Source organism: Amycolatopsis orientalis DSM 43388 (assembly GCF_000411975.1).
GTDB classification, from domain to species: Bacteria; Actinomycetota; Actinomycetes; order Mycobacteriales; family Pseudonocardiaceae; genus Amycolatopsis; species Amycolatopsis orientalis_D.
The window spans coordinates 111744-169414 of the sequence record NZ_ASXG01000126.1; the positions used below are offsets into that span (position 1 = coordinate 111744).

43 protein-coding genes and 2 pseudogenes (2 of these 45 cut by a window edge) are annotated in these 57671 nt (G+C 71.3%); 17 read left to right on the plus strand and 28 right to left on the minus strand.

The window, feature by feature from the left end; all coding sequences use genetic code 11:
- A pseudogene (locus L942_RS26015) lies at positions 1-21 on the minus strand (IlvD/Edd family dehydratase); its annotated part reaches 1686 nt to the left of the window's first position; the annotation flags it as partial.
- A 136-nt stretch (positions 22-157) separates the two neighbouring features.
- Here L942_RS26015 and L942_RS26020 point away from each other — a divergent pair.
- Complete coding sequence (locus L942_RS26020; protein WP_037365272.1) at positions 158-433, plus strand: YggT family protein; 276 nt, start codon at positions 158-160, stop codon at positions 431-433.
- A gap of 337 nt (positions 434-770) precedes the next feature.
- Here L942_RS26020 and L942_RS26025 read toward each other — a convergent pair whose 3' ends face one another.
- The 3 genes from L942_RS26025 to L942_RS26035 all read right to left on the minus strand — a co-directional run bounded on the left by L942_RS26025 (position 771) and on the right by L942_RS26035 (position 4516).
- The gene (locus L942_RS26025; protein ID WP_235079403.1) at positions 771-1907 is read right to left on the minus strand and encodes an acyltransferase family protein; all 1137 of its coding nucleotides are present in this window, start codon (positions 1905-1907) and stop codon (positions 771-773) included.
- A 1460-nt stretch (positions 1908-3367) separates the two neighbouring features.
- Positions 3368-3928, minus strand: a complete 561-nt coding sequence (locus L942_RS26030) for a cysteine hydrolase family protein (protein WP_037365274.1) — start codon at positions 3926-3928, stop codon at positions 3368-3370.
- 63 nt (positions 3929-3991) lie between these two features.
- Positions 3992-4516: a MarR family winged helix-turn-helix transcriptional regulator gene (locus L942_RS26035; protein ID WP_037365276.1), complete on the minus strand. Its 525-nt coding sequence runs from the start codon at positions 4514-4516 to the stop codon at positions 3992-3994.
- Positions 4517-4595: 79 nt separating this feature from the next.
- On the opposite strand from L942_RS26035, the gene L942_RS26040 reads away from it, so the two are divergent.
- Positions 4596-5417: an oxidoreductase gene (locus L942_RS26040; protein WP_037365278.1), complete on the plus strand. Its 822-nt coding sequence runs from the start codon at positions 4596-4598 to the stop codon at positions 5415-5417.
- A gap of 27 nt (positions 5418-5444) precedes the next feature.
- On the opposite strand, the gene L942_RS26045 is transcribed toward L942_RS26040, so the two are convergent.
- The 7 genes and pseudogenes from L942_RS26045 to glgX (L942_RS26075) all read right to left on the minus strand — a co-directional run bounded on the left by L942_RS26045 (position 5445) and on the right by glgX (L942_RS26075) (position 18134).
- Complete coding sequence (locus tag L942_RS26045; RefSeq protein WP_037365485.1) at positions 5445-6815, minus strand: trypsin-like peptidase domain-containing protein; 1371 nt, start codon at positions 6813-6815, stop codon at positions 5445-5447.
- Between the two features lie 202 nt (positions 6816-7017).
- Positions 7018-7827, minus strand: a pseudogene (locus L942_RS26050) (glycoside hydrolase family 16 protein); the annotation flags it as partial.
- A gap of 306 nt (positions 7828-8133) precedes the next feature.
- Positions 8134-10335 carry a 1,4-alpha-glucan branching protein GlgB gene (gene glgB, locus L942_RS26055; RefSeq protein WP_037365282.1) on the minus strand — a complete coding sequence of 734 codons (2202 nt, stop codon included), beginning with the start codon at positions 10333-10335 and terminating at the stop codon, positions 8134-8136.
- Between the two features lie 4 nt (positions 10336-10339).
- Positions 10340-11707 (minus strand): maltokinase N-terminal cap-like domain-containing protein, encoded by a 1368-nt coding sequence (locus L942_RS26060; protein ID WP_037365487.1) that lies wholly within the window; start codon positions 11705-11707, stop codon positions 10340-10342.
- Between the two features lie 37 nt (positions 11708-11744).
- On the minus strand, positions 11745-13538 hold the full coding sequence (gene treS, locus L942_RS26065) for a maltose alpha-D-glucosyltransferase (protein ID WP_037365283.1): 1794 nt from the start codon (positions 13536-13538) through the stop codon (positions 11745-11747).
- 88 nt (positions 13539-13626) lie between these two features.
- Complete coding sequence (locus tag L942_RS26070; RefSeq protein WP_037365284.1) at positions 13627-15606, minus strand: alpha-1,4-glucan--maltose-1-phosphate maltosyltransferase; 1980 nt, start codon at positions 15604-15606, stop codon at positions 13627-13629.
- Positions 15607-15989: 383 nt separating this feature from the next.
- On the minus strand, positions 15990-18134 hold the full coding sequence (gene glgX / locus L942_RS26075; protein WP_037365285.1) for a glycogen debranching protein GlgX: 2145 nt from the start codon (positions 18132-18134) through the stop codon (positions 15990-15992).
- A gap of 185 nt (positions 18135-18319) precedes the next feature.
- Here glgX (L942_RS26075) and L942_RS26080 point away from each other — a divergent pair, with 185 nt between their 5' ends.
- A complete protein-coding gene (locus L942_RS26080; RefSeq protein ID WP_037365286.1) occupies positions 18320-19294 on the plus strand; it encodes a helix-turn-helix transcriptional regulator in 975 nt (324 codons plus the stop codon).
- Here L942_RS26080 and treZ read toward each other — a convergent pair.
- From treZ to L942_RS26105, 5 genes are all read right to left on the minus strand, one after another.
- Entirely contained in the window at positions 19284-20993 is a 1710-nt protein-coding gene (treZ, locus tag L942_RS26085; RefSeq protein ID WP_037365489.1) for a malto-oligosyltrehalose trehalohydrolase, read from the minus strand. The two genes, L942_RS26080 and treZ, sit on opposite strands and share 11 nt — an antisense overlap.
- Complete coding sequence (gene treY, locus L942_RS26090; protein ID WP_037365288.1) at positions 20990-23266, minus strand: malto-oligosyltrehalose synthase; 2277 nt, start codon at positions 23264-23266, stop codon at positions 20990-20992. Before treY ends, treZ begins: the two co-directional genes overlap by 4 nt.
- Entirely contained in the window at positions 23263-25389 is a 2127-nt protein-coding gene (glgX, locus tag L942_RS26095) for a glycogen debranching protein GlgX (protein ID WP_037365290.1), read from the minus strand. Before glgX (L942_RS26095) ends, treY begins: the two co-directional genes overlap by 4 nt.
- Before the next feature lie 52 nt (positions 25390-25441).
- A complete protein-coding gene (malQ, locus tag L942_RS26100; RefSeq protein WP_037365291.1) occupies positions 25442-27382 on the minus strand; it encodes a 4-alpha-glucanotransferase in 1941 nt (646 codons plus the stop codon).
- Between the two features lie 265 nt (positions 27383-27647).
- On the minus strand, positions 27648-28502 hold the full coding sequence (locus L942_RS26105) for a TIGR03619 family F420-dependent LLM class oxidoreductase (RefSeq protein WP_037365293.1): 855 nt from the start codon (positions 28500-28502) through the stop codon (positions 27648-27650).
- A 151-nt stretch (positions 28503-28653) separates the two neighbouring features.
- On the opposite strand from L942_RS26105, the gene L942_RS44450 reads away from it, so the two are divergent.
- The gene (locus tag L942_RS44450; protein WP_037365294.1) at positions 28654-28947 is read left to right on the plus strand and encodes a DUF3040 domain-containing protein; all 294 of its coding nucleotides are present in this window, start codon (positions 28654-28656) and stop codon (positions 28945-28947) included.
- 3 nt (positions 28948-28950) lie between these two features.
- On the opposite strand, the gene L942_RS26115 is transcribed toward L942_RS44450, so the two are convergent.
- Positions 28951-29430 (minus strand): Lrp/AsnC family transcriptional regulator, encoded by a 480-nt coding sequence (locus tag L942_RS26115; RefSeq protein WP_037365296.1) that lies wholly within the window; start codon positions 29428-29430, stop codon positions 28951-28953.
- Between the two features lie 133 nt (positions 29431-29563).
- Here L942_RS26115 and L942_RS26120 point away from each other — a divergent pair, with 133 nt between their 5' ends.
- Complete coding sequence (locus L942_RS26120; protein WP_037365298.1) at positions 29564-31879, plus strand: transketolase-like TK C-terminal-containing protein; 2316 nt, start codon at positions 29564-29566, stop codon at positions 31877-31879.
- Between the two features lie 42 nt (positions 31880-31921).
- Here L942_RS26120 and L942_RS26125 read toward each other — a convergent pair whose 3' ends face one another.
- From L942_RS26125 to L942_RS26135, 3 genes are all read right to left on the minus strand, one after another.
- The gene (locus L942_RS26125) at positions 31922-33004 is read right to left on the minus strand and encodes an alcohol dehydrogenase catalytic domain-containing protein (protein WP_037365301.1); all 1083 of its coding nucleotides are present in this window, start codon (positions 33002-33004) and stop codon (positions 31922-31924) included.
- A 21-nt stretch (positions 33005-33025) separates the two neighbouring features.
- Complete coding sequence (locus tag L942_RS26130) at positions 33026-34438, minus strand: aldehyde dehydrogenase family protein (protein ID WP_037365302.1); 1413 nt, start codon at positions 34436-34438, stop codon at positions 33026-33028.
- 64 nt (positions 34439-34502) lie between these two features.
- Positions 34503-35174, minus strand: a complete 672-nt coding sequence (locus L942_RS26135) for a GntR family transcriptional regulator (RefSeq protein WP_037365304.1) — start codon at positions 35172-35174, stop codon at positions 34503-34505.
- Between the two features lie 180 nt (positions 35175-35354).
- Between L942_RS26135 and L942_RS26140 the strand changes: the two genes are divergently transcribed.
- The 3 genes from L942_RS26140 (at position 35355) to L942_RS42175 (ending at position 38736) form a co-directional block, all read left to right on the plus strand.
- Positions 35355-35825 carry a hypothetical protein gene (locus tag L942_RS26140; RefSeq protein ID WP_051166245.1) on the plus strand — a complete coding sequence of 157 codons (471 nt, stop codon included), beginning with the start codon at positions 35355-35357 and terminating at the stop codon, positions 35823-35825.
- 1166 nt (positions 35826-36991) lie between these two features.
- Complete coding sequence (locus L942_RS45010) at positions 36992-37915, plus strand: trypsin-like peptidase domain-containing protein (protein ID WP_037365308.1); 924 nt, start codon at positions 36992-36994, stop codon at positions 37913-37915.
- Positions 37916-37977: 62 nt separating this feature from the next.
- Entirely contained in the window at positions 37978-38736 is a 759-nt protein-coding gene (locus L942_RS42175) for a class I SAM-dependent methyltransferase (RefSeq protein ID WP_051166246.1), read from the plus strand.
- A gap of 81 nt (positions 38737-38817) precedes the next feature.
- Here the strand turns inward: L942_RS42175 and L942_RS26155 are convergent, their stop codons facing one another.
- The 4 genes from L942_RS26155 to L942_RS44455 all read right to left on the minus strand — a co-directional run bounded on the left by L942_RS26155 (position 38818) and on the right by L942_RS44455 (position 43028).
- Positions 38818-39606, minus strand: coding sequence for a hypothetical protein (locus L942_RS26155; protein WP_440201342.1), 789 nt, complete (start codon positions 39604-39606; stop codon positions 38818-38820).
- Positions 39607-39726: 120 nt separating this feature from the next.
- Entirely contained in the window at positions 39727-41253 is a 1527-nt protein-coding gene (locus L942_RS26160) for a CehA/McbA family metallohydrolase (protein ID WP_037365310.1), read from the minus strand.
- Positions 41254-41942: 689 nt separating this feature from the next.
- The gene (locus tag L942_RS26165; RefSeq protein ID WP_037365311.1) at positions 41943-42743 is read right to left on the minus strand and encodes an alpha/beta fold hydrolase; all 801 of its coding nucleotides are present in this window, start codon (positions 42741-42743) and stop codon (positions 41943-41945) included.
- 123 nt (positions 42744-42866) lie between these two features.
- Positions 42867-43028 carry a hypothetical protein gene (locus tag L942_RS44455; RefSeq protein ID WP_158684540.1) on the minus strand — a complete coding sequence of 54 codons (162 nt, stop codon included), beginning with the start codon at positions 43026-43028 and terminating at the stop codon, positions 42867-42869.
- Positions 43029-43194: 166 nt separating this feature from the next.
- On the opposite strand from L942_RS44455, the gene L942_RS26170 reads away from it, so the two are divergent.
- Positions 43195-43716 carry a 2'-5' RNA ligase family protein gene (locus tag L942_RS26170; protein WP_037365312.1) on the plus strand — a complete coding sequence of 174 codons (522 nt, stop codon included), beginning with the start codon at positions 43195-43197 and terminating at the stop codon, positions 43714-43716.
- On the opposite strand, the gene L942_RS26175 is transcribed toward L942_RS26170, so the two are convergent.
- From L942_RS26175 to L942_RS26185, 3 genes are all read right to left on the minus strand, one after another.
- Positions 43658-44743 (minus strand): MAB_1171c family putative transporter, encoded by a 1086-nt coding sequence (locus tag L942_RS26175; protein ID WP_037365314.1) that lies wholly within the window; start codon positions 44741-44743, stop codon positions 43658-43660. The genes L942_RS26170 and L942_RS26175 overlap by 59 nt on opposite strands.
- Positions 44744-44750: 7 nt before the next feature.
- A complete protein-coding gene (locus L942_RS26180; protein WP_235079405.1) occupies positions 44751-45254 on the minus strand; it encodes a hypothetical protein in 504 nt (167 codons plus the stop codon).
- 101 nt (positions 45255-45355) lie between these two features.
- Entirely contained in the window at positions 45356-45799 is a 444-nt protein-coding gene (locus L942_RS26185) for a hypothetical protein (RefSeq protein ID WP_037365322.1), read from the minus strand.
- Positions 45800-46023: 224 nt separating this feature from the next.
- Between L942_RS26185 and L942_RS26190 the strand changes: the two genes are divergently transcribed.
- Positions 46024-46968, plus strand: coding sequence for an NAD-dependent epimerase/dehydratase family protein (locus L942_RS26190; RefSeq protein ID WP_037365323.1), 945 nt, complete (start codon positions 46024-46026; stop codon positions 46966-46968).
- A complete protein-coding gene (locus L942_RS26195; RefSeq protein WP_037365324.1) occupies positions 46965-49139 on the plus strand; it encodes a glycosyltransferase family 2 protein in 2175 nt (724 codons plus the stop codon). The genes L942_RS26190 and L942_RS26195 overlap by 4 nt, the downstream gene beginning before the upstream one ends.
- On the opposite strand, the gene L942_RS26200 is transcribed toward L942_RS26195, so the two are convergent.
- Positions 49069-49575 (minus strand): GtrA family protein, encoded by a 507-nt coding sequence (locus L942_RS26200; protein ID WP_037365325.1) that lies wholly within the window; start codon positions 49573-49575, stop codon positions 49069-49071. The two genes, L942_RS26195 and L942_RS26200, sit on opposite strands and share 71 nt — an antisense overlap.
- Before the next feature lie 186 nt (positions 49576-49761).
- Here L942_RS26200 and L942_RS26205 point away from each other — a divergent pair, with 186 nt between their 5' ends.
- From L942_RS26205 to L942_RS26230, 6 genes are all read left to right on the plus strand, one after another.
- Entirely contained in the window at positions 49762-50919 is a 1158-nt protein-coding gene (locus L942_RS26205) for an NAD-dependent epimerase/dehydratase family protein (RefSeq protein WP_037365327.1), read from the plus strand.
- A gap of 162 nt (positions 50920-51081) precedes the next feature.
- Complete coding sequence (locus tag L942_RS26210; RefSeq protein WP_037365329.1) at positions 51082-52395, plus strand: SWIM zinc finger family protein; 1314 nt, start codon at positions 51082-51084, stop codon at positions 52393-52395.
- Positions 52392-53834 carry a DUF5691 domain-containing protein gene (locus L942_RS26215; protein WP_037365335.1) on the plus strand — a complete coding sequence of 481 codons (1443 nt, stop codon included), beginning with the start codon at positions 52392-52394 and terminating at the stop codon, positions 53832-53834. The genes L942_RS26210 and L942_RS26215 overlap by 4 nt, the downstream gene beginning before the upstream one ends.
- A complete protein-coding gene (locus L942_RS26220) occupies positions 53831-54916 on the plus strand; it encodes an ATP-binding protein (RefSeq protein ID WP_037365337.1) in 1086 nt (361 codons plus the stop codon). The genes L942_RS26215 and L942_RS26220 overlap by 4 nt, the downstream gene beginning before the upstream one ends.
- On the plus strand, positions 54913-57093 hold the full coding sequence (locus L942_RS26225) for a DUF5682 family protein (protein WP_037365339.1): 2181 nt from the start codon (positions 54913-54915) through the stop codon (positions 57091-57093). Before L942_RS26220 ends, L942_RS26225 begins: the two co-directional genes overlap by 4 nt.
- Positions 57090-57671, plus strand: the 5' portion of a protein-coding gene (locus L942_RS26230; RefSeq protein ID WP_037365341.1) for a VWA domain-containing protein. Its footprint extends 579 nt past the window's final position; only the first 582 of its 1161 coding nucleotides appear in the window; its start codon is at positions 57090-57092; the stop codon falls past the right edge of the window. Before L942_RS26225 ends, L942_RS26230 begins: the two co-directional genes overlap by 4 nt.

Below are 57671 nucleotides of genomic sequence, written 5' to 3' on the forward strand. Positions count from 1 at the left end.
CGCCGCACTGCGCACCCGCCGCTCCCTTCTCCGGACCCTCCTCGATACCCGATCGGGCGGATCCTGGCAATCGGCTGAGAATTCCGGTGAACCGGACACTCCGCGGGTCCACCGGACGTTGGGGGGTGAGAACGTTGCCGGAGACGCGAGGTGTGCGATGAGCCTGATCGGGACCCTGGTCGGGTACGTCCTGACCGTGTTCATCGTGGTGCTGGTGGTGCGGATGGTCCTGGACTGGACGCGCCTGGTGGCGACCGGGCCCGCGTGGCTGGGCCAGGTCCGCCGGATCACCCACCGCGCGACCGAGCCGGTGATCGCCCCGGTGCGCCGGGTGCTGCCGCCGATCCGCGCCGGAGGGGTCGGCTTCGACCTGGCGTTCACGGTGGTCTTCGTCGCGGCGTTGGTGGTGCGGTCGGTGGCGTTCGCTTTGTGAGCGGCGGCGAGTTCGGGTTCTGGGGAGACCGGGGCGCGAGCTTGTGCGCGGTGGGCCGGGGGTCGGGCTCCGGTGAAGTGACGGCGCGAATGTGCGCGGCGGTGTCTCTCGCGGATGGCCGTGGGTGCGGTCGGTTGGCCGCGGATGGGCGAGCTTGTTCGCGCGGCGACGGTTGATCGGGCTTTGCTGGGCCAGCGGTTGCGGTGCCGTGCGAGTGCTTCAGGCCCCGGTCACGTCAAGTGAGCCTAGATGCGAAACCGCAGTAAGGGGTGGTCGGCCGGTAGATCACCGGTCGATGCGTTGGCGGGTGCGGGCGGCGCAGTGCCGCGGCTGGGAGTCAGCCGGGCTTGCCGGTGGGGACCGGGGAGGGTTCGTCGTCGGGGCGGCCGCGGGTGGTCCAGGAGTCGTAGCTGCGCATGAGGAAGCGGTGGGCGGGGCGTTCGACCAGGCGGGTGAGGGCCCAGCCCAGGACGACGCCGGTGGTGATCATCCCCGCGGTTTGCAGCAGCGGGTCTGCGCCGAGGCCGGACAGCCAGTGCAGGACGAGGTAGCCGATGGCCTGGTGGATCAGGAAGACGCCGTAGGAGACTCCGGCGAACCAGGTGATCGCGCGCTGGGCGAACGACGGGAGGAACCGGTTCCAGTCCGGGCCGGCCGCGGCGAGCGAGATGACCGCGAGGCCGGCTGCGATGCCGAGCGTCGAGCCCCATTCGACATCGATTCCGGCCGGGGTGACGGCCGCGCCGTGCAGGGCGTGCGCGGTGACGCAGAGGACTTCCAGCAGGATGAATTCCGGCGTGGACATGCGTTTCTTCGTCCAGAGCCAGACCGCGACGCCGGCGACGAAGAGGTGCCAGCGGTGGAAGCCGAAACCGTCGACGATGACGCGGTACCACTCGGGCGGACCGGCGATGCGCAGCGGCCACTGCGCGAGCGGGACCAGCAGGGCGGCCCACAGCACGACGCGGAACTTGCGGCCGTGGCCCCAGCTGCCGCGATAGAGCAGCGCGGCGACGGTGAACGCCATGAGCTGGAGGGGAATCGTCCAGTGGGAGCCGTCGAGGAAGGGGAAGTCGGCGGGCTTCCAGTTCCAGAGCATGAGCAGGTTGGCGGCGAGGTCGCCGAACCGCGGGCTGAACCAGCCGGGCGGCGAGAGGTACCGCAGCGCGAAGTAGATCACCACGACCGCGGCGAGAAACGGCGGCAGCAACCGCGCGATCCGCCCCCACCAGTACCGGCCGAGCGACCCGCGCCCGATCGTGACGGCGGCGAAGTACGCGGAGATCACGAGCAGCAGGCTCGCCCCGATCTGATGCGGGAACACGAACCGCCGCGGTCCCAGTTCGGGGTGCACGACGACGCTCATGAAGGTCGCGTGGTACAGCAGCACCAGCACGACGCACCCACCGCGCACGAGGTCCCAGCTGATCCGCCGGTTCCCCGAAGACACGCTTACCGGACGGAACGAGGACACGCGCGTCACCGTAACTGGTGGGCTCCACGAGACGAGGAGGGACCCTGGGGCGTGGCGGACGGGGCTTTTCCGGTACTGGGCACGGGTTCGCGGCCAGTACGCGGGGAGCGCTTGGGGAAAAGCCGTGGTGGCAGCCGGGTTTCAGCTGGGGCGGGTCGCGGGCTGGGCCGGCTGGGTGTTGTGGGTTGCCGCTGCCGGTTCCGGTGGGTGAGAGGTTTTAGGTTGGAGGCATGGAGGATTCGCTCGTCGGGTGTGACGGACGAATGCTTGCTTGGTTCCGGCGGACGGTGAGGTTGCCAGGCCAGGAAGGTGATCCAGGCGCGGCTGAATCGGTCTTGTGAACGGTCGCGCTGCACGGTTCGGCACGATCAGGTAAGGCTGGATGCCGCGCCAGCTCGCTGCCCCTCCTCTGCCGATCGCTGCCGTGCAACGACTATGCGACCCCCCTGGACCGGCTCGGTGGCGGCAGGCGGAGGCGAGGCCAAGAAGCCGGAGCAGCCCCGCCGACCTCAGCCAGCCTGCTTCCAGGCCGCGACCGGCCGGGCTCGAGGCGATCGGTCGCTGCAGCACTGTCTGCCCCTGGCTCTTGAGCGGGCAGGCCGGCCGCGCGCGGATTTCGCTCGCCCCAACATCCGATGCTCGGGCCGAAACTGGCCTTCGCTCCCCCGCCCAGATGCGGCCCGGCTGCCCGGCCCGCCATTCCCGGCCCACATCGACGGACTGTGCCCACCCCGCACTGGCCAGCCGCAACCCGCCAGCAATGGCAGCCGCGCCCCAGCCGACCTTGGCAGCCGTGCCGGGACCGCTTTGTCTCGCGCGGAGCGTGCGCCAGCGCTGCCCCACCCGGCCTGGCTCTGCCGCCCGGCGGGTCCGGGCAGGTCGGCCCGGATCCGCCGGGCTTCAACGCGACCTCTTTCGCGGTCACCGTCCCCGCGGCCCGCCCAGCCAGGCATCTCGACCTCACCAGGCGTGAAGACGACCTCCCTCGCCACCGCCATGCGCGCATCCCGGCCCGCCCCAGCCAGCCCTCACTCGCCAGGCGTGACCGCGACCGCCTCGCCACCCCCGCGCGCCACCTGGCCAGACAGCCGCCATCCCAGGATCGAACGTGCCCCCCTCGCAGCACCGCGCCCGCGGTCCGACCCGGCTCGGCCAGGCAACTCTTACTCGGCGGGCGTGAAGACGACCTCTCCTGCCGCCACCGCACCCGCGGTGGCGGCCTGACCAGCAAGACAGCCCTCACTCGCCCAGCGTGAAGACGGCCTCCCCACCGCCACCGCACCCGCAACCGGCCCGCCCAAACCAGACAGCCCCCCACTCGCCCAGCGCGAAGACGACCCCCCACCGCCACCGCACCCACAACCGACCCGCCCAAACCAGACAGCCCCCCACTCAGCGGGCGTGACCGCGACCTCCCCCCGCCACCACCGCGCCCGCGGTCCGGCTGGCCCAGACAGCCCTCACTCGCCAGCCTTGAAGGCGATCTCCTTCGTCGTCACCGTGCCCGCGATGCGGCCCGGAGCCGATTGATGGGTCCAGTACAGGTTCGTGTGTGCGATGACTTGCGCGGGCGGCGGCGCGCCCCACGCGGTGCGGTCACCCGTTGTGTGGGCGTCGCTCACCAGGGTCGCGTCGTAGCCTCGTGCGAAGGCGCCGTGCAGGGTGGAGCGGATGCAGGCGTCCGTCTCGGCTCCGCTTACCACCAGGCGTCCAACCGCGCGGTCGGCGAGAATCGACTCCAGCGCGGTGTCTTCGAACGAGTCGCCGTAGGACTTGTCCACCACCGGCTCGGCGGGTGCGGGCTTCAGTTCCGGGACCAGCTCCCAGTCCGGGCTGCCCTTCTTCAAATCCTCGTCGTTGTGCTGGACCCACACGACGGGGACCCCGGCCTCCCGGGCTTTGTCCACCAGTTCCGCCACGTTCGCCACGACGCCGTCGCGCTCGTGCGCGTCCGCGACGACGCCGTTTTGCACGTCGACGACCAGCAGTGCGGTGTTCGGCCGGTCCTTCAGAGTGGTCATGAGCTTTCCCTCCAGTCAGGTACCGCTCACGCTAGCCCCCGCCACCGACAAAACCGGTCGAAGTCACTCCGGGCGGAGCGAATCGTGCGGGGAGGACGGGCCGAACTCGGTCTCGAAGCGGGCCAGGAGGCGGGACAGCAGAGCGTTCAGGCTCGCCAGGTCAGCCTCGTTCAGGGCGGAAGAGAACAGGGCCCGCTCTCGTTCGGTGCGTTTCCGGGTCGCGGCGGCCCAGCGGGCGCGGCCTTTGCGGGTCAGGCGGATCGGGCGGCTTCGGCCGTCCGAGGAGGCGGCGACCCGTTCCACCAGGCCCGCGCGCTCCAGGCGGTCGATCCGGACGGTGACGGTTCCGGAGGTGACGCCGAGGCGGTCGCCCAGTTCCTTCGGCGTCAGGACGGCGGCTCGGCCGGAGCGGTGGAGGGCCGACAGGGCTTGCCAATCCCCGGCGCTGAAGCCGTATTCCTCCGCGACGTCGCGCAGCACCTGTTCGAACTGCCGCGACAGCCGCCCGATCCTCTGCCGGGCCGCTTCGACCTGCTCGTGCACGCCGTCCGGCATCACGGCCAGCCATTCCGGCAGGCCCGCCCCCACTGAGTCCAACTGGACACTCCCTCGAAGCTCAAGGTAGTTTGATTTGAGTATCAAGGTACCTGGTCCTGGGGAGGTCCGCATGTCCGGACGCGTCTGGTTCATCACGGGAGCGAGCAGCGGGTTCGGCCGCGTGCTCGCGGAAACCGTGCTGGCGCGCGGGGAAAACGTCGTGGCCACGGCTCGCGACCCGAGAGCGCTCGAAGGGCTGAAGACGTTCACCGCCCGGCTGGACGTCACGGATCCGGCCTCGGTGGACGCGGCGGTGCGCGCGGCGATCGGCGAATTCGGGCGGATCGACGTGCTGGTGAACAACGCCGGGCACGGGCTGGTCGGCGCGCTCGAAGAGCTGACCGACGAGCAGGCGCGGCAGGTGCTCGAGACCAACGTGTTCGGCGTCCTGAACGTCACCCGCGCGGTGCTGCCGCACCTGCGGGCACAGCGCAGCGGGCACATCGTGCAGCTGTCGTCGGTCGGCGGGGTGGTCGGGAATCCGGGGCACGCGCTGTACGCGACGTCGAAGTTCGCGCTGGAAGGGATGTCCGAGGCGCTCGCCGGGGAGGTCGCGCCGCTGGGGATCCGGGTGAGCCTGGTGGAACCCGGGCCGTTCCGGACGGACTTCGCCGGCCGCTCGATGACGTTCTCCGAGCCCATCGACGACTACCGCGACACTCCGGCAGGCGTTGTGCGCCAACGGTTTTCCGCGCAGGACGGCAAGCAGCCGAACGATCCGGCGAAGGCGGCCGAGGCCATCCTCAAGCTGGTCGACACCCCGGACGCGCCGCTGCGGCTGCCGCTCGGCCCCGAGGCGGTCGCCCGGATCCGGGCCAAGCTCGAGCAGCAGCTCGCCGATCTGGCGGCGTGGGAGGAGGTTTCGCTGGACACGCGTTATCCGGACGACTGAGCCGCTCAGCCGCCCGGATGACCCCGGTCAGCCCACCGGGCCTTCGGCGGGCACGACCGTGACGTTGTGCTCCTGACCGCTCTGGTCGACGACGGTCACGCTGAGCTTGTCGCCGGGGTGGTGCTGGTCCATCAGGGTGGTCAGCGCGGTGGGCGAGTCGATCGGCGTGCCGTCCACCGCGGTGATCACGTCCCCGGCGGCCAGGCCGGCCCGCGCGGCCGCGCCGTCGGGGACGACCTGCTGGATCACCACGCCCGAACCGGTTCCGCCCTGCTGTTGCTGCGGCCCGGCGCCGCTGACAGTCACGCCGAGGAACGCGCTCTTTCCGATGTGGACAGTGTCGGACCCGGTGCCGCCGACGATCTGGTGCGCGATGGAGATCGCCTGGTTGATCGGGATCGCGTAGCCCTCGTTCCCGCTGGACCCCTGGGAGTTGTCGCCGGGGAAGCCGTTGCCGAGCCCGCGGCGCCCGCCCCGTCCGCCGCCGTTGAACTGGTATCCGGCCGAGGCCGCGGTGTCCACGCCGACGACCTGGCCCTGCGCGTTCACGAGCGGGCCGCCGGAATCGCCGGACTGGATGTCGGCGTCCACCTGGATCAGGTCCTTCAACTGCTCGGACGAGCTGTTCGATTCGTCGGACGCGGTGATCGACTGGTTCAGCGCGGTCACCCGCCCGGCGGCCGGGACCGGCGCTCCCCCGGCTCCGCCCGCGTTGCCGAGGCCCACGACCGCGTCGCCGACCTTCACCGACGACGAATCGCCGAGCGTTTCCGTCGCCAGCCCGGACGCGCCAGCCAGTTTCAGCACCGCGACGTCGTGGCTGCGGTCGTAGCCGAGCACGGACGCGGCGTACGTCTGGCCGTTGCCGATGTCGGTGACCTTGATGCTGGTCGCGCCCTCGACGACGTGGTTGTTCGTGAGCACCTCGCCGTCCGGGGTGAGCACGATGCCGGTGCCCGCCGCGGCCGCGCCCTGGTAGCCCAGCTCGGTGTTGATGTTGACGATGCCCGCGCTGACCTTCTTCGCGATCGCCTGCGGGTCGAGCGCGGTGTTCGACGGATTGGTCTGGTTGCCGATCGAGCCGAAGTTCTGGTTCCCGGACACGCCGGGCGGCGCGGACGGCGTCCACACGAAATGCCCGACTCCGAGCCCGACGGCGACCGACAGCACGATCGCTCCGACGGTGAGTGCCGCGGTCCGCAACGGGCGCCGGGAACGCTGCGGGTGCGGCGCGGCGAACTGCTGCGTCGGATACGGCTGCGGACCGTACGCGCCGGGCGGCGGAGTGCCCCAGTGCCCCCAGCCCTGCTGGTGCGGCTGCCCCGCTCCCGGCGAGTACGGATGCCCGCCGTAGCCGGGCCGTCCCTGGTCGTGCCCGCCGCGCTCCTGCTCGTTCATGATCCGCTCCTGCGTCTGGTAACCCTCCGCCAGCTCAGGAAACACCCGCTCCCTGAGATTTTCCTTGCCGTCGTCCGTGCGAAACCTGTGTACCCGGGCGATGGCACAGAGAAGCCCCGCCCGGCTCGGGAGAGAACCGGACGGGGCCCGCGGAGACCGCGCCTTCTCCGCGCCGCCGGGGCTCCGGCGGCGAGGGTGGTCAGCTCACGTGCACGTAGTCGACCACCAGCTGTTGCGGGAACTGGGTGCTGCCGTCCGGGTCGCCCGGCCAGTCGCCGCCCACCGCGAGGTTGAGGATCAGGTAGAACGGGTGGTCGTACACCCATTTCTTGCCGTTCAGGTCCGCCGGGGTGCGGGTTTCGTAAGCCTGCCCGTCGACCAGCCAGACGATCTTGTTCGGCGACCAGTCCACCGCGTAGGTGTGGAAGTCGTCGGAGAAGTTCGGGCCGGTGAACGCCGCGCCGATGCCGCCCGCGCCCGAGTAACCGGGACCGTGGATGGTGCCGTGCACGGTGTTCGGCTCCTTGCCGATGTTCTCCATCACGTCGATCTCGCCGTCGTCCGGCCATTGCCCGCCGCCGAGCATCCAGAAGGCCGGCCACATGCCCTGCCCGCGCGGCAGCTTCATCCGGACTTCCACGTGCCCGTACGCCTGGCTGAACTTGCCGGACGTGTTCAGCCGCGCCGAGGTGTACTGGCAGGCGCCGTACCAGCAGGTGTGGCCGGAGTTCTCTTTCTTCGCGGTGATCACGAGGTGGCCCTGGCCGTCGAGCGCGCCGTTCGCCGCGCCCGCGGTGTACCACTGCCGTTCGTGGTTGTTGCCGCTGTTGTCGCCGGTTTCGTAGTTCCACTTGCTCCCGTCGGCGGGCGAGCCGGCCGGGCCGTCGAAGTCGTCGGAGAACCCGGCGGCCGGAGCGGCGTTTCCGGCGGGCGTCAGCGTTACCGCACCGGCCAGGGCGAGCGCGGCGGACAGCGCGAGGAGGCGCCACCGGGAGGTGTGCGTAGACGTCATTGTCATCCCTCAATCACTCGAGGGGCGGCCTGGCGGCGCCACCCCGGGTTTGTTGTGGATGGCAACAAAGTATGCCCACCAGCACCTTCACCGGCAAGACGCTGCGTGGGTCATTTTCCGACCATGGCCGGATGGCGACGCCCGCGAGAGTAATTCCAGGCAAAACCGCATGGCCGGACGGGCAAGCGCCCCGGACCTGCGGCACCGGGTGCACGGCGGCGAGGTCCGTGAGGGCCACCTTCACGGACGCTGATTCCCCCAGGGTTCCCCTCACGACCGCCGCCGTGCGGGAGCGGCGCGAGCCAATCAGTCCTCGGTGGACGGACGGTCCTCCAGCAACCACAGCACCCCGCTCGGCGGCAGCTGCAACACGGCCGACGCCGGCTGTCCGTGCCAGGGCTCCTCGGTCGCCTCCACCGCGCCCAGGTTCCCGACTCCGGAACCGCCGAAGGATTCCGCGTCCGTGTTCAGCACCTCGGTCCAGCGGCCCGCCGACGGGAGGCCGACGCGGTAGTCGTGGTGCGGGATCCCGGCGAAGTTCGCGATGCAGGCCAGCCGCGAGCCGTCCGCGCCCAGGCGCAGGAAGCTCAGCACGTTTCCGGCCGAGTCGTTCGCGTCGATCCAGCGGAAGCCTTCCGGCCGGACGTCGCCGCTGAACAGCGCGGCGGTGTCCCGGTAGATCGCGTTCAGCTGCCGGATCAGCTCGCGCACGCCGCGGTGCAGCGGGGTTTCCAGCAGGTGCCAGTCCAGCGACCGCGACTCCGACCATTCGCGCGGCTGCCCGAATTCGCCGCCCATGAACAGCAGCTGCTTGCCCGGATGCGCCCACATGAACGCCAGCAGCGCGCGCAGCCCGGCCGCCTTGTTCCAGTCGTCGCCGGGCATCCGTTCCCACAGCGAACCCTTGCCGTGCACCACTTCGTCGTGCGACAGCGGCAGGACGAAGTTCTCGCTCCACGCGTACACGAGCGAGAACGTCATCTCGTTGTGGTGGTACGCCCGGTGGATCGGCTCGTGCGACAGGTAGCGGAGCGTGTCGTGCATCCACCCCATGTTCCACTTGAAGCCGAAGCCCAGGCCGCCCAGATGCGTCGGGCGGGTGACGCCCGGCCACGCGGTGGACTCCTCGGCGACCATCACCACGCCCGGGTGCCGCTTGTAGACAGTCGCGTTCAGTTCCTGCAGAAACCTTACCGCGTCGAGGTTTTCCCGGCCGCCGTACTCGTTCGGCAGCCACTCCCCGTCCTTGCGCGAGTAGTCGAGGTACAGCATCGAGGCGACCGCGTCGACGCGCAGGCCGTCGAGGTGGAACTCTTCGAGCCAGAACAGCGCGTTCGCGACGAGGAAGTTGCGCACCTCGTTGCGGCCGAAGTTGAACACGAGCGTGCCCCAGTCCGGCTGCTCGCCGCGGCGCGGGTCCTCGTGCTCGTACAGCGGGCTTCCGTCGAACCGCGCCAGCGCCCAGACGTCGCGCGGGAAATGCGCGGGCACCCAGTCCACCAGGACGCCGATGCCGCGCTGGTGCAGATGGTCGACGAGGTACCGGAAGTCGTCCGGCGAACCGAACCGCGACGTCGGCGCGTAGTACGACGTGACCTGGTAGCCCCACGAGCCGCCGAACGGATGCTCGGCCACCGGCAGGAATTCGACGTGGGTGAAGCCGGTTTCCTCGACGTAGTCGGCCAGCTGGTCGGCCAGTTCGCGGTAGCCGAGCCCGGGCCGCCACGAGCCGAGGTGCACCTCGTACACGCTCATCGGCGCGTCCGCCCAGTCGGTCGCCTCGCGGCGGGCGACCCAGTCGCCGTCGCCCCAGGCGTAGTGCGATTCGGTGACCTTCGACGCGGTCGCGGGCGGCACCTCGGTGGCGAACGCCATCGGGTCCGCCTTCTCGTGCCAGTGCCCGTCCGCGCCGAGGATGCGGAATTTGTAGCAGCTGCCGACCGGAACGCCGGGCACGAACAGCTCCCAGACGCCGGACGACCCGAGCGAGCGCATCGGGTGGCCGCGGCCCTCCCAGGCGTTGAAGTCGCCGATCACCCGCACGCCGCGCGCGGTCGGGGCCCACACCGCGAAGGACACGCCTTCGACGACGCCGTTCGGGGTGTCGTACCGGCGCACGTGCGCGCCGAGCACGTCCCACAGCCGCTCGTGCCGTCCTTCCCCGATGAGGTGCTGGTCCAGCTCCCCCACCGTCGGCAGCCAGCGGTACGGGTCGTCGGCGACGACGGTGTGGTTGTCGTAGCCGACTTCGATCCGGTAGTCGCCGGGGTGTTCCGGCAGCGTCGCGGCGAACAGCGCGTCCGCCACGCGTTCCAGCGGGACGCGGCGCTCTCCGGCGACGACCGACACCGTCGTCGCGCCCGGGCGCAGCGCGCGCACGACGATGTCGCCGCCGACGGTGTGCACGCCGAGCACCGAATGCGGGTCGTGGTGCTCGCCGGCCAGCAGCCGGTCGATGTCGCGCGGAGACGGCGCCGCCGAGGGCAGGTCCGCGGGGACAGCGTTCACGGGGTCACTCGCTTCCGTCGGTGCTGCGGGCGATCGCCGCCAGGGGCACGCTCAGCCAGTCCGGCCGGTTCGCGTGCTCGTAGGCGACCTCGTACACCGCTTTGTCCAGTTCGAAGGCGCGGAGCAGGTCCGCGTGGTCCTGCGGGTCGCCGACCGGGCCGCCGGCGCGGGCGTACCCGGTGCAGAACGCGGCGCGGTTGCGCCGGGCCCATTCCATCGCGTGCCGGGTCACGTCCGCGTTCTCCGGCTGCCCGACGAGCCGCTGGTGCGCCGCGTAGTCGAACGACCGGAGCATGCCCGCGACGTCGCGCAGCGGCGAGCGCAGCGCGTGCCGTTCCGCGACCGGGGCGGCCGGTTCGCCCTCGAAGTCCAGCAGCAGCCATCCGTTGACGGTACGCAGCACCTGGCCCAAGTGCAGATCGCCGTGGATGTACTGCAGCTCTATCGACGCCTCGTGCGCGCGCACCGACTCGAACACTTCGCGCAGCGCGGGCGCGTACACCGCCAGCTCCGGGACCGCTTCGGACACCTGATCGAGGCGTTCGGTCATCGCGCGCACCGTGCGGTCCAGCTCGTCGCTGTCCGCGGGTTCGGCGCCGAGCGCGGTCGCCAGGTCCGCGTGCACCTCGGCGACCGCGGCGCCGAGCCGTTCGGCCTCGCCGGCGAAGTCGCCGCCCGCCTCGGCCGCGGGCTGGTCCGGATCCGCCAGCAGGTCGCGCACGCTCGTGGTCGCCATCGCCCAGCCGTCGACCGCGTCCGGCAGGAATTCCTGCAGCATCCCCATCGTCGCGGGTTCGTCGTGCAGTTCGCCGGAGATCGAGCCGACCACCCGCGCGACGTGCTTGCACCCGGCGTCCTGCAGCGCGCGGTGCAGCAGCAGGTCCTTGTTCATGCCCGGGCTCAGCTTGCGGAACAGCTTGAGGATGTACTGCCCGCCGTACACCAGCGAGGTGTTGCTCTGCTCGGAGGTGATCGGCCGCGAGCGCAGCCCGGGTTCGAGCGTCGCGTCCGGCTCCGCCGAGAACCGCAGCGGCCCGACGGACTCGCCGGCCGCCATCCGGTCCAGCAGCCCGGCGGTGAGGTCCGCGTCGCCGCTCGCCTCGTAGAGCCGTTCGCCGATCAGCGCGGCCGACGCGACCTCGGGAATCCCGGACCGGCGGCCGACCAGCAGCTGGTACGGCTCGGTGCGGTCGCCCTGCACCACGTCGACGACCGCGTGCACCAGCAGCGGATCCGGCTCGGCCAGCACGGTGAGGCTCGCCGGGCGGACCTCGTCGACCGGCCGGTCCTTGCCCGCGAACCAGCGCTGCGCGGGCAGCCAGTCCGGCAGCAGGGCCGACAGCGCCCTGGACACCTCGGACAGCTCGGGCAGTTCGGGCGGGGGACCGTGGTGCGACAGCGGACTCACCTCATTCTTCCGGCTCGAGCAGCTGGAACCAGTAGAACCCGTGGCCGGGCAGCGTGAGCAGGTACGGCAGCTCGCCGATGTCCGGGAAGCGCACCCCGCCGGTCAGCTCGACCGGCGTCGCGCCCTGGTGCGCGGACAGGTCCAGTTCCACCGGCTGCGGGAAACGGGACAGATTGTTGGCGCACAGCACGACGTCCTCGCGGCCGTCCGGGCGCAGCCACCGGCGCTGGTAGGCCAGCACGCTCGGGTTCGAGCCGCCGAGGTCGGTGAAATCGCCTTGGCCGAACGCGTGGTGCTGCTTGCGCACCTCGATCATCCGGCGCGTCCAGTTCAGCAGCGACGCCGCGTTGTCGGCCTGCGCCTCGACGTTCAGCGCCTGGTGCCCGTACACCGGGTCCATGATCACCGGCAGGTAGATGCGGCCGGGGTCGCAGGTGGAGAACCCGGCGTTGCGGTCCGGGGTCCACTGCATCGGCGTGCGGACCGCGTCGCGGTCGCCGAGCCAGATGTTGTCCCCCATGCCGATCTCGTCGCCGTAGTACAGGACCGGGGACCCGGGCAGCGACAGCAGCAGCGCGGTGAACAGCTCCTGCTGGTTGCGGTCGTTGTCCAGCAGCGGGGCGAGCCGGCGGCGGATGCCGATGTTCGCCTTCATCCGCGGGTCCTTGGCGTATTCGGAGTACATGTAGTCGCGCTCTTCGTCGCTGACCATCTCGAGCGTCAGCTCGTCGTGGTTGCGCAGGAAGATGCCCCACTGCGTGCCGGACGGGATCTGCGGCGTCTGCAGCAGGATCTCCGAGATCGGGAACCGCGACTCCCGGCGCACCGCCATGAAGATCCGCGGCATCAGCGGGAAGTGGAACGCCATGTGGCACTCGTCGCCGCCGGACTCCGCGTCGCCGAAGTACTCGACCACGTCGGTCGGCCACTGGTTCGCCTCGGCCAGCAGGATCCGGCCGGGGTACTCGTCGTCGACGACCTTCCGGCAGCGCTTGAGGAAATCGTGCGTGCGCGGCAGGTTCTCGCAGTTGGTGCCCTCCTGTTCGAACAGGTAGGGCACGGCGTCGAGGCGGAAGCCGTCGATGCCGATGTCGAGCCAGAACCGCAGCACGTCGATCATCGCGTCCTGCACGGCCGGGTTCTCGTAGTTCAGGTCCGGCTGGTGGGAGAAGAACCGGTGCCAGTAGAACTGGCCGCGCACCGGGTCGTAGGTCCAGTTCGACGTTTCGGTGTCGACGAAGATGATCCGCGCGTCGGCGTAGCGGGAGTCGTCGTCGCTCCACACGTAGTAGTCGCCGTACGGGCCGTCCGGGTCCGAGCGCGAATGCTGGAACCACGGGTGCGCGTCCGAGGTGTGGTTGAGCACCAGGTCGGTGATCACCCGGATGCCGCGGCGGTGCGCCTCGTCGAGCAGGTAGACGAAATCGTCGACGCTGCCGAATTCCGGCAGCACGGCCCGGAAGTCGCTGATGTCGTAGCCGCCGTCGCGCAGCGGCGAGGCGTAGAACGGCGGCAGCCACAGGCAGTCCACCCCGAGCCATTCGAGGTAGTCGAGCCGCCCCGCCAGCCCGCGCAGGTCGCCGGTCCCGTCGCCGTTCGAATCGGCGAACGCGCGCACCAGCACCTCGTAGAACACCGCGCTCTTGAACCATTCCGGGTCCTCCGGCGCCTCGTGCGCGTGCCCGAAATCGTCCGCCTGGGGTTCGACCAGCAGGCCGTCGGCGGTGACCGCCTCCCCCGTGTGCGGCACGTCCGCCAGTCCCGCCGCGGCGCCGGGCCGGCTCTCCTCGTCCATCCGTTCCACCTTGTCGTGAGTTGCCTGTGCTGAAGAGTGGTTATCCCGAACGGAGCCGGGATAACCACGGGCCGGTGCGGCCGCGGCCTCAGGCCGCGAGCCTGCGGCGCAGCGCCACGATGTGCGCCACCGCCCGCCACGGTTCGAGCCGGACGAAGTTCGCCTGGCCCCAGTCCCACGTCTCGCCGGTGACCTCGTCGTGCGCGATGAGCCGCTCGGACCAGTCGAAGCCGAGTGCGGGCAGGTCGAGCCAGAGCGTGCCCTCCTGCCCGTTGTGCGGGTCGAGGTTCACCACCGCGACGACCGTGTCGCCGGTCGCCGGGTCCTGTTTGGAGTAAGCGAGCAGCGCGTCGTTGTCGATGTGGTGGAAGCGCAGCGACCGCATGCCCTGCAGCGCCGGATGCGCGCGCCGGATGGCGTTGAGCCGGGTCAGCCACGGTTCGAGCGAACGGCCTTCGGCGAGCGCGCGGGCGAAATCGCGCGGGCGCAGCTGGTACTTCTCCGAGTCGAGGTACTCCTCGCTGCCCGGCCGCACCGCCTCGGATTCGAACAGCTCGTAGCCGGAATACACGCCCCAGGTCGGCGACATCGTCGCGGCGAGCGCGGCGCGCAGCGCGAACATGCCGGGACCGCCGTGCTGCAGCGATTCGTGCAGGATGTCCGGGGTGTTGACGAACAGGTTCGGGCGGCCGTGGTCCCAGTGCTCGACGAGGTCCGTGCCGAACTCGGTCAGCTCTTCCTTCGTGGTGCGCCAGGTGAAATACGTGTAGCTCTGGGTGAAGCCGAGCTTCGCCAGCCCCCACAGCCGGGCCGGACGGGTGAAGGCCTCGGCGAGGAACAGCACGTCCGGATGCGCGTCCTTCACCGACTGGATCAGCCACGCCCAGAAGTCCGGCGGCTTGGTGTGCGGGTTGTCGACCCGGAAGATCCGCACCCCGTGCGACACCCAGTGCAGCACGACGCGCAGCACCTCGTCGTAGATGCCGCGCGGGTCGTTGTCGAAGTTGACCGGGTAGATGTCCTGGTACTTCTTCGGCGGGTTCTCCGCGTACGCGATCGTGCCGTCCGGGCGGGTGGTGAAGAACTCCGGGTACTTGACCACCCACGGGTGGTCGGGCGCGGCCTGCAGCGCGAGGTCGAGCGCGACCTCGAGGCCGAGTTCCTCCGCGCGCGCCACGAACGCGTCGAAATCCTCGAGCGTGCCCAGCCGCGGGTGGACCGCGTCGTGCCCGCCCTCGTCCGCGCCGATCGCCCACGGCGAGCCGACGTCGTCCGGCGTCGCGTGCAGAGTGTTGTTGGGGCCCTTGCGGTTCACCCGGCCGATGGGGTGGATCGGCGGCAGGTAGACGACGTCGAAGCCCATGCGCGCGACGCGGTCCAGCTCGCGCTCGGCGGTGGCGAAGGTGCCGTGCACCGGGCGGCCCTGGGCGTCGACCCCGCCGGTGGAGCGGGGGAAGAATTCGTACCAGGAACCGAAAGCCGCGCGTTTGCGGTCGACCCACAGCTTCAGCACGCGGCCCTTGGTGATCAGCTCGCGCACCGGGAAGTCGTGCATGAGCTGGCGGACCTCGGGCGAGAGCGCCGGGCCGACGCGCTCGGCGAGATCGCGTTCGTCGTCGCGCAGCGCGGCCGCGGCCCCGGCGAGCAGCGGGCGCTCGGCCCGGCGCTCCGGGCGGCGCGAGACGCGGTCGAGCAGCCGCGCCCCGGTCTCCAGGTCGTTCGCCAGCTCCCCCGGCCCCTGCCCGGCGGCGATCTTCACCTCGACCGCGTGCTCCCAGGTGGCCCACGGATCGCTCCACGCGTCCACCCGGTAGGTCCACATGCCCTCGGCGTCGGGCACGATCACCGCGGCGAAGCGGTCGAGCCCGCGGCCCTGTTCGGCCATCCGCGTCTGGCGCGCGGCGCGGTCGCCGGGACCGCGCCAGGCGACCGTCGCGGCCACCGCGTCGTGGCCCTCCCGCCAGACCGTGGCGGTGACGGGGAAATGTTCGCCTGCAACGGCCTTGGCCGGATACCGGCCGCAGCTGACAATGGGTGCGACGTCGTCGATCCCGAGCCTGCCGGTCATGGCAATGCCCCTTTTTCACGGTGGGTGGGAGGGTGGTCGGAGTGCGCTCGCGCGAGCACGGTCAGTGTGCCTGATTCCTCCAAAGCCGTTGACAGCGGGGCCTTTTTCCGCAATTCCCGCCACCCGGTCGGGCGAAACGCGCCCATTCGGCGGAACTCTCCGACGCATTCCCGTTTCCCGCCCGCAACACGCGCGCCGAATTGCGTTAACAATCGGCGGCGCGTTCCGGTGATTACCCGCGAGTACCGCTACGCAAACCGGCCTGGCTTCGCGGACTCCGCCAGCGGAACCGGCTGACGGTCCGTGAGGGGAACCCTGAGGGAATCAGATTCCCTCAGGGTTCCCCTCACGGACTGCGGTTGTCCAGCAACGTCACCGGCTTCCTACAGTTGCGGGATCTCCACCGTGTCCCGCGGCGCGCGCAGCAACAGCAGCGACCGCGCCTCGACCGTGATCCGGGCCTTCGGCTCGAGCACGCCGGGGCTGGCCGGGGTGCCGTCGGCGGTGCTGGTGTCCAAAGTGGGCTTGAAGGTCTCGCCGTACTCCGGGCCGGGCAGCACGATCTCGGCCGGCTCCGCGCCCGCGTGCAGCACCAGCAGCCACGAGTGGTCGGTGACGAGCGCGCCCTCGCGGTTGCGCGCCTGGCTGTTCGACCCGTCGATCCACATGCAGAGCGTGCGGCGGTCCTCGTCGAACCAGTCGATCTCGTCGAACTCCTCGCCGTCCGGGCGGAACCAGACGAGGTCGGGCTTGCCGGTGACCGTCGTGCGGCCCTCGAAGAACTCCGGCTGCCGCAACGCCGGGCTGTGCGCGCGCAGCCGGACCACGCGGCGGGCGAAGTCGAGCATCGGCTCGGAGGCCTCGGTCGGGGTCCAGTCGATCCACGACGTTTCGTCGTCGAGGCAGTAGGCGTTGTTGTTGCCGTGCTGGGTCCGCCACATCTCGTCGCCCGCGGTGAACATCGGCGTGCCGGTGGACAGCAGCAGCGTCGCGAACAGGTTGCGGGCCTGGCGGGTGCGCAGCGCGACGATCGCCGGGTCGTCGGTCTCGCCCTCCGCGCCGTGGTTCCACGACCGGTTGTCGTTCGTGCCGTCGCGGTTGTCCTCGCCGTTGGCTTCGTTGTGCTTTTCGTTGTAGGACACCAGGTCCCGCAGCGTGAAGCCGTCGTGCGCGGTGACGAAGTTGATCGACTGCCACGGCCGGCGCAGGTTGTGGTCGTACAGATCGGACGAGCCGGACAGCCGGTACGCGAGGTCCCGCACGCCGGTCGCGCCGCGCCAGAAATCACGGACCGTGTCGCGGTAGCGGCCGTTCCACTCGGCCCACTGCGCGCCGAAGTCGCCGACGCGGTAGCCCTCGCCGGTCGCGTCCCACGGTTCGGCGATCAGCTTGCAGCGCGACAGGACCGGGTCGGTGGTGATCGCGGTGAGCATCGTCGACTCGCGGTCGAACATCTCGCCGCGCGGGCGGCCGAGCGTGCTCGCCAGGTCGAAGCGGAACCCGTCGACGCCCATCTCCTGCGTCCAGTACCGCAGCGAATCGGTGACCAGCCGGACGACGGTCGGCGAACCGGCGTCGAGGGTGTTGCCGCAGCCGGTGAGGTCGGCCATGTGGCCGCGGCGGGTGTGCAGGTAGTACGCCGGGGCGTCGAGGCCGCGCAGCGACAGCGTCGGGCCGTCCGGGCCGCCTTCGCAGGTGTGGTTGAACACGACGTCGAGCAGCACCTCGATGCCGGCCGCGTGCAGGGCCGCCACCATCGTGCGGAATTCCTCGACCTCGCGGCCCGGTTCGCTGGCGTACCCGGCGTGCGGCGCGAAGTAGCCCAGCGGCGAGTAGCCCCAGTAGTTGTGCCGCCCGGAACGGATCAGCGCGGGCTCGTCGGCGAACGAGTGCACCGGCAGCAGTTCGACGGTCGTCACGCCGAGCCGGGTCAGGTGCTCGATCGCGACCGGGTGCGCCAGGCCGAGGTACGTGCCGCGCAGCGCCTCCGGGATGAACGGATGCTGCTGGGTGAACCCCTTCACGTGCAGCTCGCAGATCACCGACTCCTCGAACGGCACCTCGGGCTTGACCCCGGTGTCCTGCCCGCCCGGCGAGGTCACGACCGACAGCGGCACCGCGCCCAGCGAGTCCACTGTGGACATCGGACCGCGCTCGGGGTCGCCGGTGAAGCCCTGCGCGGCGTGCAGGCTGACGAGCTTCCCGTCGATCCGGCGCGCGTACGGGTCGACGAGCAGCTTGGCCGGATTGCAGCGGTAGCCGCGGGCCGGGTCGTACGGGCCGTGCACGCGATAGCCGTAGCGCTGCCCGACCGTGACGCCCGGGACGAGGCCGTGCCAGACGCCGAACGTGCGTTCGGTCAGTTCGATCCGCCGCTCGGAACCGTCGTCGCCGACGAGGCACACCTCGACCGCCTCGGCGACCGCGGACGTCACCGCGAACCGGACGCCGCCCGCCTCCGGGTGGGCGCCGAGCGGAAACGGACGTCCGGCGAGGACCTGGTTGTCGGGTGCGGGTCGTTGTGCCATGCGCCGATCTTTTCAAACCCGGGGCGGCGGCGGGCTCCGGCGCTTGGCTGAACTTCCCCGGGCAGGGGTCATGACCTGGGCCGACGGCCGGCCGGGCAGGGGTCGGCGGCCGGGCGTGCCCCGTTGACCTCGGCTTGAGGGTTTGCCGGACAGGTTTTGTCAGTGGTCCCGGGCATGCTGGCCCCATGCGCGCGAGCCGGCTCGTCTCCCTCCTGTTGCTGCTGCAGGCCCGCCAGCCGCGGACGGCGGAGGAACTGGCCGCCCGGCTGGAGGTCTCGCCGCGCACCGTCTACCGCGACATCGAGGCGTTGAGCGCCGCCGGAATCCCGGTGTACGGCGAGCCCGGCCACGACGGCGGATACCGGCTGGTCGACGGGTACCGCACCCAGCTGACCGGCCTGACCAGGCAGGAAGCCGAGGCGCTCTTCCTCACCGGCCTGCCCGCCGCGGCGTCCGGGCTCGGTCTCGGGCCGGTCGCGGCGAACACGGAGCGCAAGCTGCTGGCCGCGCTCCCGGCCGAACTGCGATCCCACGCCGACCGGGTCCGCGAGCGGTTCCATCTGGACGCGGCGTCCTGGTACCACGGCCCGGAAGCCACGCCGCAGCTGCCGACCGTTTCGGACGCGGTGTGGCAGCAGCGTCGCGTCCGGATCCGCTACCAGCGCTGGGCCGCGCCCCACGAAGTGAACCGGACCGTCGAGCCGCACGGGGTGGTGCTGAAGGCCGGGCAGTGGTATCTGGTCGCGCGTTCCGGGGAATTCCGGACTTACCGGGTCGCGCGGATCGTCGAGGCGACGATGCTCGACGAGACCTTCGACCGGGCCGAGGACTTCGATCTGGGCGGGTACTGGCAGTCCTATCTCGACGACTTCGACTCGCGACGACACGAGGGCGAGGCGGTGCTGCGACTGTCACCGGAGGGAATGCGGCTCCTGCCCCAGCTCGCCGAGCCCGCCCTCGCCCGCGCTGCGCAGAGCGGCGTGGTCGAGTCGGATGGCTGGACGCGCGTGGTCGTTCCGGTCGAGCAGCCCGATCAGGCCGTGCACGATCTGCTGCGGCTCGGTCCCTTGGCGGAAGTGGTTGCGCCGCAACAGCTTCGGGACCGGCTGGCCGAGACGCTGAGATCGATGCTCCGCCGCTACCCCGAGGTCAGCGGGTAGCGACCAGGACGAACGACTCCGCGGGCAGAACCGTCTCGGCGGAGCCGACCTCCGGATCGCCCCACGAAGCCAGCACCTCCCCCGTCACCGGAAGCTCCGCCGGCTCCGCGCCGAAGTTGCACGCCAGCCGCAGCGCGCCCCGGTGCAGGAGCAGCCACGAATCGTCCGGCGCGGTTTCCGCGACGACCCGGTCCAGCCGCGGGTCGGTCAGGTCCGGGTGCTCCCGGCGGAGGCGGATCAGCGTCCGATACAGGTCCAGGATCTCTCGGTGGCCCGGTTTGCCCGGTTCCGTCCAGTCGAGCCGGGAGCGGGCGACGGTCGCCGGGTCCATCGGGTCCGGGACGTCCGTTTCGCCCCAGCCGTGCCGGGCGAATTCGCGGCGCCTGCCGGTGCGGACGGCTTCGGCCAGTTCCGGGTCCGGGAAGGACGCGAAGAACTGCCACGGCGTCTTCGCGGCCCACTCCTCCCCCATGAACAGCATCGGCGTGAACGGCGAGCAGAACACCACCGCCGCGCCGCAGGCCAGCAGGCCGGGCGAGACGGTCGCGGACAGCCGGTCGCCGGTCGCGCGGTTGCCGATCTGGTCGTGGTCCTGCAGGTAGGCCAGGAACCGGTGGCCCGGAGCCAGCCGCCGGTCCAGCGGGCGGCCGTGCACGCGCGAGCGGAACGAGGACCAGGTCCCGGCGTGGAAGAACGCCTCCCGCAGGGTCTTGGCCAGCGCGCCGGGCTCGGCGAAATCGGCGTAGTAGCCGGCGGTTTCGCCGGTCAGCCGGACGTGCAGCGCGTGGTGCAGGTCGTCGGACCACTGCGCGTGCAGGCCATAGCCGCCCGCGTCGCGCGAGGTGACGAGCTTCGGGTCGTTCTGGTCGGACTCGGCGATCAAGGTCAGCGGCCGGTTCAGGGCCGCCGACAGCGCGTCGACCTCGGCGGAGAGTTCCTCCAGCAAGTGCACGGCGCGTTTGTCGACCAGCGCGTGCACAGCGTCCAGGCGCAGGCCGTCGAAGTGGAAGTCGCGCAGCCAGCCCAGCGCGTTGTCGATGACGTAGCGGCGGACCTCGTCGGAACCCGGGCCGTCGAGGTTCAGGCCGGCGCCCCAGTCGGTGCGGCCGGCGAAGTACGGACCGAACCGGTCGAGGTAGGCGCCGGACGGGCCGAGATGGTTGTAGACCACGTCCAGCACGACCGCGAGCCCGCGCGCGTGACACGCGTCGACCAGGCGTTTCAGCCCGTCGGGACCGCCGTACAGTTCGTGCGCCGCGCCCCACAGGACGCCGTCGTAGCCCCAGCCCGCGGTGCCGTCGAAGGAATTCACCGGCAGCAGTTCGACGTGCGTGACGCCGAGGTCGACCAGGTGCCCGAGCCGGTCGATGACCGCGTCGAACGTGCCTTCCCCGGTGAAGGTGCCGACGTGCAGTTCGTAGACCACGCCGCCGGGCAGCTGCCGCCCGGTCCACGACTGGTCGGTCCACTCGAAGGCCGAATGGTCGTAGACGCGCGACGCCTCGTGCACGCCGTTCGGCTGGCGGAGCGAGCGCGGATCCGGCAGCGGACGGTCGTCGTCGCCGAGCAGGAAGGCGTAGTCGGCACCGGTGACGTCGGCCTGCCACCACCCGTTCTCGGCGGCGGTCATCTCGTGGTCGGCGCCGTCCACGCGGACGCGGACGCGCTCCACCGAAGGGGCCCATACGCGGAACATCAGGAGTCCTCCCGCACCAGAAGCGCGACCGGGTACTGGTCGAACAACGCCGACGCCGGCGGGGTGTCGCCGACTCCGCGGCCGGTCAGCACGTCGGTCCATTCTCCGGCGCGCAACGGCAGAACGGTGTCGCGCCAGCCGCCTGCCCGCTCCAGCCCCAACGGCAGCCGGGTGACGGCCACGGTCAGGCCCGTGCCGCGTTCGAAGGCCAGAAGATGGTCCGCGGCAACGCCTTCCGCGTGTAATGGCCGATATCCGGTGAAGAGTTCCGGCCGGTCTCGGCGCAGGGTCAGCGCGTGGTGCACCACCAGCAGCTTCGCCGCGCCGGTCTCGTCGATCTCCGGCTGTTCGCCCGCCTGGATGCGTTCGAGCAAGGAGCGCCGGACGGCGTAGTCGACCTCGCGGCGGTTGTCCGGGTCGACCAGCGAGTAGTCCCACAGCTCGGTGCCCTGGTAGACGTCCGGCACGCCGGGGCCGGCCAGCTGCACCAGCTTCTGCCCCAGCGAATTCGCCCAGCCCGCACCTCGTACCCGCCGGACGAACGCCTCGACGTCCGCCGCCAGCTCCGCGTCGCCCAGCACTGCCGACGGCCACTCGGCGACGGCGCGCTCGAACTCCTCGTCGTGGTCCGTCCACGTGGTGCGGAGTTTCGCTTCCTTCGCGGCCTTGTCGAGGTAGTCGCGGAGCCGCTCCGGCGAGATCGGCCACGCGCCCACGAGCGTCTGCCAGGCCAGGAGATTCAGCGCGGGCTCGTCGATCCCGCGCGCGGCCGTCCAGCGGCGGAACGCGACGGCGAACTCGTCCGCGACCTCCGACAGCGCGGCCATCCGCGCCCGGGTGTCCTCGGACCGCTTCGTGTCGTGCGTGGTCAGCGTGGTCATCGTGGCCGGTGCCGCGGCCGCCCGGCCCGCGGCCAGCGTGTGGAATTCCCCGGTGTTCAGCCCGAAGCGGTCCGGGTTTCCGCCGACCTCGTTCAGCGCGGCGAACCGCGTGAACCGGTAGAACGTGGTGTCCTCAGTGCCCTTCGCGACGACCATTCCGGACGTCTGCTGGATCCGCGTCGCCAGCTCGCCGTCCGGCGCGCCGCGCACCTGGCTGTCGAGCGCGTCGAGCGCCGGGGCCAGCTCCGGCCGCCGCTTGCGGGCCCGCTCCACGGCGGTCGCCCAGTGCCCGGCCCCCTCGGGAAGGTACGAACGGTAGACCGGGAACGCGATCATCACCTCGGCCACCGCGGCGCGGGCGGCTTCCGCGTCCACGCCCTGGAGCAGCGCGGCGATCCGGTGCACCTCGGCGACCAGGATGCCGTCGGTCACCAAGCGCCGCGCGCCTTCCTCGACCGCGTGGTAGTCGGTGCGCACACCCTGCTCGGCGGCGAGCCGGGTGAACACCGGCGCGGCGGCCGGGTCGACGAACACGCCGGTGATCTCGCGCAGCGCGTCGTACCCGGTGGTCCCGTCGACCGGCCAGCTCTGCGGCAGCGCCTCGCCCGGGTGCAGGATCTTCTCCGCCACCAGCCACGCCCCGGGCGCGCCCTCGCGGAGCCGCCGGAAGTAGCCGCCGGGGTCGGCGAGCCCGTCCGGATGGTCCACGCGCAGGCCGGTGACGTCGCCGTCGGACACCCAGCGCAGCACCTCGCCGTGCGTTTCGGCGAACACCTCCGGCCGCTCCACGGTGACCGCGGCCAGATTCGTGATGTCGAAGAACCGCCGGTAGTTCAGCTCCCGGTTGCCGCGCCGCCAGCCGACCAGCTCGTAGTGCTGGCGCGCGTGCACCTCGGCCGGCGTGCCCTCGCCGGTGCCGGGCGCGATCGGGAACCGGTGGTCGTAGTAGACGAGTTCGTCCCCCTCGACCGTCAGCTCGTCGTTGTCGTCGCCGAGGACCGGCAGCAGCACCCGGCCGCGGCTCCAGTCGATGTCGAAGAACGGCGCGTACGGCGATTCCCGGCCGTTCCGGAGAACGTCCCACCACCACTGGTTCGCCTTCGGCACTTCGACGGACATGTGGTTCGGCACGATGTCCACCACGAATCCGAGCCCGGCGTCCTTCAGCCGCGCCGCCAACGCTTTCCGCGCTTCCTCGCCGCCCAGTTCGCCCCGGGCGCGCGTCGGGTCGGTGACGTCGTAACCGTGCGTGGAGCCAGGCGTCGCGTCGAGCATCGGCGAGCCGTACAGCGCGCCGACGCCCAGCTCGCGCAAGTACTCCACGATCGCCGCAGCGTCCGCGAAGCCGAACTCCGGCCGCAGCTGCACCCGATACGTCGAGGACGGCGTGCTCATTCGCCCTCCTTCGCGGTGCGCTGGAGCACCACGAGCGAACGCGCGGCGAGGGTGAACTTGCCGCCGCCTTCGACCGGTTCGACGTCGCTGTGCCCGACCACTCCGGTGTCGGTGTCCACCACGACTGTCCATTCGCGACCGTAGCCGTTGCCCGGCAGGGTCGTCACGATGTCCTCCCAGTGCGCGTTGAACGCGAGCAGGAACGAATCGTCCTCCACCGGCATCCCGCGCGGGTCGAGGTCCGGGATCCCTTCCCCGTTCAGGAAAATCACCACGGACTTGCCGAACGCGTCGTCCCAGTTCTGCTCGGTCATCTCCTCGCCGGCCGGGGTGAACCAGGCGATGTCGCCCAGCTCCTCGCCCTTGCGCACCGGTTTGCCCTGGAAGAACCGGCGGCGGCGGAACACCGGATGCGCCTTGCGGAACGCGGTGAGCGCGGCGGTGAACTCGATCAGGTCGGCGTTCTCGGCGGCGAGTTCCCAGTCCATCCAGGACAGTTCGGTGTCCTGGCAGTAGGCGTTGTTGTTGCCCTGCTGGGTGCGGCCGAGCTCGTCGCCGTGCAGCAGCATCGGCACGCCTTGCGACAGCAGCAGCGTGGCGAGCAGGTTCCGCCGCTGCTTGGCGCGCAGCGCGAGCACCTCTTCGTCGTCGGTCGGCCCCTCGACGCCGCAGTTCCACGACCGGTTGTCGTCCGCGCCGTCGCGGTTGTCCTCGCCGTTGGCCTCATTGTGCTTTTCGTTGTAGGACACCAGGTCGGCGAGCGTGAAGCCGTCGTGCGCGGTGACGAAGTTGATCGACGCGAACGGGCGGCGGCCGTCGTCCTGGTACAGGTCCGACGACCCGGTGATCCGCGACGCGAACTCGCCGAGGGTGGACGGTTCGCCGCGCCAGAAATCGCGCACGGTGTCGCGGTACTGCCCGTTCCACTCGGTCCACAGCGGCGGGAAGTTGCCGACCTGGTAGCCGCCCGGTCCGACGTCCCACGGTTCGGCGATCAGCTTCACCTGGCTCACGATCGGGTCCTGCTGCACGAGGTCGAAGAACGTGGACAGCCGGTCGACGTCGTAGAACTCGCGGGCCAGCGCCGAGGCGAGGTCGAACCGGAAGCCGTCCACGTGCATCTCGGTCACCCAGTACCGCAGCGAATCCATGATCAGCTGCAGCGTGTGCGGGCTGCGCACGTTGAGCGAGTTCCCGGTGCCGGTGTAGTCCATGTAGTACTGCGGATCGTCCTCGACCAGGCGGTAGTACGCCTCGTTGTCGATGCCGCGCATGGACAGCGTCGGGCCGAGGTGGTTGCCCTCGGCGGTGTGGTTGTAGACGACGTCGAGGATCACCTCGATGCCGGCTTCGTGCAGGGCGCGGACCATGCCCTTGAACTCCTGCACCTGCCCGCCCTGGCCCTGCATCGCGGCGTACCCGTCGTGCGGCGCGAAGTAGCCGATCGTGTTGTAGCCCCAGTAGTTGCGCAGGCCCTTTTCGTCGAGCGCGTGGTCGGTGACGAACTGGTGCACCGGCATCAGCTCCACTGTGGTCACGCCGAGTTTCTGCAGATGCTCGACGATCGCCGGATGCGCCAGCCCGGCGTACGTGCCGCGCAGCCGTTCGGGGACGAACGGGTGCGTCATCGTCATGCCGCGCACGTGCGTCTCGTAAATGACCGTCTCGTGGTACGGCACCCGCGGCGCCCGGTCGTTCGCCCAGTCGAAGAACGGGCTCACCACGAGCGAATACGGCACGTGGCCCGCCGAATCATCCTCGTTGAACTGCTCGGGGTCGTCGAAGCGGTAGCTGAACAGCGCCTCGGACCAGTCGACGCCGCGGGACAGCGCCTTGGCGTACGGGTCGATCAGCAGCTTGCTGGGATTGCAGCGCTGGCCGCGGCTCGGGTCGTACGGCCCGTGCACGCGGAATCCGTAGCGCTGGCCGGGACCGACGCCCAGCAGGTAGCCGTGGTGGACGAAGCCGTCGACTTCTTCCAGCCGCGCGCGGGTTTCGTTGCCCTTCTCGTCGAAGAGGCAGAGATCGACGTGCTCGGCGACCTCGGAGAACAGCGCGAAGTTCGTCCCCACGCCGTCATAGGTGGCGCCGAGCGGGTAGGGCTTTCCGGGCCAGGGCCGCACAGGGCTTCTCCTTGGGCATCGGTTTTCGTTGTCCGGACGGGTTTTCGGGTGTTCAGCGCAACGGGCGGGCCGCGGCGAGCGGGGCGACCGCCGCCCGCACCCGCGGGTCGGCGAAGAACCCGTCGACGGTGACGGGAAGGGGGATGCGCCAGTTAGGGTACTCATCGACGGTGCCCGGCAAATTCGGCTGGCGCCGTTCGCCGACGACATCCGCCGGCGCGGTGAGCACCAGCCGCGACGCCGCCGAGGCGAGCAGCGTGTGCAAGGCGACCACCAAGTCGTCTTCCGGAATTCCTTCGCTGGCAACCAGTTCGAGCAGCGCCCGCCGTTCGTCCGCCGCCTCGGCGTACTCCTGCTCCACCGGCCGGTCGAGCTGGCCGAGCTTCGCGCGGACCCGGACGTGCTCGGCCTCGAGCCAGCCGGAGACAGTCGGCAGGTCGTGCGTCGAAATGCTGGCCATCGCGTCCGGATCCCAGCGGTCCGGGCGGACGAACGGCTTGCCGGGCGCGTCCCAGTCGCGCTGGAACCACAGCACCGCGGAGCTGAGCAGGCCGCGTTCGTGCATGGTTTCGGTGACGGTGTCCTCGACCGTGCCGAGGTCCTCCCCCACCACGACCGCGCCCGCGCGATGCGCCTCCAGCGCGAGCACCCCGAGCATCGCCTCGGCGTCGTACTGCACGTACGTGCCGCGACCGGCGGGTTCGCCCGGCGGGATCCACCACAGCCGCCACATCCCGGCGACGTGGTCCACCCGGATGCCGTCGGCGTGCCGCAACACGCCGCGCACGACGTCGCGGAACGGCGCGTACCCGGCTTCGGCGAGCCGGTCCGGCCGCCACGGCGGCAGGTTCCAGTCCTGCCCCTGCTGGTTGAACGCGTCCGGCGGCGCGCCGACCCGCACCCGCGCGGCGAAGACGTCCCGCAGCGCCCAGGTGTCCGCGCCGCCGGGATGCACCCCGACCGGCAGGTCGTGCACGACACCGACCGGCATGCCCGCGTCGCGCGCGGCGCGGCGGACGCGGTCGAGCTGCTCGTGACAGAGCTGCTGAAGCCAGCCGTGGAACTCGATCCGCTCGGCCAGCTCCTCGCGCGCGGCGGCCACCTCCGCGCTGCCGGGATCGCGCAACGCCTCGGGCCACTCCCGCCAATCGCTGCCGTGCACCTCGGCAAGCGCGCCGAACGCGGCGAAATCGCGCAGGTCGTCGTCCAGTTCGACCGGGTGCGGATGGTGCGGGCGCAGCAGTTCCAGCGCGGCGCGTTTGGCGGTCCACACGGCGTCGTAGTCGATCAGCTCGCCGATCGGATCCGGGGCGAGCGCCCGCACCCGCCGCTGGGTGTCCTCGTCCGCGCGGGCGAATGCCTCGGTGTCGGTCACCCGCAGGTACAGCGGGTTCGCGAAGCGGCGGCTGGACGGCGAATACGGCGACCGCTCGACCGGATGCGCCGGACTGATCGCCTGCACCGGGTTGACGAGCAGCACGCCCGCGCCCAGTTCGGCGGCCGACCGGGAAGCCATCTCGGCGAGGTCGCCGAAATCGCCCATCCCCCACGACTGCTCGGAGTGCAGTGCGTAGAGCTGGAGCATCCAGCCCCACGCGGGCGGCACCGCGGGCAGCCGGTCCGGCACGACGGCCAGGGCGACCCGTTGCTCCTCGGTCACGATCCGGTGCCAGCCGAGCGGAAGGTCCGCCGGAAGGGTGGCGCCGACGTCCCGCGTGGTGCCGTCTTCGAGTTCGACGGTCGCGGCCCGGCCGAGTTCGCGTTCCCGCCCGGCGCGCAGCACGACAGTCGGCGGCAACGCGGCGGACGCGCGGGCCTCGCGCGCCGCGGCCAATTCTCGCTGAATCGCGGGTGGATTGCTGGCGTCGACGTCCAGCTGCGCCAATACGGCGACCACGACGTCGGGGTCGACCTGTACTTCGACTTGGTCGGCGTTTTCGTAGCGGGTGGCGACTCCGTGGGCGGCGGCCAGTTCGGCCAGTTCGGGAGTCACGTTTCGGTCCGGGGAACGGGAATGCGCACCGGCCCAGTGTCCCGGGCGAGGCCGCGCGGCGCCATTCGCCTCGCCGCCGCGGACGGGCGAAGCGGTGACCGGCCGGTCGGGGGGCGTGCCGGCCGGTCACCGCCACACGAAACAAGAGGGAAGGCGTTCCCCGGAATGACGCGCGACCGCCGAGTTCACCCGTTCAGGCGCTATTCGCGATTTCAGCGCGCCGTTTCCAGTCAACCGGGGTAAAGCCGCCCCGAATAGCCACCGATCAGGCTCCGGCCAGGTGCCCGAGCTTCCCGGCGAGCCGGTCGAGCCATGCCTCGACCTCGCCCGGCGATCGGTCCGGGAGGCCGAACACCACCTCGGTCACGCCCACCTCTTCCAGCTTGGCCAAGCCTTCCGGATCCGGACGCGGGCCGAGCGCGATCACCTCCGGCTCTCCCTCGCGCCCCGCCGCCCGCCAGATTTCCCGCAACTGCGCGACTTTCCCGGCGAGGTCGCCCTCGCCCGGCGTGGTGAGCCAGCCGTCGCTGTGCCGCGCGATCCAGCGGAACGTGCGCTCCGTGCCGCCCGCGCCGACGACCACCGGCACCTTGGGCTGCACCGGCTTCGGCCACGCCCAGCTCGGCCCGAACTCCACGAACTCGCCCGAGTAGCTCGCCTCTTCCTCGGTCCACAGCGCGCGCATCGCCTCGAGGTACTCGCGCAGCGCGGTCCGCCGCCGCTTGCCGGGCACGCCGTGGTCGGCGAGTTCGTCGGTGTTCCAGCCGAACCCGACGCCGAGCGTGACCCGGCCGCCGGAGAGATGGTCCAGCGTCGCGACGGTCTTGGCCAGCGTGATCGGGTCGCTTTCCACCGGCAGCGCGACCGCGGTCGCCAGCCGGATCGTCGAGGTCACCGGCACCGCGCTGGCGAGGGCGACCCACGGGTCGAGCGTGCGCAGGTAGCGGTCGTCCGGCAGCGAGGAGTCGCCGGTGCGCGGATGCGGGGCGTCCCGCCGGACCGGGATGTGGGTGTGCTCGGGCACGTAGAACGTCGCGAAGCCGGCCTCTTCCGCGGCCTGCGCGGCCGCCGCCGGGGAGATGCCCCGGTCGCTGGTGAACAGCACGATCCCGTATCTCACCCGGGCGACATTATTAGAACGTGTTTCAGTTCGCAACAGCCTCCCGGCCTGCGGATCGATCCCGCGAAAACCCGGGCTTGACGGCGCCCGTGGGCGGGTACTCCACTGGTACCTGAGCGATCACCGGCCCGTCCTGCCCGAGGAGGGGATCATGCTGCCCCATCGCGACCGCAGCGCCCTGCGGAAGATCGAAGAAGAACTCGCCGCGAGCGACCCCGTGTTCGCCGCGACGCTCAGCCAAGGCGTGCCGCCGGCGGAGACCCGGCGGTGGCAGAAGATCCTTGTCCTCGCCGAGGTCACCACCGCGCTGATGCTCGTCTTCGGCCTGATGGCCGGCGAGACCGGCTGGTTCCTGTGGGGCCTGGTCGCCGCGCCGCTGCTGGTCTGGGTCCACCGGAGCATGCTGCAGCGCGGCCGGGGACGTGCGGCCGACGACCGGCCGTGACCCTCAGCGCCCGGCGGCGCGCTCGAGCAGCGGAGTGAGCCGGTACGGCACCATCTCGCGCATGACGAGCGCGTTGTTGGTGCGCTCGACGCCGGGGATCTCCAGGATTTCCCCGGCGATCCGGTACAGGTCGTCGGCGTCGGTCGCGACCACGTGCACCAGGAGGTCCTGCGCGCCGGTCAGCCCGCGCACCTGCAGCACCTCCGGCACCGCGGCGAGCGCGCGGCCGACCTCGTCCAGCAGCCGCTGGCGCGCTTGCACGGTGACGAACGCGGTGAGCGGGTAGCCGAGCGCGGCCGGGTCGATCCGGTGTTCGGCCGAGCGCAGCGCGTCGCCCTGTTCGAGCCGGGCCAGCCGGGTTTGCACGGTGTTGCGGGACAGGCCGAGTTCGTCGGCGAGCGCGACCGCGGTGGCGCGCGGGGTGCGGCCGAGCGCGAGCAGGATCCGGGCGTCGGTGGCGTCGAGCCGCTGGGTGCTGGGCATGCTGCGCAATCCTCTCCGCACCGGGCGGTGCTGACTTGGGCGTTCTGCGCAATGTTGAACGCGCTTGTTGTGCACCCTACCCAGCTCTGCTGGACTGTCCTGAACTTTCCGCCCAAGAAAGGTCCGATTCGTCGTGAGCAGCGCCGCCCCCGAACGCCTTCCGGACAACGACACGGTGACCGTCCTGCGCGAGGTGCAGGACCGGGTGCTGTGGCTGTCGACCGCGATCATCGACCACGCGAACCGGGTGCGGCCCAACCCGACCGGGCTCAAGGTCGGCGGGCACCAGGCGTCCAGCGCCTCGATGGTGTCGATCATGACCGCGCTGTGGTTCGCCCGGCTGCGCGCGCAGGACCGGGTCTCGGTGAAACCGCACGCCTCCCCCGTGCTGCACGCGATCAACTATTTGCTCGGCGATCTCGACGAGAAGTACCTGACGACGCTGCGCGAGTTCGGCGGCCTGCAGAGCTACCCGTCGCGGTCCAAGGACCCCGACCAGGTCGACTACTCCACCGGTTCGGTCGGCATCGGCGCGACCGCCCCGATCTGGGGCGCGCTGGCGCGGCGCTACGTCGAATCGCACGGCGGCGGCGCGGGCACCGGACGGCAGTACTCGCTGGTGGGCGACGCGGAACTGGACGAGGGCGCGTGCTGGGAGGCGATCCTCGACCCGAACGTGGCCGAACTCGGCGAGGTCGTGTGGATCGTCGACCTGAACCGGCAGTCGCTCGACCGCGTGGTCCCGAACATCGGCGCGACCCGCCTCCAGGGCATGTTCGAGGCCGCCGGCTGGCAGGTGCTGACCGTGAAGTACGGACGCCTGCTGCAGGAACTGTTCGAGCGGCCGGGCGGGCAGGCATTGCGCCGGCGCATCGACGAGATGCCGAACCCGGAGTACCAGCGGCTGCTCCGCTGCACCCCGGCCCAGCTGCGCGAACGCCTGACGACGCCGGAGCTGGCTCCGCTGCTGGAACCCCTCGACGACGAAACGCTGCACGCGGCGATCCGCAACCTCGGCGGCCACGACCTGTCCGCGCTGCTGGACACCTTCGACGCCATCGACGACCACCGGCCGACCGTCGTTTTCGCTTACACCGTCAAGGGGTTCGGCCTCGCCAGCGAAGGACATCCGCAGAACCACTCGTCGCTGCTGACCGCCGAGCAGCTGGGTTCGCTGGCCGAACGCGTCGGGATCTCGCCGGACAATCCGTGGCAGAAGTTCCCCGAAGGCTCCGCGGCCGCGCGGCTGTGCGCGGAGACCGCCGCCCGGCTGGAACGGGAACCCGTTGAGCTGCAACCGGTTCCGGCACTGCCGTCGGACATCGGCCGCACGCCGTCCGGCCGCACCACGACGCAGGCCGCGCTCGGCCGGGCGCTGCTCGACCTGACCCGCGAAGCACCCGAAGCCGCCGAACTCGTGGTGACGCTGTGCCCGGACGTCTCGTCCAGCACGAACCTCGGCGGCTGGGTCAACAAGGTCGGCGTGTGGTCGCCGCAGGAACGCGTCGACTGGTTCGCCGACGACCCGGAGACGATCCTGCACTGGCGCGAGCGGCCCAGCGGACAGCATCTGGAGCTGGGCATCGCCGAGGTGAACCTGGTGAGCGCGCTCGGCGAACTGGGCACGACGTGGTCGCGCTGGGGACATCCGCTGCTGCCGATCGGGGTGCTTTACGACCCCTTCGTGGAGCGCGCGCTGGAACCGTGGTCGTTCGGCATCTACGGCGGCGGACAGTCCATTTTGGTCGGTACGCCGTCCGGGGTGACCCTCGCGCCCGAGGGCGGGGCGCACCAGTCGGTGACGACGCCGTCGGTCGGGCTGGAACAGCCGGGGTGCGTGACGTACGAGCCCGCGTTCGCGTTGGACGTCGAGTGGACGCTGCTGGCGTCTTTGGCACGGCTCGGGCGACCGGACGGAACTTCCGCCTACCTGCGGCTGTCGACTCGCCCGGTGGACCAGAGCCTGGCCGCGGTGCCTTCTGATCCGGCCGCGCGGGAACGGCGCCGCCGCCAGGTCGTCGCGGGCGCGTACCCGATCCGCACCGCCGCGGTCGCCCGCCCGGACGTCACGCTGGTGACGATGGGCGCGATGGTCACCGAGGCGCTGGAAGCCGCCGACCGGCTGGACGCGCTGGGCAAGCATGCCGACGTCGTGTGCGTGACCAGCCCCGGCCTGCTGTTCCGCGCCGTGCAGGCCCGGGCGGGCCAGGACACCGCAGACACGTGGATCCTGGAATCCGCGCTGCCGTCCGAACGGTCCGCGCCGATGGTGACGGTCCTCGACGGGCACCCGCACACGCTGGCGTTCCTGGCGAACGTCCACCGCGTGCGGGCGGCGCATCTGGGCGTGACGCGGTTCGGGCAGTCGGGCGATCTGCGGAGCGTGTACCGGCACCACGGCATCGACACCGACAGCATCATCCAGGCCGCGCTGGACGTGGCGGACTGAGCAGGGACCGGCCGGGACCTCGGCGAGTTCCCGGCCGTTCCTTCAGCCGCCGACGCGGATCAGCGAACGCGCGCCCTCCCCGCGCCGCATCCGGTCGAACGCCTCACTGACCTCCGCCAGCGAAATCCGGTGCGTCACCAGGGTTTCCAGGTCCAGCTCGCCCGCCCGGACCTCGTCGGCGAGAACCGGGATGTCGCGATCGGGGTCGGAAGCGCCGTAGACCGTGCTGGTGAGCGTGCGGGCGAAGTGGAAGATCTCCAGCGGGCTCAGCACGACCTGCTGGTCCTTCCGCCCGACCCCGACCACCGTGCACTGCCCGCCGCGGCGCACCGAACTCCACGCGGTGCGGATCGTCGTCGCCGCGCCGACGCATTCGAAGGCGTGGTCCGCGCCGCGGCCTTCGGTCAGCCCGCGCACCTGTTTGGCGAGTTTGTCGTCGCTCACGAGGAAATCCGTCGCGCCGGCCGCCCGGGCGAGCGCTTCCTTCTCCGGCGACAGGTCGGCCGCGATGATCTGCCCCGCGCCCGCGAGTTTCGCGCCGAGCACCACGCACAACCCGATCCCGCCGAGCCCGAGCACGAGCACGCTCTGTCCTTTTCGGACCTTCGCGGTGTTGCGCACCGCGCCGACCCCGGTGAGCACCGCGCAGCCCATCAACGCGGCCAGGTCGAGCGGCACGCCGCCGGGCAGCGGCACGACGGATCGGCCGGGCAGCACGGTCTCTTCGGCGAACCCGCCGACGCCCAGCAGGACGTTGAGCGGCCCGCCGTCCAGCTCGCCGCGCGGCAGCGTGGTGACGCCCTCGATCGCCGAGCACAACCAGGGCTCCCCGGCCCGGCAGAACCAGCATTCCCGGCACGCCGCGGCCCAGTTGAGCACCACCCGGTCGCCCGGCCGCACGTGCGTGACCTCGCCGCCGACCTCCGCCACCACCCCGGACGCCTCGTGCCCCGGCACGAACGGGTACTGCGGCCGCAGCGTTCCGTCCACCATGGACAGATCGGAATGGCACACTCCGGCGGCCGCGATCCGCACTCGCACGTCCTGCGGCCCGACCGGCGGCAGCACGATGTCGCAGACCTCCGGACGCCCGCCCTGTTCGCGCACGACCACGGCTTTGACCACGGGTTTCTCCTTCGGGCCGGGCTAGAGCTGGATGGATTTGAGTTCGGTGAACTCGTCGAGCGCGGCCCGGCCCATCTCGCGGCCGAGACCGGACTGCTTGTAGCCGCCGAACGGGGCCAGCGGGTTGAAGGCCCCGCCGTTCACGTCGATCTGCCCGGTCCGGACCCTGCGCGCGAAGGCGAGCGCCCGGTCCTGGCTCCCCGACCACACCGCGCCGTGCAGGCCGTAGCGGGAGTTGTTCGCGATCCGCAGCGCGTCTTCCTCGTCGTCGAACGGGATGATCGACAGCACCGGGCCGAAGATTTCTTCCTGCGCGATCGTCGAATCCGGGTCCACGCCGGCGAAAACTGTCGGTGCGACGAAGTAGCCGGTGTCCGCAGGAGCTTCCGCGCCGCCCGTCACCAATGTCGCGCCCTCGGCAATGCCCTTTTCGATGTAACCGCGCACGCGGTCGCGCTGCGCCGCCGAGACGAGCGGGCCGAGTTTCGTCTTCGGATCCAGCGGATCGCCCGTCGTGAACCCTTCGGCGAACGTCTTCGCGAGCGCCACCGCTTCGTCGTGCTTGTCGTGCGGGACGAGCATGCGGGTCCACGCGGTGCAGGTCTGGCCGCCGTTGAGGAACGCGTTGGAGACGCCGACCTTGACCGCCGTCGCCAGGTCCGCGTCGTCGAGGATCACGTTGGCGGACTTGCCGCCCAGCTCCAGCGTGACGCGCTTGACCGTGCGCGCCGCCAGTTCCGCGACCCGCGTTCCGGCGCGCACCGAGCCGGTGAACGACACGACGTCGACCTCCGGATGCGTCGCCAGCGCCTCGCCGACCACCGGGCCGTATCCGGTGACCAGGTTGACCACGCCCGGCGGGAAACCGGCCTCGTGGATCGCGTCGAACAGCTGGTACGCGCTGAGCGGCGCGACCTCGCTCGGCTTCACCACGACCGTGCAGCCCGCCGCCAGCGCCGGCGCGATCTTGCAGGTGATCTGGTGCAGCGGGTAGTTCCACGGCGTGATCGCCGCGACCACGCCCGCCGGTTCGCGCACGATCAGCGAATTGCCGACCTTCTCCTCCGGCTCCTCCTGGCCGAGCAGATCCACGTAGGTCCGCACGTCGGTCTGCGGCAGCGCGGCCTGGATCCGGGTGGCGATCCGCAACGGGGTGCCGACGTCCTTCGCGATCGTCTCGCCGATCTCGTCGGCTCGTTTCGCCAGCCCGTCGACGAGTTTGCGCAGCAGCTCCGCGCGGTCCGCCCGACTGGTCTCGGCCCACGCGGGAAACGCCTCGCGCGCCGCCCGGACCGCCCGGTCGACGTCGGCGGCCGTGCCCTCCGGGATGTGCGCCTGGACCTGCTCGGTGGCCGGGTTTTCCACCGGGATCACGCCTTCGCCGTCCGAACGCACCCATGCGCCGCCGAGGTACAGCACGTCTCGCTCCGCCACCGAGTCTCCTTCGACCTGCGTTGTCTCCCTCGGGGCCGGATTCTATAGAAAACGCCCGGGCTGTCTAGTGCGCGGCGAGCACGCCCTGCGCCGCGAGGAAGTCGACCAGCAGATCCCCGGCCTCGCGGATGTGCGCCGCCATCGCTTCCCGCGCCGCTTCCGGCTCGCGTTCGCGCAACGCGGCGAGCACCCGGTCGTGGTCGTCGCGGGCCAGCAGCGGCCAGCCGGGGATGTCGGCATAGGCGGAAAAGGGCACGTACCGCAGCGTCAGCGAGAGCATCCAGGTGAACTTCGGCGCCGCGGCCGCGTGATTGATCATGCGGTGCAACGCGAAATCGGCCCGCTCGGTCGCGTCGAGATCGCCGTCGCGAACGGTTTTCTCGATCTCGCGCTGCAAGTCGTCCAGCCGGGCCAGCCCCGCCGGATCGAACGTCTCCGCCGCCCGCGCGGCCAGTTCGCCGGACACGTAGGCCTGCATCGCGTAGACGTCCACGACGTCCCGCCGCGTCACCGGGATCACCCGGAATCCCCGCCCGGGCCGGAAATCCACCATGCCCTCGCCCGCGAGCGCCATCAACGCCTCGCGGACCGGGGTCGCGCTGACGCCGAGCCGCTCGGCCAGATGCTCGGTGCGCAGCCGCTCGCCGCCGCGGACCGCGCCGGTGAGGATCAGATCGCGCACCTGCTTGGCGACCCGCGGGCTCAGCCGTTCGCGCGCTTCTCCGGCCACCGTCACGAAAACTCCCCGCCAGCGTTGGGTTTCCCGCCATCGTAGCCGTTCCCCGTCGATGTGACGCCGATCACTTTTCGGGTCCTGGAGAACCTGGGGAGGGGGTCGCGTCGACTACCCGGACGAACCCATGCACGGGTGAACCGCAAAGTGTCCTCAGTGGACACAACGAGGGAGGGAAACGGAATGTCAGCGAAATCTTCGGTTCTGCGCCACGGCCGCCTGGTCGTCGGCACGGCCATCGCCGCGGCCGTCATCGCGGGCGGAACGATCGGAGTGGCCGCCGCGGCGACCGGCGAGCACCCGGCGGCGCCTGCCCCTGCCGCTGCCGCTGTCGCTCAGCCGCCCGCCGAACAGCCGCCGGAAGGCGCCCGGGCCGTCGTGAAGGTCGACCCGAACCCGGCCGCCCCCGGCGGGGACGTCACGATCACCGGCAACTGCGGCGGAGGCAAGGGCCTGAAGAAGGTGATCGGCGGATATCCGGGCCATCAGGTGCTGAAGGACGTCAAGATCGTCGACGCGAACCCGGAAGCCTTCAAGGCAACGGCGAAACTGACGACGAAGATCGGCGACGGAGTGGGTCCGGTGATGGTCGACTGCGACGGAGAGGCAGGCGTGACCCTGCTGGTGACCCACACCCCGGCGGAGGGCCAGTGACGGCGACGCTCCGAGGCACCCGAGTGACCCGGGTCGGTTCGGAGGTGGCGTCGGCTAGATAGGTCGGTGGTCGCGGTTGTCGGGCCACGGTCGCGATTGAGGGCCCACAGTTGCGGTCGTCGGCCCACGATCGCGATCATCCGTCCGCAGTCGGCAGTTGCGGTCGCAGCGGCGGTCGGGAATCGCGGTCGCAGTCGGCACTCGCGGTTGCCGGTTGCGGGCGGCAGTCACCGCCGCCGGTCGCAGTCGCAGTCGGCAGTTGCAGTCGCGGCTGCGAGCGGCAGTCGCCGTCGCCGGTCGCGGTCGGCAACTCCGGTCGGCAACCGCGGTCGGCAACCGCGGTCGCCAATTGCGGTCGGCAACCGCGGTCGCCAATTGCGGTCGGCAACCGCGGTCGCCAATTGCGGGCGGCAGTCACCGCCGCCGATTGCGCTCGCGGTCGGCACTCGCGGTCGCCGGTCGCGCTCGCGGTCGCCGGTCGCCGGTCGCCGTCGGCACGCGCGGTCGCCGGTCGCCCTCGCGGTCGCCCGTCGCGGCCGGCGGTTGCGGCCGCCCGCCCGCAGTTGCGGTCGACAGCCACGGTCGCAGTTGACGGCCGCGGTCGTCCGCCCACGGGTGCGGTCGTCGCCATGCCTGTGGCTGACGGCCCACGGTTGCCGGTCCGGTCGGTGGCCACCGACCGGACCGGTGACAGCCGCCTCCGCACGGAGACGAACCGGGCGCAGCGGGCGACGTTCCGGTATCCGGAAACCTGCTGCCGCGCTCGCCGCCTCCGCCGGGGAGGCGACCGCGTTGGCCGAGCAACCTGCCCGGCCGACGCGGTCGGTCGCGCGAGCGGGTCGAAGCGCTGCGCGGGCCTGGCCGCACGACACCCCACCTGAGGTCGCCCAAACACCGACCCGATCGGCCGCGGTCGGCGTGCGCAGCAGGTCCGGTGACCGGCCAGTCCCCCAGACTGGCCGGTCACGTCCGACGGCCGGACGCGGGTCCGGTGCGCCGGGAAAAGAGCCCGTCACCGCATGGCTCACTCACCCCCGCGAGGGGGGAAACTCCCGGCCGCACCGGCACGAATCCCCTGCTGTGAGCGGATGTGCGAGCGCTGTGAGGTTGCTGTGGATCCGGCCGTACGGGATGCCCGGCGGGCGTCGGCATGGTCATCTTGAAGCGTGAGAGTCAACGTTTCCCGGACCGCGCTGGTCGTCTGCGCGGCGGCGGCGATCGTCGCGACCGGCGGCGCCAACGCCGTCGTCGACACCGCTGACGTCACCGCCTCGACCGGCCAGCCGAGCGGCACGAGCGCCCCCGCCGGGTCGACCGGCGACACGTCGCGCGGCACCGGGACGAACGCCTCATCCGGCAGCACCGGCACGCCAGCCGCCTCGAGCGGCACCACCTCCAGCAACGCTGGAACGAACACCCCCGCCGCCTCGCCCGGTGGCGCTTCCAGCAACACTGGAACGAACGCCCCCGCCGGGACCGCCAGCCCAGCCGTCGGCGCGTTGTTCTCCGGCGGCAACCACTTCTGCTCGGCAAGCGTCGTGCACAGCCCCACCGGCGACCTCCTTCTCACCGCCGCGCACTGCGTCAGCGGCGACGTCTCCGGCATCACCTTCAAACCCGGCTACCACGACGGCATCGCCCCCTACGGCACCTGGCAGGTCACCGCGGCGGTCGTCGCCGACGGGTGGAAATCCTCGTCCGACCAGGACCTCGACTTCGCGTTCCTCAAGGTCGCCCAGCCCGGTTCCGCGAGCCTCGAAAGCCTCACCGGCGCCAACCAGCTCGGCACGAACCAAGGCTTCTCGCACACGATCACCCTCACCGGCTACCCCAACGGCACCGAACAGCCGGTCGTCTGCACCGGCGCCACGACCCAGTCCGACACCTACCAGCAACGCGTCGCCTGCCCCGGCTTCCCGGACGGCACCAGCGGCGGCCCCTGGGTCGTCAACCAGGACCCGAACACCGGAACCGGCACCGTCATCGGCACCATCGGCGGCTACCAGACCGGCGGCGCCACCCCGGACATCTCGTACAGCGCCTACTTCGACGACGACATCGCGCAGCTCTACCGATCCGCCATCAGCTGATCAGCCCGCCGAAACCGCAGCTTCACGCATAAGGTTCGAGCGACGGGGTCAGGAGGGCCGCGATGGGTTCCGGAACGTCGGCGGACGAGTTCGACGAGTGGTACTCGAACATGCGGCGCAGCGCTGCCCTCGACGACATCCACCAGCGGCACCTCGGGCTGCCGCCGCGATTGCTGTCGAGCAGCCTGCTCACCTGGGACGGCATCGCGGAAGTCGTCGAGGCGCTGCGGCTCAAGCCGGAAGCCCGGTTGCTGGATCTGGCATGCGGACGCGGCGGGTACGGCCTCGAGATCGCGTCCCGCACTGGGGCGCGGCTGATCGGCATCGACTTCGCGCCGGAAGCCATCGACCAGGCCCGGCTCCTGACTCGGCAGTTCGGTTCGGTGGCCGCCGAGTTCCGGGTGGGCGAATTCGCCGACACCGGCTTGCCGGACGCATCAGTGGACGCGATCGTGTGCGTCGACGCGATCCAATTCCAGGCGGGCGCCGAAGCGTTCGAGGAGATGCGGCGAGTGCTCCGTCCGGGCGGACGCGTCGCACTGACGACTTGGGATGCCGTTGAGCACGCGGACGAACGCGTGTCCGCACGGATTCGAGCGGTCCATGCCGAAGCCGGCCTCACCGAAGCCGGATTCACGAATGTGGTCGTTCGGGAACGCCCGGAGTGGCGGGCTGCGGAGCGAGCGATGTGGGAAGAAGCCGCGGCGCTCGACCCGGGTGACGATCCCGCGCTGCACTCCCTTCACCGGGAAGGCGTCCAGGTACTGGCCGGCTTCGATCTGAGGCGCAGAATTCTCGCCACTGCGACCGCAGGCAGCTGATGCGCGTGAGCCGGCACCAACCGAATGCCCCCGATCAGCGCGGCGGTGACAAACCTCATCGCCAGAGCGCCGAAACCCCGCTCAGCTCGAACTAGGCGGCGCAGCCGGAGCCTGATGCAGCGAAAGATTCTGCCCCGCCTTGTCGTCCGCGGCCCACGCGCCCGACTCCGCCGTCCACGTCTGACCGGCGAAGCTCACCCGGTCCACGCCCAGCTTCGCCGCGCGGGCGACGAGCCAGCTCGCGATCCGCCAGCCCTCCGCGGAAGGGTGCGCGCCGCTCAACCGTGCCGTGCCCAGTTCAGCGTTCGCGACGGTGACCAGGTTCGCCGGCGGGTTCAGCGTCAGGTTCCGGCAGGTCAGCGCCGCCGGGTACTGGCCGGTCAGCGCACCGGTCAGCGCGGTGGCTTCGTCTTCCCACTGGGCGTACGCGTCGGGGGCGCCGGAACGCTGCACCGCTTGTGCGGCCTCGGTAATCGGAATCGTCTGCCAGTTGTCGAGTTTCGCGAGTTTCTTGTAGAACTCCGTCGCCGAGTAGACCGGGTCCTGGAGCTGATCCGGGGTGCCCCAGCCTTGGCTCGGGCGCTGCTGGAACAGGCCGACCGAATCCCGGTCGCCGCCGCTCAGGTTGCGGAGTTTCGACTCCTGCAGGGCAGTCGCGAGCGCGATCGTGACCGCGTGCGACGGCAGGCCCTGCTTGATCCCGACCGCGGCGATGATCGCGGCGTTGTTCATGGGGTCCGGTTGCAGCGTGTACTGCGGCGCGGAGGCGTCGTTGGGCCCCTTCGGCAGCGCAACGGTGCAGCCGGGGGTCTTCACCTCGTCGCTGCTCGAGAACATGACTACCACGACCACCACGGCCGCGAGAGCCACGACGACCGCGAGGATCGCCGCTCGTACGCCACACCCGCGCACCCGTGCCCGCCCTTCCCGCTGCCCGCTTCAAGTGCACAGTCTGCCCGGGCGGTCGGGCCGCGAGACGCTCGGGTCGGGTCAGCCGGCGTCGGCCGTGCCCAGGAAGATCGGGTTCGACATGGCGACCATCGCGTTCGGCGTGGTCGTCTTCGGGCCGCCCGACGGACGCCGCACCTCGACGCGGACCCAGCGGCTGTAGCGCGGGTACGTCGTCCACGTGACAGTCGCGGCACCGGATTCCGGGACGGTCTCGCTGTGCTCCGGGCCGAGCTGGTCGAGAAACGTCACCGTCGTGCCCGGAACTCCGCGGACGACCGCGCGCACCTCGACCGGCACGCCAGTGCCCGCGACGAGCCGGCCGCCGATGCCCGCGGTGCGGCCCCCGCCGGAGACGGAGAAGTCGAGCTGCACGTCCTTCGATTCGGCGAGCCACGACCGGCCCGCCTTGAGCCCGGCGAGCAGTTCCGCCCGGCCGAGCCGGTCGGCCTGGACGACCGTGTGCGGGAGCGCCACGGTGTGGTCCGGGTTGTGCGCGTCGGAATCGCCGATCGCCGGGATCCACCGGCCGCCGCGCAGGAGGCCGTCCCAGTGCGTGACGCTCGCTTCGTCGTCCGCGGTCCACGGGCCGTTCCAGACCTCGACCAGGTCGGCGATCTCGTACGCGAATTCGTACGTGCAGCCGAAACAGTTCGCGAACGGGTGCGCGGCGGTGACCAGTCCGCCCGCCCGGTGGACCTGGTCGGTGAACCGCCGGAAGTCGCTCGGGTCGGAAGCTCGGTAGCGCCAGTCGATCCAGGTGCCGGCCGGGAGGCCGATCGCCGGCCAGTGCCCGGACCGCGTGGTGACCTCCTCGCCGTTGAGGATCAGCAGGTCGTCGGTGGCGTAGTTGCCCCACACCAGTTGCGAACTGGACGTGTTGTGGTCGGTGGACACGATGAAGTCCAGGCCGGCCGCCCGCGCGTCCGCGACCAGCTGCTCGGGCGTGCGCTTGCCGTCGGAGTAGACGGTGTGCAGGTGCGAGTCGCCGCGGTACCAGGAACGGCCGCGGTCGCGCGCGGGCGCGGTCTCCGGGGCCGGGTTCGGCTGGAACGGCTTCGAGGTGTCCCGGCCGAAGGTCAGCGTGATGTCGACGCGGTAGTTCAGGCCCTGCGGCGCGACCGTGTACGGGCCGAGGATCACGTGCCAGCGGCCGGGCGTGATCGGCCCGGCGAGGTAGCCGGGGGTCGCCTCGGCGGCGCTGATCGAGAACCGGTCGCGGAAGCCGCCGGACCAGCCGCGGAAGCCGCGCCGGGTGCCCAGTTCGTGCCCTTCCGGGCCGAACATGCCGATGTCGCAAGCATTTCCGCGAGTGCCGGCGGGCACCGGCGGCTTGTCGTAGGAGTAAACGACATCGATCTGCTTCACGCCAGGCGGCACCTCGACCGGGAGGTAGTACCAGTCGGGCACGTCCGGGCGGAAGGTGCCGGTGACGGTCTTCGTCTGCTGCCCGGAGCCAGGCGCGGGCGCCGCGAACGAAACGCCCGGCAGCATCGTCATCGCCGCGCCCGCCGCGACGACGCCGCCGGCCCGGAACAGGGTGCGCCGGTTGAGTTCCCCAGTGGACATGACCTACCTCCGCAGCAAAGAAGTCGCGCCGACGCTAACCGCCGGGACCACCCCCTTCAACGACGCTGCGGTGAACACTCGGCGACTCGCCTCGCCCCGCCGGACCCGGCGTGCTCGCCGCCGGGTGCCCGCCGGCTGAGAGCACCGCCGCCCTCGACAGGCCTCCCGTTCATCGGGCCACGGAAAATGCCGCACACCGTCCACGAACGCCCCCACGGCAACGACGACCTCCACCGCTCGCCTGCCGCGCAACCATTGCCCACCAGCCACTCCCAGCAGAGCCGTACACGCTCATCCGCGCCGCCGACCCCCGTCCGACGACACCCGCCGTCCTCAACCAGTCCGACAGCCGTCCCCGTTCACCAGCCATCCGAGGAAAACCCCGCAATGCCGCACGCCGTCCACGAACGCCCCACGGCAACGCCGACCTCCGCCACTCGCCTGCTGCGGATTCACTGCCCACCAGCCACTCCCCAGCAGAGCCGCACTCCCACCATCCGCGGAGCCGCCGACCCCTTCCGATGACACCGCCGTCCTCAACCGGTTCCACAGCCGCCCGTTCACCGGGCAGCCGCGGAAAACCCCGCACACCGTCCACGAAAGCCCCCACGGCAATGCCGACCTCCGCCACTCGCCTCCCGCGGAATGGTTGCGGACCAAATACTCCCGGCCGGGCCGCACCAGACGCCTCAGTCCCCCGCCGCACTCGCCTCCGCGACCCGGTCCAGCCAGTCTTCCATCAGCGCTTCGAACAGCACCGGCTGCTCGAACTGCAGGTTGTGCCCCGCCCGGTCGAGCACCGCGTAGCTCGCCCGCGGATAGTGCCCCAGCAATCCGTACGGCTCGGCGAATCCGGTGGACGCGTCCTGCCGCCCGCACACGATCAGCGCCGGTTTCCGGTACGCCGGACCGCTTTCCGGGTCGGCCGACAGCTTCCAGCCCGGCAGCATCCGCCGCAGCGCGGCCCGGTCGGCGACCGCGAGCCCCGGCGCGACGTCCGTCCGGAACCGCGCCAGCGTCTCCGCGGACTGGACCACCGCCACCTCCCCGTACTCCGCCGCCTCGGCCGGGTCGAGCCCCGCCAGCAGCTCCGGATCGGCGCGCAGCACCTCGTGGTCCGGCACGTCCCGCTCCAGGACCGGCACCGGACGGCCGACCGGGCACACCAGCGCCAGCCCGGCGACCTGCGCGGGCCTCGCCCGCGTCAGCCCTCGCGCCAGGTATCCGCCGTACGACTCGCCGACCAGCAGAAACGGCTCGTCGCCGATCAGATCGTCCACCAGGTCGTCCAACGCCGCGAGGAGGTCGTCCGAGCCGCGCGCGGACCCGGCGGGCGATTCGCCCATCCCGGGCAGGTCCGGGTAGATCCGGCGGTATCCGGGCCGCCGCGCGAAGACCGGTTCGAGACAGCCGGTCATCAGGCGGTGGTCCGGCGTCCAGCCGTGGACGGCCAGCACCGGCGTGCCGGAACCGTGTTCGACGTAATGCATCGTTCCTCCCTGTTCGCCGGCCCCCGTTGTACCGCACGGCACCGACAATTCCGGGAGTCCGGCGGCCGGGAGGAGGGCCGCCGCCCGCCGGGGCGGCGATTTGCGGGAGAATTTCCCGGAAGGTCAGCCGCGGGAGCTGATCAATTCTCTTTCGAGGGCCGGCCGCCCCGGAGCGGGACGGCGCGGAACGCAAGCCAGCAGAAGGAAACCTGCCACGACGCCCAGGAGCACGTGGCCGGTGACGGCGCACAATCCGCACAATGCGGTCCATAGGACGATCTTCATCCACCGAGTGTAGGACCGGAAAGAATCGCCGACGGCGGACTTGGGGAAGACTTAGGGTTCGGTTAAGCGGAATTCCCCGGAAGCAGCAAAACAGAAAGGGTTGCCTTTCCTTTCCAGTCCGGACCCTCCGGTGCGGCGAACGGGCGCCTCCGGCAGGATCGGGGCCGTGCCCACCCCCGGAACCAGCGCGCTCGTCGTCACGCTTCCCGCCGCCGCCGTCCTGCTCGAGACCGCCGCGGCCGTCGACCCCGGACTCGTCCGTCCCGGCCTTCCGCCGCACGTCACGGCGCTGTACCCGTTTCTGCCCGCCGACCGGCTCACCGAGCGGATCGACGCCGACGTCAGCCGGCTCGCCGCGAGCTTCCCGGCGACCGAAGTCCGGCTGACCGACCTGGTCACCGCGCCCGGGTTCGTCGCCGCGGCCGCACCGGCCCTGCAACCCCTCGCCGACGCCGTGTGCGACCGCTGGCCCGATGTGCCCCCGTACGGCGGCCGCTTCGGAGCGCATCCGCCAGCGCATCTGACGATCGCCCTCGGCGGCACCGACGCCCAGCTCGCCGAGGTCGCCGAACGCGCGCGAGCCGCGCTGCCGGTCGCCGCACTGGCGGACACGCTGCACCTCGTCGTGCTCACCGAGCAGGGTTGGCAGCTCCGGCTTTCGGCTCCGCTCGGAACGCCTGCGCGATAGCCCGCAGCCGGGCCACGTCAGCCTCGAACGCGGTCTCCCGATGCGGAGCCGGCGGTTCCGCGGGCTCGTCCGGTGCCGGCGCGGCCGCACTGCGCAACACCTGCGCAGCCGCGCCCGGCGGCACTTCGGGACCGACGCCGGACAGCAGCAACCCGTCGTTGATCTCGCTCATCATCGTCAGCAACCGTTCCCGGCCGGTCCCCGACGCGTCGTCGAGGCGGACGATGTCCGGATACCGCTCCGCCAGGTGCTGCCGGAGCGGCCGCAACACCGCACGCGTCCGCGCGTCGCGCACCGTCCGTCCCAACGCGGGCAGCGCCGGGACCGTCAGCCCCACGACGATCAGCAGCACCGAGATCGCCGGGAAGCCGACCGCGAGCGTGCACCGAACCGTCGAAAACGCGCCCCGGCACAGATTCCGGACCGGATGCTCGGCGGTCAGGTCGCTCAGCAGATCCACGATCTTCCCGACCAGGTAAGCGAAAGCGAACACACAGGCCAGCAGCATGATGCCCAGCCCGGCTCGCAGCGCACCGGCACCCGCGCGCACTGCTCCGGCCGACACCACGGCGATGTCCGCCACCGCGAAGCCGAGGTACAGGGTGTAGACGACGATGTATGCGACCAGTGTCGGGTTCGACCGGTACAGCTCGTCGAAGAGCCCGACGCCCGTCGGAAGCCCGCGCGTCGCGAAGAACGACGCAGTGAGCACGACGAGCGCGACAATCAGCGCCCCGAGCCGCGCGCGCCGTCGACGCTCTGCCACGCCACCGATCTCCGCGACAGTCACTTCAATGCCGTACGCAGCCACCATCGTCGCGAGGTTCGACAGCAGCCGCCCCAGGCTCGGGTACAAGCGGCTCTCGATAGCCTGCGCACTGTCGGCGAGCAAGCACAACGCGATGCCAAGGGCGATCAGGCTGGTCGCGAGCCCCGCACCGGCACCAGTCCGCCGCGCTCGCACCGCGCGCCAGATCCCGACCGCGACGGCGAGCAGGCCGACGCCGAAGAACAGAAGGTCGATCATCCGGGCCCTACCCGAGCAGCGACGCGAAGCGCCGCGCGCGATCCGCTGCCCGGCCGGAAGCGCCGGGCCGCACCTGGGCGCCGTCCTCGGTCGCGGCGCTCATCAGGAACACGGCGATGAGCTCCGCTTCGTACTCGTCGGAATTCGTGGTGACGCGGGTGAGCAGATGCGACAGCAGGTGCGCGCTGAGGTCCGGCGCGAGCGTCGCCGCTTCGGCGTCGGTGAGCACGCACTCGCCGCGATGCTCGCACAGCAGATGGGCGATCTCGTGGGCGATGATGTGGTCCTGGTGCAGCGACGACGTGCCCGCCGCGTACGCGATCAGGTCGAAGTCGTCGTGCCGCTGCCACGCGCCGGAGGGCTGGCCGGGCGCGTAGTCGACCGCGACCAGGTCGATGTCCCGGCCCCGGTGCCGTTCCAGCCGGTCGATCCACGCGTTCATCGACCACGGCCGCGGGGCGGGCACGTGTGCCAGCAGGTCGCGCACCCGGTCGCGGGCGCGCGCTCGCACGGTCGGGTCGATCTCCCCTCCCGAGGCGCTCGGCGGCTGGACCAGCCTGGTGCACCAGGGGGTCCCCGGCGTTCCGGCTGCCGCCAGCATAGCCGCCCGGGTCACTCGGGCTTGCGTCCGCGCCGGGTGCGCTCTCGTCCCTCGGCGTAGCTGCCGAGCTGGTCCATCAGGGCGGATACGGTCCGCCGGTCGCGCTCGGACAGCCGCATCGCCCGCTGCGCCAGCTCGCGGGCCTGGGTGTCGCGCCAGGCGACCACGTCGGCGACCTGCTCGTCGACCCGGTCGGCGACCTCGTCGTCGAAGAAGTAGGTGACCGGCACGCCGAAGAACCGGGCGAGCGCCTGGATGTGCGACCGCTTCGGGTCCCGCCGCGCGCCCACGGCCAGCTGCTGGACGTGCGTGGCCGACATGCGGACGCCGGTGACGTCCGCGACGCCCTGGGCGATCTCGCGGTAGGAGTAGGGCTTGCGGTCCGGCGGGTGCACGGTCGCGATCAGGTGCGCCAGCCGTTCCGCGAAGCTGCGCTCCGGTTCCTGCTCGGCCATGCCGCCCCCACCACCGTTCCGTCTGCGTAACAGGCTTCAGCATAACTGTCCTGAAAACTTGACACCAGCCGTCCCGTTCCGGATACACTCAGCGCGCGCATCGTTTAGAAAACTAAACACCGGGATCCGCGTGCGGTCGCTGGGGGTGCCCGCACGCGGTCCCGCGCTCGCCCGCGCGAGGGACGCACAAGTGGCGCACAGGCTGCGGAGGTAGGTTGTGCGCCATGACACTCCCCCACAGTCCCGAAAGGACACCCGTCGTCGTCACCGGCGGCAGCGGCTTCATCGGCCGCGCTGTCGTGCGCGAGTTCCGCGAGCGCGGCTATCCGGTCACTGTCGTGGACCGCGTGCGCTACGAGACGACGGACGAGGGAGTGCGCGTCGTCGTCGGAGATCTGCGCGACGCCGAAACACGCGAAGCGGCTGTCGAGGCAGGCGTCGGCGGGATCGTGCACCTCGCCGCGCTGACGTCCGTGCTGAAGTCAGTGGAGCTGCCGCGCGACACGTACGCGGAGAACGTCGCTGTCACACAAGAACTTCTCGAACTGTGCCGCGTACGCGAGGTGCCGCGCTTCATTCTCGCTTCCACGAACGCAGTGATCGGCGATGTCGGCACTAACACCATCACGGTCGACCTGCCGACGAAGCCGCTGACGCCCTACGGTGCCACGAAAGCGGCTTGCGAGATGCTGCTGTCCGGCTACGCGGGCGCGTACGGCATCACGACGTGCGCGTTGCGCTTCACCAACGTGTACGGGCCAGGCATGTCGCACAAGGACAGCTTCGTCCCGCGGATGATGCGTGCGGCGTTGAACAATGAAGGCGTGCGGGTGTACGGCACCGGCGAGCAACGTCGCGACCTCGTGCACGTAGACGACGTCGTACGCGCGATCGCGCTCGCGTACGAGAGCGGGTACACCGGCCGCGCGATCGTCGGCGCCGGACATTCGGTGTCAGTGCTGGAAATGGTCGAGACCGTGCGCGCGGTGACCGGGGCCGAGCTGCCGGTGGAGCACGTGCCCGCGCCGGCCGGCGAGATGCCCGCGGTGGTCGTGGACGTCTCGGCGAGCGCGGAAACCATCGGCTACCGCCCGGAAATCCCCCTCGCCGACGGCCTCGCCACGGCCTGGAAGTACTTCTCCGGACTGGACCGGGCCGAGGCGCCGTGACCGGATTCCTCCGCCGCCACGCGTTCCTGCTGGCGCTCCTCGCCGCGGGAACCACGCTGCGGGTGCTGGCCTGGATCGCCTACCGGCCCGCGCTGCTGTACATCGATTCCTTCCGGTACCTGGACAATCTGGGGCCGCTGCGCGCCGACGGGATCAACCCGGTCGGGTACGACCTGCTGCTGCGGCCGCTGCTCGCGGTCGGCGGACTGTCATTCGTCGCCGCGCTGCAGCATCTGGCCGGGCTGGCGATCGCGGTCGGCATCTACGCGCTCGCCCGGCGGCTCGGCGCGCGCAACTGGGTGGGCGCGCTGGCCGCCGCGCCGCTGCTGCTCGACGCCTACCAGGTGCAGATCGAGCAGAACATCATGGCTGAGGTGCTGTTCGAGGCGCTGCTGTTCGGGCTGCTGTGGCTGCTGCTGGCCAAGGGCAAACCGAACTGGCGGCGGATCGCGCTGGCCGGGCTCGTGGTCGGGTTCGGCGTGCTGGTGCGGCTGATCGGCGTCGCGATCGCCGCGCCGTTCCTGCTGTACGTGCTCGCCGCGGGCAGCGCGTGGCGTTCGTGGCGCGGATGGCGCGACGCCGGGATCGGGCTGCTCGGAATCCTTGTCGTGGTGGTGCCGTACGCGGCTCAAGTCAAGGCGGAGACCGGAAAATGGGGGCTGAGCGGGCCGTCGGGCAGCATGCTCTATGGCCGCACCGCCGCGGTCACGGACTGCGCGAAACTCCAGCTCGACCCGGTCGTGCGGCAGTTCTGCCCCACCGAACCGGTCGAGAACCGGCTGGTCGACAACTACACGCACGCCGATCTCGACCCGGCGTGGCCCGGGCCGCTGCCGCCCGGCGCGGACAAGGGCGCGCTGGCGCACGAATTCGCCATGACCGCGCTGAAGGCGCAGTGGCGGGACGTCGCGACGGCGATCCTCGGCGACTTCGGCAAGAGCTTCCAGTTCACCCGCTACACCGCGCCCACCGACGTCCCGATCGACCGGTGGCAGTTCCAGCAGACCTATCCGGAGTTCGCCGATCCCGCCGTGGTCAAGACCGTCACGCAGCAGTACGACGGCACGGATCCGAAGGTCAATGAGCCGATCGCGACGTTCCTGCGCGACTACCAGCTCAACGGCGGGTTCGTGCCGGGCGCGGTGCTCGGGTTCTTCGCGCTGCTCGGCCTGCTGACCGTGCTGCGGCGCAAGAAACCCCGGCATCCGGCGCGCAGCGGCGCGTTGTTCGCGGCCGGCACCGGGTTGTTCCTGCTGTTCGGGTCCGCGGTGTTCGAGTTTTCCTGGCGCTACCAGCTTCCCGCGCTCGTGCTGCTGCCGGTCGCCGGAGCGCTCGGGTTCACCACGCTCACCGTGGCGAGCCGTCGTCGCCTCGGCAGTTATCCGGACGCTGTCGACGAAGGCGCGATCGCGGACTTCCACGACCGGCATCCCGGCGCGAAGCTGTCCGAGCTGACTGTGGTGATCGCGGCGTACAACGAAGCCGGCGGTATCGGCCAGGTGCTGGAGAAGATGCCGGACGAATGCCTCGGGCTGCCAGTAGACGTCCTGGTGGTCGTCGACGGCGGTACGGACAACACTGCGGCCATCGCGGAAGACCATGGCGCGTACGTGTGCGTCGCGCCGACTAACCGCGGCCAGGGCGCCGCGCTGCGCCTCGGGTATCACCTCGCTGCCGAGAACGGCGCGAAGTACATCGTCACCACGGATGGCGACGGTCAGTACGACAACAGCGAAATGGCCGAACTCGTCGCGCCGCTGCTGGATGACACGGCCGATTTCGTAACCGGCTCCCGGCGGCTGGGCCATGAAGAAGCCGACAGCCGGATGCGCTGGGTCGGCGTGCGCGTGTTCGCGTGGCTCGCGTCGGCGCTCACCTGGCGGCGGATCACCGACACATCGTTCGGATTCCGTTCGCTGCGCGCGGAACTCGCGTGCGCGATCCCGCTGAACGAACCGCAGTACCAGTCATCGGAACTGCTGCTAGGCGCGACCGCGCTGGGCGCGCGCGTGCTCGAACGGCCGATGAGCATGCGGCTGCGCAAGGCGGGCAAGAGCAAAAAGGGCGGCAGCGTGGTGTACGGCGCGAACTACGCGCGGGTCATGACAGGGACGTGGTGGCGGGGGTACGTGCTGCGTCGCGGCCGAAAACGAACCGGTCGAGCATCGTGAACTTCGCGACGAACACCAGCGCGTAGCTGAGCACGTACGCCGCGTCGAGCAGCGCGACCCACCAGAAGTGCGGCAGGCGCAGCGGCGCGAGCAGGTGCCCGGTGAGCGTGGTCAGGCCGACCGAGGCGAGGCCGCCGAGCGAGATGACGAGGACGTAGGGCAGCAGCTCGCGCCCCACTTCCGGACGGCCGCGGCGGCCCCACACCCAGCGCCGGGTCAGGAAGAAGTTCAGCACCGCGCCGGCCGCGAACGCGCAGGCGCTGGCCAGCCACGGGGCCCCGTCCGCGGAGAGCACGGCGATCAGCGTGGCCTGGCTGAGCAGCGTGGCGGCGACCGAACTGGCGGCCGCGCGGGCGAACCGGACCAGGCCGCGGCGGCGCGGCTTGGGCGATTCTTCCGTCGTGCGGGGGTTCGCCGGGTTGGTTACCGTCGTCATGTCCCCAGTCTCCCCTCGGGCCGCCGGCTCCGCCGCGCGACCCCCCGGCCCACAGCGGATTCACAGCTGACTGCCAGCCGAACATCAGCGGCGGGCGATTAGGTTCGGATTCGCCCCCGCGACACCGGGCGTCGTGTAGAACGAAAGGCCGTGCCTGTCGCGAAAACGAAAGGAAAGGGTGCTCGGATGCGAGTGCTGGTACTCGGCGGTGACGGTTATCTAGGGTGGCCCACTGCGCTCCACTTGTCGGACAAAGGCCACGAAGTGGCGGTTCTGGACAATTTCGCGCGCCGCCAGTACGACGTCGAGCTCGGCGCCGAGAGCCTCGTCCCGATCGAAGACCTGAGCACCCGCGTCGACGCGTGGCAGGCGGTGTCCGGCAAGCGCATCGAACGCTACGAGGGCGACCTGCTCGACGCGGACTTCCTCTTCGGCGCGGTGCGCGAGTTCCGGCCGTCGGCGATCGTGCACTTCGCCGAGCAGCGGTCCGCGCCGTACTCGATGATCGACCGCGAGCACGCGGTCTACACGCAGCACAACAACGTCGTCGGCAACCTCAACCTGCTGTACGCGATCGCCGAGATCGACCCGGACATCCACCTGGTCAAACTGGGCACGATGGGCGAGTACGGCACCCCGAACATCGACATCGAGGAAGGCTGGCTCGAGGTCGAGCACAACGGCCGCCGCGACCGGATGCTGTACCCGAAGAAGCCGGGCTCGTTCTACCACCTGTCGAAGGTGCACGACTCGCACAACATCGAGTTCGCCTGCCGGATCTGGGACCTGCGCGCGACCGACCTCAACCAGGGCGTCGTGTACGGCCAGCAGACGCCGCAGACCGCGCTCGACCCGCGGCTGGCCACGCGGTTCGACTACGACGCGGTGTTCGGCACGGTGCTCAACCGGTTCGTCATCCAGGCCGTGCTGGGCCAGCCGCTCACGGTGTACGGCAAGGGCGGGCAGACGCGCGGCCTGATCGACATCCGCGACACCGTCGAGTGCATCCGGCTGGCGGTCGAGAATCCGGCCGGACGCGGCGAGTTCCGGGTGTTCAACCAGATGACCGAGAGCATGTCGGTGCGGGAGATCGCCGAACTCGTCGCCGACCGCTTCCCCGGGCCGGTGCAGATCGAGAACCTGGACAATCCGCGGGTCGAGCAGCCGGAGCACTACTACAACGTCAAGCACACCGGGCTGGTCGGGCTGGGCCTGGAGCCGCATCTGCTGTCGGACACGCTGATCGAGTCGATGTTCGACATCGTCGGCGCGAACAAGCACCGGGTCAACGACGAGCGGCTGCGTCCGACGGTCCGCTGGCGCGGAGCGGTCGAAGCCTCCTGATTCCGTTCCCGCCGAAGACACGTCGCGATCAGCGCGGCAGGGTCGGCGCAGCGCGGAAAGCAGCGCGCCGTTCCGCCTCGTCGCGGAAATTGTCGGGGGCGGGTGGGATGCTCTTCGAGTCAGCCCCGGAGGGGACGGAACTGGAAGAGCGGCAAGGCGAACGTGGGGGACGAAGCAGCGGCGCGGTGGAGCCCGGAGCGGGTGCTCGAGCTCGCGCCGGACGCCGCGTCGGCGAAAGCCGGGCGCGGCCAGGCGGCGCCGGCGAAGTGGTCGGGCGCGGGCGCGTCGGGCCGCGCGGTCTGGGGCGCGTGCCAAGGCAGCGGGAAGCGGCCGTACCAGACGGCGGTGGAAACGGCCGGGCCCGCCTTCCGGTGCACCTGCCCGAGCCGGAAGTTCCCCTGCAAGCACGCGCTGGGGCTGTTGCTGCGCTGGGCGGAGGGGCAGCTCCCCCGCGAGGAGGAGCCCGGATGGGTGCACACGTGGCTCGAAGAACGGGCCGCGCGAGCGGAGCGCGCCGAGAAGAAGACGGACGCGCCGAAGGATCTCGAAGCGGCGGCCAAGCGGGCGCGGGAACGGCTCGCGCGTGTCACCGCCGGGGCCGCTGAGTTGCGCGGATGGCTTGCCGACCGGGTGTCGGCCGGGTTCGCGACGTTCGAGCGCGGCGGTGCCGACGAGCTGTACGCGGTGGCCTCGCGGATGGTCGACGCGCAGGCTCCCGGGCTGGCGAACGGCCTGCGCCGGGCGGCGGCTCTGGTGGGCCGGGGCCGGGACTGGCCGGATCGGCTGCTGGCCGAGCTGTCGCTGGTCTACGTGCTCGCGGAGGCGGCGAGCCGGCTGGAGCAGCTGCCTGCCGGGCTCGCCGGCACCGTCCGGACGCGGCTCGGGTTCTCGGTGAGCAACGCGCAGGTGCTGGAGTCCGGCGAGCGGGTGCCGGACCAATGGCTGGTCACCGGCGCGGTCGACGAGGAACAGGACTCGCTGCGCAGCAGGCGCACCTGGCTGCGGGGCAAACGCAGCGGACGGGACGCGCTGGTGCTGTCGTTCGCTCCGCCCGGACGTCCGCTCGACAGTTCGCTGCCGCCGGGGTTCGTCGTCGCGGGAGAGCTGGTGTTCCATCCGGGCGCGGTGCCGTTGCGGGCGGTGTTCGACCATCGCGAGGAAGCCGTGCCAGCGGGATCGGCACCCGTCGGCGGGAGTATCGCTTCGGCGCTCGCCGACCATGCCGCGGCGCTCGCGGCCGATCCTTGGCTGGACCGGTGGCCGGTGTTGCTGAGCGAGCTTCGCCCGGCGCGGCACGGCGAAGGCTGGGCAGTGTCCGATGTGGACGGTGCGGCGCTGCCGCTGGTGTCCTCGGCGGATCCGTGGCCGCTGCTGGCGCTCGCGGCCGAGCGGCCGGTCACGGTGGCCGCCGAGTGGACGACGGCGGGACTGCGTCCGTTGAGCTGCTGGCATCGCGATGGGATGGTGCGGCTGTGACGGCTTGGAACGACCTCGTCAGCACCGTCCTGCTCGGCACCCGGCGCCGGACCCTCGACCCCGCGGGATTACCGCCCGGGGTAAGGGAAATCGCGCACCAGCGCACCGAACCCGCCGACCAAGCGCTCGTCGCCGCGGCGGCGTACACCGGCTACCGGCGCGCCGGGCAGCGACCGCTCGCCGGCCTCGAACCCGAACCGGCCGCGGCGGCGGACACCCGCCCGTTGCTCCCGGCCGGGGCGCGGGCGCGGCTCGTGCACCTGCTTTCGGCCAACCGGCCGGAACTGGTCGAGGAATGGCTCGCCGCGGTGGCGGACAAGGGTTTCCGCGTTCCGGCCGAGCGGCTCCCCGCGCTCGCCGACGCGGCGCGGACACGGGTGTCGCTGCGCGAGCCGCTCGCCACGGTCGCGGGCCCGGCCGGGGCGTGGCTCGGCGAGCGGAACCCGGATTGGGCGTTCCTCGTCGCCGCCGACGACGACACCAGCGACGACGCCTGGCAGTTCGGCACCGCCGCGCGCCGGCAGGCCTGGCTGGAACGCGTGCTCGTGGCCGACCCTGCTCGTGCGCGGGAGGCGCTCGCCGCGGCCTGGGGCAGCGAACCCGCCGACGTCCGGGCGACGTTCCTGTCGTTGCTGGGCGAACACCTCACCGACGAGGACGAGCCGTTCGTCGAAGCCGCGCTCGGCGACCGGGCGGCCGGCGTGCGCGAAATCGCGCTGCGGCTGATCGGCCGGTACCCCGAGTCGGCGTCCGGCGCGCGGATGATCGAACGGCTGCGTTCCTGCGTCACGGTGCGCAGCCGCGCGCTGCGCGCCGACGTCCTGGTCTTCACTCCGCCGGAGCCGGACGACAGCTTGCCCCGCGACGGCATCCGCGTCCCCGCCGGTCCCGGGCACGGCACCGCGCTCCTGCGCGCGCTCATCGCCGCCACTCCCCTGCGGTTCTGGGCCGAGTACGGCACTCCGGGCGAACTGGCCGGGATGCTCGTCGAGGGCCCGCCGTTGAACGCGGTGCGCGAAAGCTGGGCCGTCGCCGCGCTTCGGCAGCGCAACGAGCACTGGGCGCAGGCCCTCGTGGAAGCCGAGCCGGGCGGACGCAGCACCGCCGCGCTCATCGGCGTGCTGTCGCCGGACCACCAGGCCGCCACCGTCGCGAAGCTGACTCGCGGGCTGCCGGTCGAAGCCCTCACCCGGCTGATCCTCGACCTGCCGCAGCCGTGGCCCGCCGCGCTCGGCACGGTGCTGCTCGACTGGGTCGCCGGGCAGCGCGACCACCGGCTGGTCGCGCACGCGGCCGCGCTGATCGCGAAGGCCGTGCCCGTCCCCTGTCTCGGGCACCCGCTGGCCGAAATCCCGCTTCCCGGCGAAGCCGCCCCGTGGCGGCGCGCGGTCGCCGAAACCCTGTCCTTCCGCCGTGAAATGCACAAGGAGCTCGCATGACGTCCCCCGTCCTCCGGCCGCACGCCGAACAGGAATACGCCGGCGAACTGGCCGCTCTCGCCGCGGCCGACGACCGGGCGAAACCGCCGTCGTGGCGGCTTTCGCCGTGGGCGGTGGTCACCTATCTGCTCGGCGGGCAACTCGACGACGGCACCGAGATCAGCCCGAAGTACGTCGGGCCGCGGCGGCTGATCGAGGTCGCGGTCGCCACGCTCGCCACCGACCGCGCGCTGCTGCTGCTCGGCGTCCCGGGCACCGCGAAGACCTGGGTGTCCGAGCATCTGGCGGCGGCCATCAGCGGGGATTCCACGCTGCTCGTCCAAGGCACCGCGGGCACCGCCGAGGAACAGATCCGCTACGGCTGGAACTACGCGCGGCTCATCGCCGAGGGGCCGAGCGACCAGGCGCTGGTCGAAAGCCCGATCCTGCGCGCGATGCGCGACGGCAAGGTCGCCCGGCTCGAGGAGCTCACCCGCGTCCCGGCCGACGTGCAGGACTCGCTGATCACCATCCTGTCCGAGAAGACGCTGCCGATCCCGGAACTGGGCACCGAGGTCCAAGCGCGGCCCGGGTTCACGCTCGTGGCCACGGCGAACAACCGGGACAAGGGCGTCAACGAGCTGTCGAGCGCGCTGCGGCGGCGGTTCAACACCGTCGTCCTCCCGCTGCCGGACACCGCCGAAGCCGAGGTGGACATCGTCCGGCGGCGGGTCAGCCAGCTGGGGGCCGCGCTTTCGCTGCCCGCCGAAGCCGCGGATCTCGCGGAAATCCGCCGCGTGGTCACGGTTTTCCGCGAGCTGCGGGCCGGGCGCACCGAAGACGGCCGTACCGCGGTGAAGACCCCGTCGGGGACGCTGTCCACGGCGGAAGCGATCAGCGTGCTCACCGGCGGTCTGGCGCTGGCCGCGCACTTCGGCGACGGGGTGCTGCGCGCGCAGGACGTCGCGGCCGGGATTCACGGTGCGGTCGTGAAGGATCCGGTGGCCGACAGCGCGATCTGGAGCGAGTACCTGGAGACCGTGGTGCGCGAGCGGGAAGGCTGGGCCGACTTCTACCGGGCGGGCCAGGAGATCGCCGGATGACCACTCATCTCCTCGGGATCCGGCACCACGGTCCCGGTTCGGCGCGGGCGGTCGCCGCCCGGCTCGCCGAGCTGGAACCGGACGTGGTGCTGATCGAGGGACCGCCGGAGGCGGACCAGCTCGTCGACCTCGCCGCGGACGACGACATGCGGCCGCCGGTGGCGCTGCTGGCGTACGCGTCCGACGACGTGTCGCGCGCCGCGTTCTGGCCGTTCGCGGTGTTCAGCCCGGAGTGGCAGGCGTTGCGGTACGCCGCCGCGGCCGGCGTTCCGGTGAAGTTCTGCGATCTCCCGGCTGCGCACCAGTTCGCGCTCGGCGAGGAGCGGACCGCGCCCCGCACCGACCCGCTCGCCGAACTCGCCGCCGCGGGCGGGTACGACGATCCGGAACGCTGGTGGGACGACTTCGTCGAATCCCGCCGGGGCGAGGAATCGCCGTTCGAGGTGATCGCCGAGGCGATGACCGCGCTGCGCGAGGGCGACCGGCCGGACGATCCGCACGAGCAGCGGCGCGAGGCGTACATGCGGAACGTGCTGCGCAAGACGCGGAAAGAAGGCTACGAGCGGATCGCCGTGGTGTGCGGGGCCTGGCACGTGCCCGCGCTGGCCGATCCGCTGCCGCCCGCGTCCAGGGACCAGTCTGTCCTCAAAGGACTTCCGAAGCGAAAGGTCGTGTGCACGTGGGTGCCGTGGACGCACGGCAGGCTCGCGTCGGCCACCGGCTACGGCGCGGGCGTCCGCTCCCCCGGCTGGTACCACCACCTCTTCAGCACCTCCGGAGACGTCACCACCCGGTGGCTCACCGCGGTCGCCGGAGTGCTGCGCGAGGAAGACCTGCCGGTCTCGACCGCGCACGTGATCGAAGCGGTGCGGCTGGCCGACACGTTGGCCGCCCTGCGCGGCCGGTCGTCCGCCGGGCTGGCCGAGGTCGACGCCGCCACTCGCGCGGTGCTGTGCGGAGGCGACGACGTCCAGGCCGACCTGGTCACCCGGCGCTTGGTCGTCGGCGAACTGCTCGGCGAAGTCCCCGACCGCGTCCCGCAGGCTCCGCTGGCCGCCGACCTGGTCGCCACCGCGCGACGGCTCCGGCTCAAACGCGAACCCCAAGCGCGCGAACTGGATCTGGACCTGCGCACCGCCAGCGGCCTGGACCGCTCGCGGCTGCTGCACCGCCTGCAGATCCTCGGCATCCCCTGGGGCGAGCCGGAACTGTCTTCGGTGCGGAACAAAGGCACCTTCCGCGAGACCTGGACCCTGTGCTGGGAACCCGGTTTCGAGGTCGACCTGGTCGCGGCCGCGGTACACGGAACCACTGTGCCCGCGGCCGCCACCGCGGTAGTGCGCGAAACCGTCGCCGAGTCTCCCCCGCTTGCCGACATCACCGCCGCGGTGGAACGCTGCCTCCTCGCCGACTTGGGCGACGCCCTGCCGGAAACGCTCAGCGCCCTGGACACCCGTGCCGCTGCTGACGCGGACGTCGCGCACCTCATGACGGCCCTGCCGCCGCTGGCCCGGGCCACTCGCTACGGCGACGTCCGCGGCACCGACACCGCACAGCTGCAGGAGGTCGCCGACCGGATCCTCACCCGGGTCTGCGCTGGTCTTCCGCCCGCGGTGCACGGCATCGACGAGGAGGCCGCCGCACAGTTCTGCGAACTGGTCGACGACGTCCACGAAGCCACCGACCTCCTCGGCGACGCCGCTCGCGACCGCTGGTTCACCGCCCTGGCCCGGCTGTCCGCCCGCGACGCCCTGCCACCGCTGCTGGCGGGCCGCATCGTGCGGCTGCTGCACGACGCCGACCTGCTCGACAGCGCGGAGGTCGAACTCCGGCTGGGCCGCATGCTCACCCCCGGAATCGCCCCGACCGACGGCGCGGCCTACGTCGAAGGCTTCTTCTCCGGCGGCGCGCTCCTGCTGGTCCACGACGAACGCATGCTGCGCGTCGTCGACACCTGGCTGGCCTCGATCCCGCCCGAGGTCTTCACCGAGGTGCTTCCCTTGCTGCGCCGTACTTTCGGGGCCTTCGCCGGCCCGGAGAAACGCGCCATCGGCGAACGCGCCGCCACGCTGTCCGGCACTCGCCGGGTCGAACCGGCTCTCGCCGAAGACCTGGACGAAATCCGCGCCGCAGCCGCCCTGCCGGTCTTCGCCACCCTCCTGGGAGCCGTCCCGTGACCACCGATCCCGAACGCCTCCGCCGCTGGCGCCTGGTGCTGGGCGGAGATTCCGACGGCACCGGCCACGCACTGTCCGAAGGGGACGCCGGCGTCGACAACGTGCTGGCCGCCCTCTACGACGAACGCCCCAAGAACCCGCGCGGCAGCGGCGACCGAAGCGGCGGCCTGCAAGCCTCCGCACCGCGGGTCGCGCGCTGGCTGGGCGACATCCGGAAGTACTTCCCCGGCTCGGTCGTGCAGGTCATGCAACGCGACGCCGTCGACCGGCTGGGCATCACCCGGATGCTGCTGGAACCGGAACTGCTCAGCGCCGTGGAGCCGGACGTCCACCTGGTCGGAACCCTGTTGTCCCTCAACAATGTCCTGCCGGAAGAGACGAAGGAAACCGCCCGCGCGGTCGTGCGCAAGGTCGTCACCGAACTGGAAGAACGACTGGCCGAACGCACCCGGGCCGCGGTCCGCGGCGCACTGGACCGCGCGGCCCGCACCCAACGCCCCCGAGGCGCGGACATCGACTGGGACCGCACCGTCCGGCGGAACCTGAAACACTACTCCCCCGAACTGAAAACCATTGTG

Excerpts from the sequence above, each read along its gene's own strand:
- L942_RS26020 (WP_037365272.1), top strand. The coding sequence starts at position 158 with ATGAGCCTGATCGGGACCCTGGTCGGGTACGTCCTGACCGTGTTCATC.
- L942_RS26030 (WP_037365274.1), bottom strand. The coding sequence starts at position 3,928 with ATGACCACTCTGAAGGACCGGCCGAACACCGCACTGCTGGTCGTCGAC.
- L942_RS26040 (WP_037365278.1), top strand. The coding sequence starts at position 4,596 with ATGTCCGGACGCGTCTGGTTCATCACGGGAGCGAGCAGCGGGTTCGGC.
- L942_RS26045 (WP_037365485.1), bottom strand. The coding sequence starts at position 6,815 with ATGAACGAGCAGGAGCGCGGCGGGCACGACCAGGGACGGCCCGGCTAC.
- treS (WP_037365283.1), bottom strand. The coding sequence starts at position 13,538 with ATGGACGAGGAGAGCCGGCCCGGCGCCGCGGCGGGACTGGCGGACGTG.
- L942_RS26070 (WP_037365284.1), bottom strand. The coding sequence starts at position 15,606 with ATGACCGGCAGGCTCGGGATCGACGACGTCGCACCCATTGTCAGCTGC.
- glgX (WP_037365285.1), bottom strand. The coding sequence starts at position 18,134 with ATGGCACAACGACCCGCACCCGACAACCAGGTCCTCGCCGGACGTCCG.
- L942_RS26080 (WP_037365286.1), top strand. The coding sequence starts at position 18,320 with ATGCGCGCGAGCCGGCTCGTCTCCCTCCTGTTGCTGCTGCAGGCCCGC.
- treY (WP_037365288.1), bottom strand. The coding sequence starts at position 23,266 with ATGAGCACGCCGTCCTCGACGTATCGGGTGCAGCTGCGGCCGGAGTTC.
- L942_RS44450 (WP_037365294.1), top strand. The coding sequence starts at position 28,654 with ATGCTGCCCCATCGCGACCGCAGCGCCCTGCGGAAGATCGAAGAAGAA.
- L942_RS26115 (WP_037365296.1), bottom strand. The coding sequence starts at position 29,430 with ATGCCCAGCACCCAGCGGCTCGACGCCACCGACGCCCGGATCCTGCTC.
- L942_RS26140 (WP_051166245.1), top strand. The coding sequence starts at position 35,355 with ATGTCAGCGAAATCTTCGGTTCTGCGCCACGGCCGCCTGGTCGTCGGC.
- L942_RS42175 (WP_051166246.1), top strand. The coding sequence starts at position 37,978 with ATGGGTTCCGGAACGTCGGCGGACGAGTTCGACGAGTGGTACTCGAAC.
- L942_RS26160 (WP_037365310.1), bottom strand. The coding sequence starts at position 41,253 with ATGTCCACTGGGGAACTCAACCGGCGCACCCTGTTCCGGGCCGGCGGC.
- L942_RS26165 (WP_037365311.1), bottom strand. The coding sequence starts at position 42,743 with ATGCATTACGTCGAACACGGTTCCGGCACGCCGGTGCTGGCCGTCCAC.
- L942_RS44455 (WP_158684540.1), bottom strand. The coding sequence starts at position 43,028 with ATGAAGATCGTCCTATGGACCGCATTGTGCGGATTGTGCGCCGTCACC.
- L942_RS26175 (WP_037365314.1), bottom strand. The coding sequence starts at position 44,743 with ATGATCGACCTTCTGTTCTTCGGCGTCGGCCTGCTCGCCGTCGCGGTC.
- L942_RS26185 (WP_037365322.1), bottom strand. The coding sequence starts at position 45,799 with ATGGCCGAGCAGGAACCGGAGCGCAGCTTCGCGGAACGGCTGGCGCAC.
- L942_RS26190 (WP_037365323.1), top strand. The coding sequence starts at position 46,024 with ATGACACTCCCCCACAGTCCCGAAAGGACACCCGTCGTCGTCACCGGC.
- L942_RS26200 (WP_037365325.1), bottom strand. The coding sequence starts at position 49,575 with ATGACGACGGTAACCAACCCGGCGAACCCCCGCACGACGGAAGAATCG.
- L942_RS26205 (WP_037365327.1), top strand. The coding sequence starts at position 49,762 with ATGCGAGTGCTGGTACTCGGCGGTGACGGTTATCTAGGGTGGCCCACT.
- L942_RS26220 (WP_037365337.1), top strand. The coding sequence starts at position 53,831 with ATGACGTCCCCCGTCCTCCGGCCGCACGCCGAACAGGAATACGCCGGC.
- L942_RS26225 (WP_037365339.1), top strand. The coding sequence starts at position 54,913 with ATGACCACTCATCTCCTCGGGATCCGGCACCACGGTCCCGGTTCGGCG.